We start from the raw sequence: 57,671 nt of genomic DNA on the forward strand, positions 1-57,671 counted from the left end.
TCCTTTTCCGCATAGCAAATTTATATGGCTATCCCCACTAAAAATCTACTGAGCCATAAAATAATGATACAATGAAAATTTAGGGATTTTACTACTTTATTCTCTTGCAAAAAATTAACTTTGCATACTATAGGAATACAATGTTCAAAAAAGGAGGTGAAGAAACAGACAGTAAAATGAATGAGACGCAAAAAAAGGACAGCATGCTCGACAAGGCTGCATTTCATTAATCCGAGTAAGAATCTACCGCGTTGGAATACGCGGCATATTAACAAACCGAGAAAGCGTTCCATTCCATAACTTGAAATGAACATATAAAATATTGAGCTTTTAGCTCTTGTTCTTCTTTTGTCGAATACCGCCAAACATTCACTGCATAAGAACAAGCAGACTGGGAGTTCACGCCAATAAGGCGTGAGCTATTCTGTTGCTTGTATGCAGAAGGTCACTTGGCGGTAACCCAACAAAAGGCAATCTAAAGAATGGTTGCACGCCTTTTTCATAACCCAAACATCAATATGAAAAATATATTACTTGTATTATTAACCACCTTCTGTATAGGACAGAAGACCTTTGCTTATGACTGTGCCGTTGGCGGAATTGCCTATAACCTAAATTACAATACAGCCTCCGTAACTTATTTTAGTATGGAGTACAACCACGGTTACTATTTCCGAGAAGTCAAAATCCCAAGCCACATAACATACGACGGAACGACCTACACCGTTAACACGATTGCAGAAAATGCGTTCATCAACTGTACCAAATTGACATCCATCACAATCCCGAGCACCGTCACTTATATCCATGGCGAAGCATTCGCCGGTTGCAGTTCACTATCCGAACTGACCATCGAAGACGGTAAACAACCATTATTCCTGGATGCCAAAACCACCGGATTTAAATATTACAGAGAGGGGGTGTTTGCCGATTGCAGAATAAATAAATTATACCTTGGCAGAGACTTGCAGTACAACGAAAGCGAAGAATGGCCTTCAACACAATACTACCCTCCGTTTTACAATGATGTCCCCAAAGATAACAAAAACACACTATACGACGTCACCATAGGAAAGGATGTCACGACAATCCCGTCCCAACTGTTCTACTCTTTTGAGAGACTATCTTCCATCACCCTGCCAGATTCCCTCCAAACGATAGGACGCACCGCTTTTGCGAACACAGGCATCTCGGACATTGAAATCCCACAAGCCGTCAAGAGTATAGGTTCCTACGCTTTCAGCGGCTGCAAGAAGTTATGTACCGTCGTATTGCCGGACTCTGTTTTTTCGATAGAAGAAGGTACTTTTTATAACTGCGAACAGTTGATTACCATCAATCTGCCGCCCTGCTTAAAGACGCTTGCTCCTTCTGCTTTTTCGGGTTGCAAACGGTTGAATACGGAAATCCCTGTCGGAATGGACAGTATAGGTCCGGGGGCACTGAATAATTGCTCTTCACTAACCAAACTGTGGATACCCAACGTGGGAAATGCCGACTTCGGACTTGCAGGATGTACAAGTTTAGACAGTATCAATATCAGAAGTGCAAAAACAATACCTAACGGCCTATTCTCAAACCTACCTGCCCTCAAATACTTGGAAATACCATTTACCCAAAACAACCTGGGCATGTTCTTTGGCAGTTCATGCGACAACACAAAAGGCGAATACCTCCCCATCACCCAATACTCCGAAAACGGAAAGAGCCACACCTACTATATCCCTAAGGCATTGGAAGAAATCGTGATTGCAGACGGAAGCGAGACATTGGCATACGGAGCATTCTATAATTGCTCCATGCTTAGAAAAGCTACATTGCCAAGCACCCTGAACGGCATTAAAGAAAAAGCATTCTACGGCTGCGAAGGGCTGACGGACATATACGTAAAACGCGCCCTGCCTCCCGTTGCCTACTCCGGGACATTCGAGGGGGTAAATTTGTTCGCCTGCACCTTACATGTACCATACGGAAGCAAACAATACTACGAGAAAGCCACTGGATGGAAAGACTTTTACTTCATAGAAGAAGAGGCGCCAATAAAGATAGACGTGACGAAAAACATAATGAACGCTGGAGAAATACTCGGGCTCACGGAATACCAATATGGCGACAATGTAGAACTTGAAGCCATAGCCCATAGTGGATATACGTTTTCCGCCTGGACTGAAAACGGAAACATACTGACTACCGACAGGCTATGTTCATTTGTTGCAGAAAGCAACCGAAAGCTGATAGCCGTATTTGTCCCTACTCTCGACTCCAACCTGATACAAGCTTCCCCGGAAAACACAAAAGTCAGCTTTACGTGGGAAAAAGAAGCGGACGCAGCGTCGTATAAACTTACCGTATACGAGGACGCAGCAATGACAATCGTAGTCGGAAGCCAAAGTTTTGACGCCAATGGAAATATCTTATCACGAAGTACCTCCGATTCAATCTCTACCGTATTTAAAAATTTGACAGAACAACATGATTATTATTACAGTCTCAAAACTTACTCGAAAAACGGAGAAGTACTATCCCATTATATAGGATTGTTTTCCACGTCATCTGAAACAAGCATCCAAAAGATGGAAACAAACGGACACAATCCGGACATTACCGGTTATTACGACCTCAATGGACGGAAACTGGATGCCCCCGGAAAAGGCATTCACATCATCCGCTATTCCGACGGGACGACACAAAAACGGATCGTGGACTGACGTTTCCCGTCCCTCTCATCCCCATGCGGCCACCCTTTGCGTATGCAAAACGGTGGCCGTAAAACTTATACAAACGACACTTTGAAAGCGCACCCTTCCGGTTAACCTTCAAAAAGGAAGCAAACCATACAGATTTCAGCCATTCATTGGGATTCAAAGCCCGTAATTTAGAGTAAAATTTCGCATAAACATGCAAAAAGCTTCTCTTTTCTCTGCATAAATCCTGCATATATGCAAATCAATCTCAGCCGAACGGAAATTCATTCGGCTGAAAGCGATTTTCCGTTCGGCGCACAATGAAAGCAAGTCCTACGCCAACCATGCCACAAGTCGTTGGAAACGGGAATAAAAACAAGCCGTAAACCGTCTTTCCACCTCTAATTGAAACGGAAAAACCTCCAAAAACAGAAAACAGAATGACAACGAAACAGGCTCACCGCTTTCCCGACCGTAAAACCGTACGCACAAACCTCCGGCACGGCCGACAAAAGAACGGGACAAGACCTTCTTTCGTTACAAAACGATAAAAAACCGCCGCACGAGAATCCGTTATTTCCATCCCTCCCCTCTTCCGGACCGAAATAACGGATTCTCGGACAACCGGATTTAACATTTTGACACTTTGCCCATGCCGTGCCACTGCATAAAAAGTGGTATATTTGTACCGTCATGCCACCGGACCGTACTGGAGCCTCCATGGGCATACACAAGAAACAAACCATCAAACCGCATCATCATGAAACAATCCATCGTAACAGGCATGGGAGAAGCCTTGTGGGACATGTTGCCCGAAGGCAAGAAAATAGGAGGCGCACCGGCCAATTTCGCCTACCACATCTCGCAATTCGGAATAGACAGCCGGGTAGTGAGTGCCGTGGGAAGGGACACGGCGGGGAGCGAGCTATTGGAGAACTTACGGGACAAATCGCTGAAAGGACTTATTGAGAAAACGGACTTCCCCACAGGAAGCGTAGAGGTGGAAGTGGACGAAAAGGGCATCCCCTGCTACAACATCCGGGAAGACGTGGCATGGGACCATATCCCCTTCACGCCGCAAACGGCAGAACTGGCCCGCCAGACGCAAGCCGTATGTTTCGGTTCGTTGGCCCAACGGCATCCCGCCTCACGCTCCACCATCCACCGGTTCCTTGACACCATGCCGGACGGGGACGGGCAATACAAGATATTCGACATCAACCTCCGGCAAGGTTTCTACACACAGGAAATCATCTCCACCAGTCTGCAAAAGTGCAACATCCTTAAAATCAACGACGAAGAACTCGACATCGTGACACGTCTGTTCGACTTGCCCGGTACGAATCAGGAAGCAAGATGCAGGACGCTGCTGAAGCGATACGCGCTGAAGGCTTTGATTCTCACCTGCGGCGCACGAGGCAGCTTCGTATTCACCCCGGAAGAGACATCCTATCGAGACACCCCGAAAGTGGAAGTGGCCGACACCGTAGGTGCAGGCGACTCCTTCACAGCCGCCTTCACGGCCGCCATCCTTTCCGGAAAAAACATCCGTGAAGCACACCGCCTCGCAGTGGACGTTTCAGCTTACGTATGTACGCAAAAAGGAGCCATGCCCCTGCTCCCCGAGAGATTCACGAAACAGATATAAGACGACGGGACAAAAAGAAGAGTGTGCCGCAAGAAACACATCCCTTGCGGCACACTCTCTTTCACAATCCCATATCTCACTCGACTTCCCACTCGAAAACACCGGCCGAATTGTCCTCCGGCAACACGACTTCCAACTTCATGGCCGTAGTCTGCACCGGCGTGAATTCCACCGTGTTGGGCACGCCTTTTTTCGTCCCGTACGTGACGGTTGCCGACACCGGTGTCCAACCGCCCTGTCCGTCCTTGTAATACAGTTTCCAACTTTGGGGCACTCGGCAACCACCCCACGGCTCGTCATCGAACCAATATACGGTGGAGGAAGACACTTCCGTCGGTTTCGGGAACTCGTAAGTAATCCACTCCGTCGAGTTCTTTTTCGGCCACCAATGATAGTAGGCCATGGAACGGTCGTTCTCGTCCGCCGGAACCAAACGGTCGTTAATGGCAGACAAGGCCGTAGTCTTGTGCGAAGCGTCCACACGGCTCTCCGAGGCCAAGGTTGCCGGCATGGACGGGCTTGTCGCGCTCACCTCCTGCGGCAGCCATACCATCATGTTACCGGTTCCCCTGTGCGCCCAGGCATAATAAGGAATAAGCGTCAGTTCGACATCCGAAGCCGTCAGACGGCCTTCGGCATCATAGCCCAACACCTGCGCACCCGTCTTGATTTCCGTCAGGCCGCAAAGCATATCCGGTTTCTCTACCGTCTCGAACTGCGGGCGGCGGTTCACCAACACACTCATGATGTCGAAATCATTGTCGGGCCACTCGGCACAGTACACCAACGGGCCGCGCTCCACAGCCACACGCCCGCGGTCGGCCTCCACTTTGGCGTGTGCTTTCACCACGCGAGGTTCCATGTCGAAATGCACTTCCACCTTGTCGCCCTTCTTCCATCGGCGTTCTATCGTGAAATAACCGTCCTGCAATCCGCTTTCCACCGGTTGGCCGTTCACTTTCACACTGTATCCCAAACGCTTGCCGTCGCTGTAACGGTACAAATCGCTCGGTACGACTTGTCCGCGCACCCAACCGGGGATACGGATTTTCAGGGCAAACACACCGGCCTTGTTCTTCTTCACACTCACGGCCACGTCGCCATCCCAAGGATAACGGGTTTGCTGCTCCAGAACGACCCCTTTCTTGTCCACCTCAAGGTTGGCTTCGTTGGACATGAACAGGTTGACATATACGTCCTTATCCTTCACGGCATATACATAACCGGGCAAGGAAGGGATGAAACGGCAAATGTTGGACGGACAACAGGCGCAACCGAACCAAGGCTGGCGCTGATGCTGCCCCCGGCTCTCCAACGGATTGGGATAGAAGAAACCGCCGCCGTCCAACGAAACGCCCGAAATCAGCCCATTATATAAGGTACGTTCCAATACATCATAATATTTGGATTCCCCGTGCAGGAGGAACAAACGGTAATTGACATAGACGTTGCCGATGGCCGCGCACGTCTCGCAATAAGCCGACATGTTGGGCAGTTCATAATTCGCACCGAAAGCCTCGCCGTTGGCCGTAGCCCCGATACCGCCGGTGATGTAATACTTCTTGCCCACGATATTGTCCCAAATCCGGTCGATGGCATGGATGTAAGCCGTATCGCCCGTGAGGGCTGCCACATCGGCCATCCCGGCATACATGTAAGTGGCCCGCACGGCATGCCCTACGGCTTCGTCCTGCTCCACCACGGGCTTGTGCGCCTGGCTGTAAGCGTCGCGCCGAGAAGTATGGCCGCGTTGGTCAAGGAAGAACTTCGCCTCGTCCAGGTACTTGCGGTCGCCCGTCACGATATAGAGTTTGGCCAAGGCCATTTCGGCTATCTGATGGCCGGGCACACGTACCAGTTGCCCCTCCTCCGGACCGATTTCACGACACACGCAGTCGGCATAACGGATGGCAACATCCAGAAAGTTCCGTTTTCCCGTGGCTTGGTAATGCGCAATGGCACCCTCCACCATGTGACCGAGGTTATAAAACTCGTGGCTCAAGTCCTCTACTTTTTCCCAACGCTTGCTGCCCGCCCATTCGTGCGGATGCTTGGGATTCATCGTGCGGCTCGTGTACAGGTAGCCATCCGGCTCCTGCGCTGCCGCCACAATGACTAGCACGCTGTCGATATACGATTTCAGTTTCTTGTCCGGATAGGTCTGCAGCAAATAGCTTGCGCCTTCTATCGTCTTGTACACGTCCGTATCGTCGAACGGAAAACCTTCCACCTTGTAATTTTCGCTTGGATGAGCCGCTTTGACAAAGTTTTCATACCGGCCGGACTCTTCGCATTTACTGAAGGCCAAAGGAATCGTAACCTCACGGCTCGCCTTCAAGCGTTGTCCCCAAAAGGAATCCGTCACCTTGACGGACGTGAAAGGTACGGGAGAATAAGGATAACCGTGGCGCACGTCTTGCGCCTGCATGTTCCATGCCACGGAGAACACACAAACGGCAGTCAGCAATCTTTTCTTCATGGTGAGTTAAGATAATTTTATTGGTTTCGTGGGCAAAGTTAGCAAAACTAATTATCTTTGCAGCATGAAACCATAAAATTATTAACCCATGAGAAACAAAATCTTCTTTTTGAAACGAACCGCATGGACTTTCTGCACCGTTGCTTTTTCCATTGCCATCCACGGGCAAAACACGGCACAAATCACGGAAGTGCCGTTTACCCAAGTACAAATCCAGGACGCGTTCTGGTCTCCGCGCATCGAGACGAACCGCACGGTGTCCATTCCCTCGGCTTTCCGGGAATGCGAGAAGAACGGACGTTTCGACAACTTCGCCATCGCAGGCGGACTGAAAGAGGGCGAGCACCGGGGCGACTTTTCGTTCGACGACACCGACCCGTATAAAATCATCGAAGGGGCTTCTTATTCGTTGGCCGTGAAGTACGATGCACGTTTGGATGCCTATCTGGACAGCGTCATCGCACTGATTGCCGCCGCGCAGGAATCCGACGGTTACCTGACCACTTGCGTGACCAACCGTTGTACCCGTCTTTCGGGTTGGTGGGGAACACACCGTTGGGAGAAAATCAACAGCCACGAACTTTACAATTCAGGACATCTTTACGAAGCTGCCGTGGCACACTATCGCGCCACGGGCAAACGTTCCCTATTGGACGTGGCTATCAAAAACGCAGATTTGGTATGCCGTGTATTCGGCCCTAATGAAGGACAGAAACATGTGCCTTCGGGACATCCTATCGTGGAAATGGCACTGGCCAAACTCTACAAAGTCACCGGAAAAGAAGAATATCTCCGTACAGCCCGGTATTTCGTGGAAGAAACGGGACGGTGCACCGACGGGCACGCTCCCAGCGCATACAGCCAGGACCACAAGCCCATCCTCGAACAGGATGAAATCGTAGGCCATGCCGTACGGGCCGGTTACCTGTATTCCGGTGTAGCCGACGTGGCCGCACAGACCGGAGACACGGCTTATTTCCATGCCCTTACGCGCATTTGGGAAAACATGGCCGGGCGCAAGCTCTATATCACGGGCGGCATCGGCTCCCGTGCCCAAGGCGAAGGCTTCGGCCCGGATTATGAACTGAACAACCATACGGCCTATTGCGAGACTTGCGCCTCCATCGCCAACGTGTACTGGAACCACCGCATGTTCCTTGCTACGGGCGACTCCCGGTACGAGGATGTACTGGAACGTGCTCTCTACAATGGGGTAATTTCGGGCGTGTCGCTCAGCGGCGACCGCTTCTTCTACGATAATCCGTTGGAAAGCATGGGGCAGCATGGACGGCAAGCTTGGTTCGGTTGCGCCTGCTGTCCGGGCAATATCACCCGTTTCATGGCTTCCGTTCCTAATTACATGTATGCCACACAAGGCAAGAATGTCTTTGTCAACCTATATATACAAAGTACGGCCAATCTCTCTACGTCCCAAAATAAAATAGAAATCCGCCAGACGACGGATTATCCATGGGACGGGAAAATCTGCATGGCCATACATCCAGAGAAGAAGCAGACCTTTGCCCTGCGGTGCCGCATACCGGGATGGGCACAAGGCCGTCCGGTACCGATCGACCTGTACCACTACACCGGAAAAGGGAAGGGCTACACCATACAAGTCAACGGAAAGGACGTGGATTTCCATGTGGAAAACGGTTATGCCGTCATCTTGCGGAAATGGAAGAAAGGCGACACGGTAGAACTGGATTTCCCGATGGACGTACGCCGGGTGGAAGCCCGTGTCGAAGTGGAGGACGACCGGGGAAAAGCCGCCATCGAACGGGGCCCCATCGTCTACTGCATAGAAGACAAAGACCAACCGGACAGTTTGATTTTCAACAAAGTCATCCCTGCCGGGACGGCAATCTCCGCCACTTACGCCCCGGACATGCTTAACGGCATCGTCACATTGGAAGGCACGGCCCAAGCCGTCGGACGTGACGGAAAGACGACGGACGTACCGTTCAAAGCCATTCCTTATTCCGTATGGAACAACCGTGGCGCGGCACAAATGGCCGTATGGATTCCCACATCGCCGGAATATGCCCGTCCCGAACCTTTGCCAACCATCGCCAGCCGGGCACGCACGCTGACGATTCAAGCACCTATCCAGAAAGACGCCCCCGAATCCGCCGCCACGGAAGGCTGGGCTTGGGGCGTAAACGACCAATGGGAACCGAAACGTTCGTCGGACACGTCCAAACCTTACCATTACTGGTGGCTCAAACGCGGCACGGAAGAAACGTTGGCCTACGACTTCGACCAAGCTTACACCGTATCGGGCGTAGAAGTGTACTGGCTAGACTTCGACCATTACGACGGCAACTTCCGTATACCCGCCTCGTGGAAACTCTATTATAAAGACGGTGACAGTTGGAAAGAAGTGGAAGCCACTACGCCGTACACCACGACCAAGGACGCCTACAATCGTCTCGACTTCAAGCCGGTAAAGACCACCGGACTGAAAATCTCCGCGCAACTCCAAAAGGGGGAATCGGGCGGCGTGCTAGAGTGGAAAGTTATTCCGGCCACTGAATAGCCCACAAATAGCCCTACCATGACTCTAACTTACATCTACCACAGCGGCTTCATGCTCGAAGGCCTATCGGCCATCCTGATTTTTGATTTCTGGCGGGATGCCGACAACGGTATCGTGGAACGGACACTGTCCACAACGCATAAACGCGTCTACTTTCTGGCCAGCCATTTCCATCAGGACCATTTCAATCCGGAAATCCTGAACCTGCCCGTACCCCACGGGGAAAAGAAAGTCATCCTCTCCCGCGACATCTACCGTCGGCGGCGTGCCGGAACGGAAGGCGTAACGGCATACCTGAGACGGAGAGAAAGCTACCGCGACGACCTCATCACGGTACATGCTTTCGGTTCCACCGATTCCGGCGTATCTTGGTCTGTTCATGTGGAAGACAAAGACATATTCCATGCAGGCGACCTGAACAACTGGCATTGGGCAGACGAATCCACGCCACAGGAAATCAAAAAACGGGAAGGTGACTTTCTGGCTATCCTGAACGACATCCGAAAGGAATGTACGGCTTTCGACCTGGTAATGTTTCCCGTAGACCCGCGTTTAGGCAGCGACTTTGCACGTGGCGCACGTCAATGGCTGCAACACATCCCCACCCGTTATTTTGCACCGATGCATTTCCCTCCGGCCCACGAAACGGCCATGGCATTCGGTCCGGAGGCGGAACAAATGCAAACCAGTTTCCTCTACATTCAAGAGGAAGGAGAGGCCATCGCCCGGTTCTGACCGGGTTTGCACATCCGGAAGAAAAGGCTTACCTTTGAAAATAAAAAGCAAAATTACAGCAAACTTACAGCCTATGAAATTTATCTCATGGAACGTCAACGGCCTGAGAGCCTGTTGCGAAAAAGGATTTAAAGAGTCTTTCGCCGCCTTGGATGCGGACTTCTTTTGCCTGCAAGAAACAAAAATGCAGGAAGGGCAGCTCGACTTGGAGTTTGAAGGCTACCGTTCCTACTGGAACTATGCGGAGAAAAAAGGATATTCAGGCACGGCTATCTTCAGCCGCCATGCCCCACTCAATGTCACATACGGCCTCGGCTTGGAGGAACACGACAGGGAAGGACGCGTCATCACGCTTGAAATGCCTGACTTTTTCTTAGTCACGGTCTACACGCCCAACTCGCAGGACGGACTGAAACGTCTGGATTACCGCATGCAGTGGGAAGAAGCATTCCGCACCTACCTCTTGCAACTGGATGCCCGGAAACCGGTCATCGTCTGCGGCGACTTGAACGTGGCGCACCGCGAAATCGACCTGAAAAATCCGAAATCGAACCGTAAGAACGCTGGCTTTACAGACGAAGAACGGGAAAAATTCGGCATCTTGTTGGACAGCGGTTTTACAGACACGTTCCGTTTCTTCTATCCCGACCGCGAAGGCATCTACTCGTGGTGGTCTTACCGTTTCAAGGCCCGGGAAAAGAATGCAGGGTGGCGTATCGACTATTTCTTAGTGTCCAAACGACTGGAAGCGCAACTCAAAAGCGCAACCATACACACCGAGATTTTCGGTTCCGACCATTGCCCGGTGGAGGTAGACTTGTTCTGACCCGTCAGCCACTTTATATCGAAAAAGAGCCGTTCCCGTATGCCTTTGCACACTCCGGAAACGGCTCTCTTCGTATCTGGCAGGTATTACCCCAATACCCTGCGTGCCCCTACATACCGCCGGTCATAATAGCCATCGGAAGAAGAATTAATACAAATACCTTTGCGCCCTGCATGGATGAATTCAAACTCACCGGTTTCTTCATCCACATCCGTCACGATACCCACGTGTCCGATGGTCTTCTTGGAACGCGTACCGGTGAAAAATACCAAATCCCCTTGCTGCAAGTCGCGGCGGTCGTCTATCTTGACTCCTTCTCTAAACTGGGAACGCGAAGAACGCGTCAAACAGATATTCAAAGACTTAAAGACATAAGTAGTGAAACCGGAACAATCAAATCCGCGCTTAGGATTCATTTGCCCGTAACGGTAAGGCACTCCGATAAACTCTTTGGCTTTCTCTACGACATCTTGGCCGGTGACTGAATCCTCCCTTATTTCTTCCGATAATAACGTCTGGGCAGAAACAGGGGACACACCAAACAAAGCACACAAGACAAGCAGAGACCAAAGAAACCGCATCATTATTTTAATGTTAATTTTAAGGGTTCAACATGAAATTCGATGCCAAAAATACACCTTTCCATGCAGAACCCCAATAAATTACACATCTTTTAAGAGCCTTTAAGGCTATGGACATCAGTGAATCGTAACCATGGTAGCCCCGAACCCATACTCGCGGAACGAAGCATCCTGATAGGTACAACCTTTGTAAGCACGTTTCAATTCTTTCAAGAGTTCGCTGCGCAACACGCCTTCCCCCTTACCATGGATGAACACTATTTTCTGTCCTTTGTTTTTCTGATTCTCGTCCATCACACGGCGGAACTCTTTTATCTGGCAGTCCAACATCTCCTTGTTGGAAAGCCCGGCGGTATTGTCCAACAATTCATTGATATGCAAGTCTATTTCTATGATGCCGTTCTTCGGTTGCTCCGCCTTGCGGGCCGGCTGACGCACCGGACGCTCGTCGGTTGCCTTTTTCAGCAAAGCATCCTTTAGCTGTTCTGCATTGACAAAAACCGTACGGGCAGGCACGTCATCCTTCACCACGTCATACACCAAGGCATTATCTTCAAAAAAATCCGAGGGTTGGAACGTATGCAACTTATAGAACTTCACGGTATCTATCCGCAATTCCACCTGTACGGCCGGTTTGAGCAGAAAAGTCTTCTCCTGTTTATAGGCCAGGCATTGCACACAGACGCGCTCCATGTCGTTCAACACCGAACGGTCGAATTCCTCCATGAAGAGCTTGGTGTTCGGTTCCACTGTCCCTTGAAAACGTACACGCCATCCCGTACCCTCCACACTCATGTAAAGGAAAGTGACGTAATAGTTACTGTCGTTTACCAAATAAGCCTCGAAAGACGTAGTGGTCATTTCTTTGGGATTCATCGGCACGTAAGCCAGAAAAACGTTCAACTTGTCACCGTTCCGGCGTTCCTGTGGTTTCGGTACGAATGTCACAGGACGGTCGTCCTCATCTTCATCACGAAACTGTCCGGCCGTTCGTTCTCCGACAAGTTTCTTCTTGTCGTGCGTACCGGTGTTCACCTTGGCTATGTTATAATCGTCAGTCTCTACCACGACACACTCACGTACGGGCATCGGAATGTCGAAACCGTCTTCATCCCGCACCAACACCGTATCTTTGTCTTGGAAGCCGCTCACGATGCCGCCCCCCACTTCGCTCAAAAACCTTACTTTATCTCCGATTTTCATATCTTCCATGTTTTATTCGTCAAACAAATATACGGCAAAGCGCAAAGAGTACAAAATCCGACTGCCGCCTTTATGCTTTTTTATCCCAAACACCCGTCCCACTTCGACAAATATGCCTAACTTTGCCACTTTAAAACAATCAACTCCAATGGAAGAAACCAGACACATCCAGATTAAAGACTTCAACTACAATCTGCCCGAGGAACGTATCGCAAAATTCCCCCTAACCGAACGGGATCAATCCAAACTGTTGGTGTACCGTCACGGAACGGTGGGCGAGGACACGTTCACTTCGTTGCCGGACTATTTGCCCCAAGGCGCCCTGATGGTATTCAACAACACGAAAGTCATACAGGCGCGGTTGCATTTCCACAAAGATACCGGCGCGCTCATCGAGGTGTTCTGCCTGGAACCGGTCCGTCCGCACGACTACGCGCTGATGTTCCAACAAACCGGTCGTTGCAGTTGGCTTTGCCTTGTGGGCAATCTGAAAAAATGGAAAAGCGGCAGCTTATCCTGCCCCGTGGAAATCGGCGGACGCAGCATCACCTTGAAGGCTACCCGGGGCGAGAATCGCGGCACCAGCCACTGGATTGATTTTGAATGGGACGACGAACAAACGACTTGGGCTGAAATTTTGGAAGCCGTGGGCGAACTGCCCATCCCGCCCTACCTGAACCGCGAGACACAGGAAAGCGACAAGACGACCTACCAGACGGTGTACTCTAAAATCAAAGGCAGCGTAGCTGCCCCCACGGCCGGCCTCCATTTCACAGAACGCGTGTTGGCCGATTTGGATGCCCACGGCATCGACCGCGAGGAAGTGACGCTCCACGTCGGGGCGGGCACGTTCAAACCGGTGAAAAGCGAAGAAATAGCCGGGCACGAGATGCACACGGAATACATCTGCGTACATCGTAGCACGATAGAGAAACTGTTGGCCCACGGCGGCGCATGCATTGCCGTGGGTACGACTTCGGTGCGCACCCTTGAGAGCTTATATTACATAGGTGTGGCATTGGACGGAAATCCCGACGCATCGGAGGAGGAGCTGCACGTACCGCAGTGGATGCCTTACGAGTATGCTGCACGGACGCGCCCTGTAGGAAGCCCCGACAACGGACATCCGGAAGCACTCACTACACTGCAAGCCCTACAGAACGTATTGGATTATCTGGACCGTCACGGACTGACAGCCCTGCACACCAGTACGCAAATCATCATAGCTCCCGGATACGAATACCACATCGTGCGGATGATGGTCACCAACTTCCACCAACCGCAAAGCACGCTGTTGCTGCTCGTCTCGGCTTTCGTGCACGGCGACTGGCACACGATTTACGACTACGCCCTCGCCCACGATTTCCGTTTCCTCAGCTACGGTGACAGCTCATTACTCATCCCTTAACCCCCGCGAAACCTCATGATAGCTACACAAGAAGACAACCGGGAAGAGATGTTTCCCCTCGTGGATGAAGAGGGGAACATCATCGGAGCCGCCACGCGCGGCGAATGCCACAATGGCAGCAAATGCCTTCACCCCGTGGTGCACTTGCATGTGTTCAACAGCCGGGGCGAACTTTACCTGCAAAAACGTCCGCATTGGAAAGACATCCAACCGGGAAGATGGGACACGGCCGTAGGAGGCCACGTGGACTTGGGCGAAAGCGTGGAGATGGCCTTGCACCGCGAAGCGGAAGAAGAACTCGGCCTCACCGGCTTCACTCCCGAACGCCTCCCCCGCTATGTGTTTGAATCCGACCGCGAACGTGAATTGATCTTCCCACACCGTTGTTCTTACGACGGGAACATACGTCCCAGTGCGGAAACAGATGGCGGACGTTTCTGGAGCACGACAGAAATCCATGAAGCGATGGGAAAAGGTATCTTCACGCCCAATTTTGAAAGCGAATACAAGAGACTTTTCGGGAACGAACCAGACACGCTTTTGTGAATGGAATCTATAATCCATTACATTCTTTAACATCATCCGATGAAACAAAAGATCAGCTTCTGCGTATTCTTTATAAAAAGGGAAAGAACGGCCATGTCCTGACCACCGGAAACAGTTCCGCCCCTTGCAACATTAACCTCATGGAAAAGACAGAATTCGAAATAGCGGTATCCATGCTACGAGGCAAACTCGTAGACATCGCGCGTTTCTATTTGTCTGATGAGGACGAGGCGGAAGACATCGTACAAGAAGTCATGCTCAAACTTTGGCTTATCCGAGACCGGCTCGACCTGGAAAAGAACATTTCTCCCATGGGTATGACCGTCACCCGCAACCTTTGCATCGACCGTCTGAGGCGACTCAAAACCCATCCGCACGAAAGCCTGACGGGGCATGACGCGCCCGACGGACAGCGAAGTGCACAGGCTATGATGGAAGACCACGAAAATGCGGAATGGATGCGTGGTGCCGTCCGGAACCTGCCTGACAAATACCGGGCCGTGCTTCGCATGCGTCAGGTGGAACACATGGAAATGAGCGAGATAGCCCGTATCATCGGAGCAACGGAAGGCGTAGTCCGCACCGTATTGTCACGGGCAAGGAAACAAATGATGGAACAACTAAAGGTAAGGAGAGATTGAACATGACGACAAACAAAGAAGACATCAGACGATTGCTTGACCTCTACATGGAGGGAAAGACCTCGTTGGAAGAAGAAGCCCTACTGATGGAATATTTCCGTTCGCCGGATGCCGACAAGGATTTTGCTGACTTCAAAACCATGTTCAACCAATTCGACGAAGGCGAACCTTCTTTCACGGAAGAAGAACAGGAGAGGTGGATGCAGTCATGCCCACCGGAAGCAGCACCCGACTCTTCTGACCTCCAAGCCATTCTTCCGGCACATCCGAAGCACATACATTGTACAAGACAAACCTTCATACGGTGGATAGCGGTCGCCTCCATCGCAGCCGCATGTTTTTTCTTAGGAACCACCGTCTCGCGAAAGGAAGCTACACAGCCTACAAATTCCATCTCCATGCCCCCTACCGTCCTCACGGAAGTAAAGTGGAAAACCGATACGGTATTCATCGAAAAGCCAGTGCCCACTACGTTGACCGCCAAAATAATCACAATTCGGGACACAATTATCCTTCCTGCAAGCCACCCAAAAGGACAAATGTGGACAGCCCTCCCTACGGGGGAGGACACATCTACCACCAGAACGGGCTCAATACCCCAACCCGGCACCGCCCGACAAGACGCAGACACGGCAACCCAACAACAGGCCATGCCACACTTGGCCGACATTCAGGCCGAGTTCCAAAAGCAGAAAAGAAGAATGGACGAATTCTCCAAACAATATGAACATATCGACCCTTATTATGAAAACTTATATTAAATACTGGCTCATGGCCGTGATAACGGTCATAGCATGCACAAACCATGTACATGCCCAAGAGTTCTATCGGGAAAATGAAACAGCCATGCACATATTTCACAAGCTTGACCGAATGTTTCCCAAACGTTACTTGGAACAAAGATGGATGACCGGTGCCCAATATTGGGTACAGTACTGGTTCGAAGACCAAGAAGATTACGAAGAGCACCAACCCGCAATAGCAGAAATCTTCGACCAATTGAATGACATCCCATTTCTGCACAAGCACACGGAAGAAACAGACAGTGGCGACATCATACGGAAAACCTACGCCATATCACTACGTTCCGACATCCGGGGGCAACAAGACTTCCTCAAACTCGAAGTCAGCCCAACCGGCATATTTTTCTATTACCAAACCACAAACCGTTTCGCCCAAGCCGAAAATGATGCCATACCCGACCAAGCCATCAACGCAGAACTCGAAAAACTGTTCAACCAATATGTATCACGCAGAAAAACAGTCAAACAAGAAGTGCGTTTCCACGGAGCATACGGACGTGTAGTACACAACAAAGGATATAACAACGACCCGACGGCTTTTTCGGAGGGTTACCGGTACATCATCCCTAAATGTACCTGGGCAGACTACCGGCTGTTTTATGACCTCTTCCACAAATACCTCAAAAAAGATGTCATCTACGTGGCAAGCAACGACGTGTACTGGGAATACGAAGAAACCGGAATAAGAGTCCGCCAAGCCGACGGCCGCCCATTATATATGGGAGCCGCATGGAAAAACGACAAGTTATACCTTATCCGTTTGGAAGGATCGCACAACGGAAACGGAGTATTTCCCCGGGCTTGGGCAGAAGACAATCCGATATGGGATAGTTCATACGTCACAAAAAAATTGCAAAAAAACAGGCAAGCAAGACAGAAATAAGTTAATCCGTCCCCGCCACCTTGTGAAAGGCGACCGGGACTTTCTATTGATTAGGAAACAAGGGGTTATCAGGCTTTCTCTATTTCTTCCACCGACAAGCCCGTAGCACCGGTAATGGCCTCCACGGACAATCCCATGGCCTTTAACCTGTGGGCTATCTCCAAAGCCTTGGCATGCTCTCCTTCGGCACGCCCTTCCATGCGGCCCTCCGCACGCCCTTCTGCACGCCCCTCGGCACGTTCCGTATAAATATTGCTGCGCAAAATGACGATGTTATCCAGATGACGGTAATAAGCCTCTCGCTCGCCTTTTGTCATCCCGTCCACCTTCAGGCGTTCGCGTACCTCCGCCAATCCGGGAGCGTGGGCCGACTCGGAAATCTCACCCGTATTCAAATAGTAGATCCATTCCTCCAACGGGGTCTTGGCCACTTTGTTGAAGTCGTTCACCTTCAGGATATAATACTCCGGATAAAGTTGGCTCACGGCATCCACCTTGAAGGTCTGCCGTTGGAAAGGAGTCAGTTCCAGTATGTCGTTCTCATGGATGCCTCGAAATTCCGTCTTGCCATGGTACACGATATCCTTGCCATGCCCCAAGGAAAAATAAACAATGTTCACGCTGTACACCTTGCGCACGTTCTCATACCCCTCTCCACGGTTGATGTATTCCGTCACCAACTTCGACACGCCGAACAACATACGTTGGAAATAGGCATACTCATTGTTGTTCTGCACCTCGATGAGTATCAGTTCCCCTTTGGAATCCAAGGCCAACAAATCCACACGGTTATACTTGTCGAACTCGTATTCCTGATTGCTTTCGCTCTCCAACAACTGGCTGATGGTGATTTTCTCATCCAGAAGCGTGGTCAACAATCCTTCCAACACACCGAAATTGGCCTTGTTGCGCAACAGGCGCTTCATCGCCCAATCAAAACGGATATAGTTTGCCATAAGCGTAGACTTTATTGCAATATATTTTTGCAAATATAATGTTTTTCCATTGCCCGTCCTCCAAAGCTCACATAAAGAGTGTTAACTACAAAATTCGCACGATACTTTCAAAAAAACGGCTCCGGACTGTCACAAAACAACACTTCCTGCGTATTATTAACAAAAGGATGTAATTAAAATATACATTAACAGAACATAAAAGTGGAAAAGCCATGAGAAAGACCTTCTTCAATACCCTTCCGATCCTTGCGGCCATCCTCCTGGCCCTCGCCTGCCCCGAAACCATGGGACAAGTCATCTACGGCGGCATATTCAATTCCGTCACGCGCCAACGTATCAGTAACGTGAAAGTGGAACTTATGGACAAGCATTACGTCACCCTCGATTCCATGCGCAACCCCAAAAACAACCGGATAGCCGACCGGCCGTCGGCATGGTTCTTCGATATGGAAAGCCGCCTAGCCCAACCCTACATCCTGCGCTTCAAGGCCGAGGGATATGAAACACAGGACGTGCCCGTGGACTCTTTTACCTTCCGCCGCCGGGAAACGGCACGCTTCATCGCGGATGTTTACATGGAGAAAGCCATCAAGCATAAGACATTAGAGGAAGTGACCGTAAAGGCCACGAAGATAAAGATATATACGCGCGGCGACACGGTGGCCTACAACGCCGACGCTTTCCAACTGGCCGAAGGCTCCATGCTCGATGCGCTCATCCGCCAACTTCCGGGCGTGGAACTGAAAGACGACGGGCGCATCCTCGTCAACGGGCGTTACGTGGAAAACCTGCTGCTCAACGGAGAGGATTTTTTCAAAGGCGAACCTTCCGTCATGCTCGAAAACCTGCCTGCCTACGCGGTCAAGGACGTGAAAGTGTACGACAAAGACGGGGAACTCAGCGAATTTCTCGGAAAGAAGACCGGTGATGAAGAATTGGTCATGGACGTACGCCTGAAACGGGAATACTCCGTGGGATGGTTGGCCAATGCCGAAGGGGCATACGGCACGGAGGAACGCTACCGCGCCCGCCTTTTCGGCCTGCGGTTCACGCCCCACACGCGTTTTTCCGCTTTTGCCAATTTCAACAACATGAACGAGAACCGCCAACCGGGTTACAACGGCGAATGGTCGCCCGCACAACTGACTGGCGGACTGCGCTCGAACAAGAACTTCGGAGTGAACTACATGGTGAACGAGAAGGACGGGAAGTACAAACTGAGCGGCAGCGCATCTTACCTGCACTACGACACGGACGTGCGCTCGCAAACCACCGGCGTGAACTTCCTGCCCGACGGCGACACTTACTCCAAGGAAGCACACGAACAGTTCTACTGCCAAACGTGGTTCAACACTTCGCACACGTTCCAGTTCACTTGGGACAAGGTGTTCCTGAACTTGCAACCATCGTTCAACTGGGGCAAATGGGATGACCGCAACACTTACCTTTCCGGCACGTTCAACACCGATCCCGAACCGTACGCCTCCGGCAACCTGTTGGACAGCCTGGCCTCGCCCGAAGCCGGCGACCTCATGCGCCGCATCGCCATCAACCGCTCCAAGACCGCCCAAAACAACAAAGGTAACAAGACGGACGCTGCCTTCAACGCCTACTCGGCCATCAAGACCGGCATCGCCAACGACAACCTGAACCTTTACGCCAATGTGCGGTACAGCGATTACGAACAACGTTGGTACGAACACTACCGGTTGGACTATCCGGCAGGCGGCGGACAGACGGACTACCGCAACAAATATACCAACGACGACGGCCCTATCCGCAACCTGAACCTCAACACCGGAGGGGAGTATTGGCTTTGGTTTCCTTGCAACCTGGCCATAGTGCCGGGATACAACTACCATTGGCATGACCACACCAAACGTTACGAACTCTACCGGCTCGACGAACTGGCCGGTTGGGAAGAGGACGGCGACCATCCCTTAGGCATGCTGCCCTCCGAAGCGGAACTCCTGCAACAGACGCTAGATGCCCCCAACAGCTATTGGTCTTACCTGACCGATTACTCCCACCGGGGAAGCCTCTATGCCAAATGGGAAGGCAGACCCCGGACATCGGGCGAAGGAACCTGGTGGTACGTGGAAACCCGCCTGCCGCTCATGTACGTATGGCAGACGCTAGACTACCAACGCGAACGGTTGGACACCACCGTCAGCCGCCGACATGTCATGTTCGAGCCAAGTTTCAGGGTCTACGGCCGATGGCACAACTACCAACGGGGCATCGACATCCGCTACAACAAAAGCGTCTCTTTCCCGTCCATGACCTCGTTCATCGACATCCGTTCCACGGACGACCCGTTGAACATCCGCCTGAGCAACACGGGACTAAAGAACTCTCACCAACACAACGTCTCCGTGTACTACTACCTGAACAGCAACCGCAAACAACGCTACTTCAGCACCTACTGGAGTTACTCCATCACACAAGATGCCGTGGCACAGGGATACGTGTACGACAAGACGACGGGCGTGCGCACCTACCGTCCGGAAAACGTAAACGGGAATTACAACATCGGTGGTAACGTGAACTATTCCATGCCGCTCGACAAAGCCCGCCGCCTCACGCTGAACAGCGGACTGTGGTCGCGGCTCTACAATTCGGTGGACCTCATCAGCGTGACGGACGGCATGGCTCCGGCCCGCAGTACCGTACAGACCTACAACTCGGGCGGAAGCCTCAACATGGAATATGCCTTCCCCAAGGACGTGAGAGTGGGCGTGAAAGCCCGCTGCACGTGGAACCACCTGAGCAGTGGCCGGGAGAACTTCACGACCCTCAACACCTACGACTATAATTACGGCCTGATAGCACAGGCCAAACTGCCATGGGACCTGCAATTCAATACCGACCTGACCTTGTACAGCCGACGGGGCTACGGTGAAAGCGGCATGAACACGGACGACATCGTATGGAACGCCACCCTATCGAAGAAACTTCTCAAAAAACGTGTGACGCTCTCCCTTGATGGATTCGATATCCTCGGACAGCTTTCCAACGTCACCCAGACGCTGAACGGGCAAGGACGCTACGAGACGTGGCGCAACGTCATTCCCTGTTATGCCATGCTGCGCCTCACCTACAACTTGGACATCAAACCGGCCAAGCGGAGAGGAGAATAAATAGAAACTTATATACAAAAATCATTTGGCGCAGAACGGAAAATCGTTCTGCGCCAAATGATTTTTCAATCTGCGGCAAACGATTTTCCGTTTGCCGCAGATTTTTTTCAAAGGCTTAAGCGATTGAAAAACAACGTCATGACAAGCCTACATTTTCTTTACAAGCATCCATTCCCGGACGGATGCCTATACCATACACTACCGGAAGAGTCCGTAAGCCTCCCATGCTTCCGTTGTCAGAAGGTGAGCTTCAACGTGGCCATGCCGTAGGGCTTCATCGTCAGCGTCCCGTCCACTATTTGCCCGGGCTGCTCTTCAAGCGTGCAAAGCGACACGGACAACGGACGATGGGCCGGAAAGTCCAAAGCCACCGTCTCTTCCCTGTCCGACACGGAACGCAGGCGGACAATCATCTCGTTGTCTTTCTCCGTGGATTTCAGCACGGTGACATACACGGCACGGTTGTCTACCGAAATGACGGACTTCACGTCCGGATTCTTGTCCGCCGTGACATGTACCAACGGTTGCGCCTGCTCCAAGCCAAAACGGTTGGCGTCTACAGCATCATATCCGCCATGCGGATGAATGCGGTAGCGGAAAGCCACCGGCCCGTCCTGCGTCAGGGGGAAGTTCGTGTGCCAATGGTTGTTCATCGCCCAGGAATACACCGTGGAAGACGGTTCCAGCTTGGTCAGCCAAGGCCCTTGTCCGCCCCATCCCAACGAAATGTTGGCCGTGCGGTCGCCATACTCAAACAAGGGGGCATCCAAAGCACACCATGTCACACCATGAGTGTCGTTCGAAACGTCCAACCAACGTTGCAGGGCCATCCAATTGCGGTTGGCTTGCGGCCACTGGTCTTTCTCCACTTCCATTATCCCCCAAGGGATATCCACTTTCGTCACACCCTGCGGCACGTTGAAACCGAAACCGAAATGTATGCCGTCCTTGTCCAACAGCGGCAACTTGTCTACCACATTGGTGGTCTCCACCCACGGTTGCCCGGCCACCAGACGGACGGTACGTGTCACCGAACGGCAACCTTTCATCATGGACTGCACTTTCAATTCCACCACCAATCCGCCTTGTTCGGTCACCGTGATGGCCTGCACCTTGTCGGCTTCGGGCTTGTTTTCATTGGCCGGCAGCCAACTGCACGAATTGGCCCCTCCGTCCACCGACGCGTCGATATAATTGTAATCCTCTCCGGCACGGGTCAAGGACACGATGTTTCCTGTCTTGCCGTCTATCGTGACACGCACACAACCATTGTCTAACGTATAACCATCTAACTTACAGGTATCGCCTGGCACGGCATCACCTTCCACCACACGGTAGTGGCGCGAACCCAACGCCGGTACATCCGAAGCCCAGAACGCCAGTTCGCCAGTAGACAACCGTTGCGACGGCACAGCATTTCCTGCATCGTCCACCACTTTGTCGCCCTTTTGACTCTCTGAAGCGGACAAAGTAACCAATCCTCCATGCGGCCAAGACAACGTATTAAATACCGCGATGCCACCATTCGACGGTCCTTCGCGCGGCCCCAACGCGCCGTTAGACTTGTCAGTGGCCAAGCCCAACGCCTCGTCCAACAAGGTCATCGAACGGGCTTCTGCTTCATAAAAATAAGATTGCTTTACCTTACTGATCGCTTCATGGAAATACGGTTCCCAAGGATTCTCAAAATCCCACGTATGTTCGGAACCCAAAAGGATGTACCGCCACCCCTCGTCGAACTCGGCACGCGGCGCACAAGCTCCTCCGGCCAGCATCGACCACACCGTCTCGGCCTGCGTGATACGTTCCTTGTTGCGGCGGTTCACTGCGGTAAGCCGTGCGGCCGTACCCAAGCCATCAGTCCAATACTCCGTATAATCACCATGCACCACAGGCAGGCGGTCGCCATATTTTTCCTCCAAAGTCTTCATGACCTCATGGCCGCCGCTAATGACAATCTTGGGATAGGCATATTTCTTGTTCCACTCATTGACAGCGTAAGGCACGTCGGCATCCACCGGATTGTTGTCCCAAAGCGACCAGGACAAGACGATGAAGTCATACGGGTAGTTTTTCTTCTCCAGATCCACAAGCTGCCCGGTAAAATCAACATTGGCACTACCCATTTGGATACGCGCCGGGACCTTACGTGCATTGCGTTGGCCGAACCATGGGCGACCGGTCGTATTGCCCTTGTCCATGCTTCCGCTGTTGGCATATTTTCCCGGTTGGAGAAACAACACCTTGGAATGGCCGTCCGGCCCTACCCACCAGAAAGGAAAACCGTCTATCCCGAAAGAATGGGCATTGCCGCCCCGATCGGTGTTCGGCCATGAGATGACATACTTGATGCCCTCCTGGACCATGACCGGCACCAAGCCCCAAGAGATGCCGGGGATGTCGAACTGTTGGAATACATCCGCAGGCACTCCGGAAAGTCTCTGCAATTCACGTGAGAACTTAAATACGTGGAACAGTTCCTCATCCGAACAAATGCTCGTGTTCAGGTTCAGGTAAGAGGCATCCACGGACAAGCCTCCGCCCTTTATGGAAGCTATAATCTCGTCGCGCATCCCCGGTTCGGAGTTCCACAATCGTTCAATCGGCCAAGTCACCTCGGGATTCCACACAAAACGCGCACCGTCCACATGGCCGACAGTCTCGTGCGAGAGCTTCATACCTTCCTTAACATTCGTCTTATGCAACATCTCCACGTTTTTGTGCGTGTTCGTGTAACCGATGTCCACGTGCGAATGGTCGTAAAGGTACACCGTCCAATGCCGCATCGGTTCCACGGTGACTTTCGTCTTCACTTTCTTTTCGGTTCCGCGCACCGTCAGCGAAACATCCACGGTCTTGTCCACGGGCAAGGCGGAAGGCAACATGACCTCCACTTCTGCCGAATCCTCCGCATCAATGCGGAAAGCGGATGTCTCCTTCAGTTTCCTATACGCCACATCCACACAGACCTCGCCTTTCAATTCAGCCCCCTTCAACCGCACGGCAACGATACGTCCCGGCGAACGGTCTTGTCTATACCCATACAAAGGTTTCACTACACAACTGACCTGTTCCGGAACCACATCGGCATTCACATTGCCCGCCGCCAGAACCGCCAGCATCCCACAAAAAAAAATTCTTTTCATCACATTGATTAGTTTTCATTGTATCGGTCACAAAGTGACAAAAAAAAGACGGGACGGGCAACCAAGCATAACGCAAAAAATACCACATTCTCGCCACACCGTGCGAAAAGCCACCGCAAAGACTTCCTTTATCGACCGATTCTGCCTATCTTTGCCCACACATATACAACAAAACTTAAACATTACCTAATCATGAAACTCAAAAAACGAATGATGACTGGCATGTTGGCCGCCACCCTCGGGGCCATGGTACCGGCGCAGGCACAAACGGCCGAGCCTTCTCCTTACAGCAGTTACCTCTTCGCCTTCTTCTCCAACAATTCCCCTTACGGTGAACAGGTGCGCTATGCACTGAGCGATGACGGATATGACTACACGTCCCTCAACCAAGGGCGTCCGGTCGTGGCCTCGGACACCATCGCCCTGAAGAAAAGCATACGGGACCCGTACATCACAAGAGGCCGGGACGGGAAAACATTTTATATGGTCATGACGGACATGCGCTCGGACGAGGGTTGGCAAAGCAACGACGGACTCATCCTGATGAAGAGCACCGACCTCATCCATTGGCAACACACGGCCATCGACTTCCCCACACGTTTCCCCAACCTGACGGGATTCGACCGCGAAAACCTACATGCCGTTTGGGCGCCTCAAATCATCTGGGACGACGAGGCCGGGAAATATATGATTTATTACTCCATCGGGCGGCACGACTGGGAGTATCCCACGGAAGACCCGAACTTCAAACAGCCTTACTTCAAGCTGTTCTACTCTTACGTGAACGAAGACTTCACGGACATCACGGAGCCGAAACTGCTGTTCGACTTCGGTACGGCCGCCATAGACGGGGACATCGTGTATAACCCGAAAACGAAAGAATACGTGCTGTTCTTCAAAGACGAGGGACGCTCGGTCATGAACAAAGGATTCCGCACGCGGCAGGGCGTGATGCGTGCCACTGCGCCCCGACCCACCGGCCCCTACACCATCGAATGGCGGCACCTGCAAAAAGAGGGGCAATATCCGGTGGAAGGTTCCAGTGTGTTCCCCCTCATCGGTTCGGACGAGTACGTCCTGATGTACGATTGCTACGCACAGGGGTTCTACCAATTCTGCAAGAGCACGAACCTGAAAGATTTCACATTCGTGCAAAACACGAAGACCCACGGCGACTTCACCCCGCGACATGGCTCTGTCATGCACATCACGCAGGCCGAACGGGAACGGTTGGAAGCCTGGTCCGAGCTGAGCACTGCGGTAAACGACCTCCGTACGCGCCCCGTCCCCACGCTGACGCTGAAACAACTTGAACGCCGCCCGGCCTTGTTGGCCGAAGCCCAAAAAGTGCTCGACACCGTATCCGACCCCGAAACCATGGTGGCCATGACAAAGAAACTGGAAAAGTTCAAATGAAAACTCTCACATACAAACGCAGACGACCGAAATCCCAGTCGGGATTTCGGTCGCTTTATGCCATACCTACAAGTATTTTCCTTATTACATCATAGCTTATCACCGCATGCCCACAGGCATCTACGGCAAGCTACAGTCCCGTTCCGAACCTCTCAACCGGCGACCAACCGTCCACCCAACGGATGACCGGAGTACTATCGGCTTCAAAATCTATCGGCAACCATATATGACGGGAATTTTTCAGGCTCCGGGGATTCCAACGGTCGGCCATGAACACGAAACCATCCTCCGTGCCTTCCACCTTAAAAATATACGTGCCTTGCGTATGGAAAGACTTCTTGGCATCTTTCCCGACAAAAGGGGAAGGCAACTGTTCCCACGGCCCCCACAACGAAGTGGCCTTGAACATGCGGGCTTCATTCGGTGCCCAACCCGTGCAACCGCTCGTAATCATCCAATACACACCGTCACGCTTAAAAATGGCCGGAGCCTCGTTTTGCCCGCCCGGCGCGACACGCACATACCGTCCGGTATAGTCCAAATAATCATCTGTCAACTCCGCAATGTTCAACGTCAGGTTCTCTTCTGCCGAATAAATATGATATGCCTTACCGTCATCGTCCACGTACACGGTCATGTCCCGGCTCATCTGTCCGCCCGGTACGTCGCGTGCCAAAAGCAGCCCCTCACGAATCGCCTCACGCCACTCCGGAGTCCACCATTCCTTATAGTCCGATTCCTTCAGCTTCTTAGCCTTGCGGATGTCGCGGCGTGAAAAGTCCACCGGCCATTTGCCCGCATTCGGGCGCAAAGAACGGATAAACCGGAAAGGGCCAACCGGAGAATCGCTCTCGGCAAAGCCCACACGGGCAGCCGCATAGCCTTGCCCTTTCAACTCCAAATGGAACAGCATGACGAATTTCCCCGTCTTGGGGTTGCGCACCACCTTGGGACGTTCCATGATGCATCCCCGTTCTATGTCGTGCCCGGCTTCATCGGAAACAGCCAAAGCCACTCCTTCGTCTTCCCAATTCATCAGGTCGGAAGAAGAATAGACCTCTACGCCTACTTCGGTGGTAAACCCGCGTGCAGGCCGGTTCTCGCCATACCAATAATACTTGCCTTCATGGAACAACAGGCCGCCCCCGTGGGCATTGATGTGCTCTCCTTTCCGATCCGGCCATTCCTGACCTGGACGGATTTCATCCAAAGCCTGAGCTTCCACCGCCGCCACCATGGCGCACAGGAAGAAAGCCAAGCCCAAAATTCGCTTCAATTTCATTTTTCTTATTGTCATTAGGTTTTTACCTCATTTCCATCAGGGTTCTATTTCATACCACGAGCCTTGTAAATACGCTCCTTCGCATTGTTGATTTGTTGGAATTTCTCTTCCGCAGCCCGCCGCACATCTTCTCCTAACGTCGCCACGCGGTCGGGATGATGTTTCAGGGCCAATTTGCGGAAAGCCTTGCGCACCTCTTCGTCCGTGGCGGACGGCTCTATTTCCAGTACTTTATAGGCATCTGCCAAAGATTCGCCTTTCAAGTTGAGCATAGAATCCACCTCTCCGGCAGACAACTCCATGGCCAAAGCCACTTCCCGCAACGCCGTTATCTCTTCCGCACATACGTTTCCGTCGCTTTGTGCAATCCTTACCAAGAAATTCAGCAGCTGCAATCGTTCACCATAGTTCAGATGCGCGGCAATCTGTCTGCCACAATCGAAAATCATATCCCGAAATGCCACAGGGGACACTCCGTCCAACCGTTTGGCCTCATCGAAGAGCTTCAGCAAAATTTGTTCCCCCTCCTCTACTGCGGCTTCCCCGAAATTCGCACGAAGGAAGCGACGGACGAATTCCATTTCGCTGTGCATGATTTTCCGGTCTGCCCGCATCACGTAAGAGGCCATCACCAACATCGAAAACAAAAAGCTGTTCCGCCGCCCCTGTTCGTATCGGCCTCGCCCCGCCTCATCCGCTTGCAAATCCTCTTGCATGCCTACAGCCTGCTTGTCAAACCACGAACCGATAAAATAACCGGCCAGTGCACCCAACGGCCCCATCGTCATGAACCCCATCGCACTACCTATCCATTTTCCCACTCCCATATTCTATTCATTTTTTATTCGGAAATCCCTAACCATGGAAGACGGGCACAAAGACGCATGAAAACACCGTTTTACGATTTGGCCATGCCAACCTGTCCCCGACCTTCGTACGGACAAAGATATGAAGTTTTTCGCAGAAGACAGGAAAAACGTCCCCTTTTTCTTTCCACACCGACTGCGGCACACTGTCCTCGGACAGCAACAAGCAAAAAAGGAGAAAGGGAGAACGCCCACCCACGAACATTCTCCCTTTCACATTATAATAGGTTTCCGTAAACCGTCCGGCTTACATCATGCCGCCCATGCCACCCATTCCGGGAGCACCCATCGGCATATCGGCTTTTTCTTCCTTCTTGTCGCAGATGACACATTCGGTAGTCAAGAACATGCCGGCAATAGAAGCTGCATTCTCCAAAGCCACACGAGTCACCTTGGCTGGGTCGATGATACCGCTAGCTTTCATGTTCTCGTATTTGTCCTCACGGGCATTGTAACCGAAGTCGCCTTCAGCCTGGCGTACTTTTTCTACAACCACCGAACCTTCCAGACCTGCGTTCTCCACAATCTGGCGGAGAGGTTCTTCGATGGCGCGTTTTACGATATTGATACCTGTGGTTTCGTCTGCATTGGCACCCTCCAAGCCTTCCAAAGCCTTGATGGCGCGGATATATGCCACACCGCCGCCCGGGATGATACCTTCCTCGATAGCTGCACGCGTTGCGCACAAGGCATCGTCCACACGGTCTTTCTTTTCTTTCATTTCCACCTCACTCGGTGCACCGACATAGAGCACAGCCACACCACCGCTCAACTTAGCCAGACGCTCCTGCAACTTCTCTTTGTCGTAGTCGCTGGTAGAGTTGGCAATCTCATTCTTAATCTGATTGACACGATCCTTGATGAGTTCGCTCTGTCCGTGACCGTTAACGATGGTCGTGTTATCCTTAGAGATAGTCACCTTGTCGCAAGTACCCAACATTTCGATGGTAGCCTGCTCCAACTTCAAGCCCTTCTCTTCGCTGATGACCACACCGCCCGTCAACACGGCAATATCTTCCAACATGGCCTTGCGGCGGTCGCCGAAGCCCGGAGCTTTCACGGCACAAATCTTCAACTGGCTACGCAGACGGTTCACCACCAAAGTAGTCAACGCCTCGCTGTCTACGTCTTCCGCAATCACCAACAACGGGCGACCGCTTTGTACTGCCGGTTCGAGGATAGGCAGGAAATCCTTCAAGTTGGAAATCTTCTTGTCGTAAATCAAGATGTAAGGATTCTCCATCACGCACTCCATCTTCTCCGTATCGGTCACGAAATAAGCCGACAAGTAGCCACGGTCGAACTGCATGCCTTCCACCACACCGATAGTAGTGTCGCGTCCCTTAGCCTCTTCGATAGTAATCACACCGTCCTTGCTGACTTTCTTCATAGCTTCGGCCAAAAGTTTCCCGATTTCCGGGTCATTGTTGGCACTGACGGTAGCCACTTGTTCTATCTTGTTGTAATCGTCGCCCACTTGTTCAGCCTGACCTTTGATATGCTCTACGACTTTGGCCACGGCCTTGTCGATACCGCGCTTCAAGTCCATCGGGTTCGCACCGGCAGCCACGTTCTTCAAGCCCACGCTCACGATGCTTTGTGCCAATACGGTAGCCGTGGTCGTTCCGTCACCGGCATCGTCGCCTGTTTTGCTAGCCACGCTCTTGACCAACTGCGCACCTGCGTTTTCAAACGCATCGGCCAACTCAATTTCCTTGGCTACGGTCACGCCGTCTTTCGTAATATGCGGCGCACCGAATTTCTTTTCGATAATGACGTTACGTCCTTTCGGGCCGAGAGTTACCTTTACCGCATTGGCCAACTGATCCACTCCGTTCTTCATCAGTTCACGGGCTTCTATGTTGAATTTAATATCTTTTGCCATGATTTTAGTCCTTTCTTTTGTCTATTATATATTAATGTATAAAACGAAAAATTATGCCAACACAGCCACCACGTCGCTCTGTCGCATAATCAAATATTTCTTGCCTTCGAATTCCAGTTCCGTACCGGCATACTTACCGTACAGCACGGTATCGCCTTCCTTCAAGACCATCTCTTCGTCTTTCGTACCTTTACCCACTGCAACGATAGTACCTTGCAACGGTTTTTCCTTGGCGGTGTCGGGAATGATAATACCACCTACTGTCTTCGTCTCTGCCGGAGCCGGTTCAATCAGCACACGGTCTGCTAATGGTTTAATGCTCATAATGGATAAATTTTATAATTGTACATTTTAAAAATTCTACTCCAATCCATACGAAAAACATGCCAAAACACCACGACTGACACTTTGGCACACTTTTACCATGTACAGCCCCGAAATACGGCAGACTTTCTGCCAACCTTGCCTCCGCAGTTTTTTGTGTCCAAATCAGTAGAAAAGCCCTTTATATGAAATTTATTCCGTACTTTTGCAGAAAGCAACAAACGATGAAACTACGACTGACCTATCTTGCCGTATTCCTCATAATACTTTCCGCACTGACATTCCTTCCCAAAACGGGAGGCTATATCTGGCAACCGGAAATCATCAACCCGTTGTCTGCTTTGCTGTTTACGCTATTGGTCTATCTGACCGGCCACATCGCCCACTCTGCCCAAAGTTCCGTCGGAATCCTTTGCACGGCCATGTTTGTCCTGCTCTTCTGTCCGGACTCGCACGAGTTCTTCAACCGTGACGAGACAGCCGTCATGACCCTCTCGTCCACTTGCATCGTCCCGTTCTTCATTTCTCAATATACCCGTATTTCCAGTAAAAATTTCAAATACGGCTACTTCCTGATGTTGTTGATGGGTATCTTTTGCAGCTATACGCACGACAGCATCACGATTCCGCTTTGTGCCAGTTTCCTCACACTGTCCTATTTGCAGCGCGACCGGCTGTTCCGTCTGGCCTGTTGGCCCATGGTCATAGGTTTTGCCATCGGCACCACACTTTGCCTTTTGCAGTCCACCTTTTGGAAACAGTCATCGTGGAACGACCTGACCGCCTTGTCTTCCCAAACGGCAGACGGTTTCACCCAACTGTGGGAGACCAAAGTCTTCATGTTCGCCACCCTGCTCACCATTTATTTCTTGTCTTCACGGAAAAAACGGAAACGGCTATGGCGCATCTCCCGCGAGCACAAGCTTCTGACTTATTGCCTGTTGTATTCTTTCTGCGCTATTCCTTTTGCTCCGTTGGGAATAGACAGTGCCATCTCCGGCGTATGTTTCTTTTGCATGTTCTGGGCGTTGTTCCTGTTCCAACAGCTTTTAGTCCTGTTTCGCGAACACCGCCGCAAGAAACTCAAATCACGAACCTGAGCGGTCAACGTTCCGGCATCTGCCACTCTTCGAGCTCGTAAACAGCTTCCACGGCCTCTTCCACACTGTCCGGCAAAGACGGGAAAAAATCTATCCCCGTGATGCGTTCCACTTCGTCCACCGAATTGACATACGCATCAAGCGGACGGTTCCCCGACTTATTCTTATAGATAAAGCCGATGGCCTTCAGCGGCTCCGGACAAAACACAACCTTATAGAAAGCCTCTGGCACCGTAACCCGGCTTTGGCCGATATGCCTGTGCTGTCCACGATAGAGGACAGGCCCGGCCACCACATACAGCAGCCCGTTTTCCATCGTCCAGTCGCGGCAAGCTTCTTCCAACTCTTTCCAGTCGCCCCGGTTCAGGTTATGGTCTTGCGGGCAAACGTTCGTCATGTAAAAGCTTTCCCGCATGGCTTGTTCGTCCCATTTGTTGTCTGCCGCCGGACAAAGGTGCCCACGGTCATAGCCCGACCGCCTGTAGTCTTCCGTCGTCACGGGATTTGCCACTTCGGGGTCGGGCAGGAACTTGTCGTAACGGCTCACCGCCTCCTCGAAACGTTCGGGTGTCAATGTCCAGGCTACCCAGTTCGGTATCTTGGTCTCCGCATTATAAGATACCGTATACCCCGTATGGCGAATCACCTGGCTGTTTCGTTCCTGAACCAGTTCCGGCAATCCCGGCTCCATATCCCCCGAACCGGACGAAGGACTGCTACCGAAAACCTGTCCGTCCGTTGCCTCCGGTAAGAACCTGCATCCCGTCCACTGTCCCACGTAACCACGCAAGCGGTCGTAACCACCCGTCAATACCACTACGGCAGCCGCCAAGCCGCCGATTATCATTTTCAGTTTCATTTTTCCGATTTCAATTTGTTTATTTCCGGTTTAAGATTTCCGTACCTTGGGACGACGGAGCGTACGCACCCAAGACTTATCCCATTCCGCCACGCGGAAGGAATCCACGATTTTCTGTATGGCCTTGTTTTGCGTCTCGTCGTCCAACCGCCCTCCGGCCAACAACGGACGCGTCTTATCCGGGTATTTGGCAAAGCAGACTGACACCGCCCATGCTACCGCCATGGACGCGTAATATCCGCTTGGACGCACTGCCGCGCAGGCCTCCAACACGCGGTCTATAAAATCGTCCGTGACGAAATGTGCCAAAAGCATCACTACGGCAAAACGTTGGGAGAATACGTCCCCGCTATATAAATAAGGTTGCAGGAACGCCCATACCTCCTCACGGTGTTTTCGCACGAACTTGAATCCCGAACAAGGGGAATCACACAAAGCCCAATCGTTGATTTTACGCACATAGGTAGCCATGCGTTCCATCTGCTCCTCAAACGGCATCCGCGCCACGCCCGTCACGTAACCCTGCAACATGACTTCTTCGAACGTGTCGTCCACTGCCTCCTCCAAATAAGTACGCCAATCCCCCTTGGCAATCTCCTTGGCCAACGCCCGCAATACGGGCAGACGCACACCGACCACCGGGCGGGTGCCAGGCATCAACGAAGTCACAAAAGCAGCATACCGGGCATCGGCATGCACCGCCAAAAAGTCTTTGATTTCTTGACAAACCATAGACGCAACCTTTTTTATTCGTCCTTGGAATCTGCTATCCCATTCAATTTTTTCTTCACCACGGCCGGGCAACCGGCAGCAAGGGAATCATCGGGAATGTCTTTCACCACCACGCTCCCGGCAGCGATAATACAACGGTTCCCGATGGTCACTCCCGGGCAGACCACCACGCCGCCTCCCAACCAACAGTCCTCACCCACGGTGATGGGATAGGCCGTCTCTTTCGGTTCGCGACGCTCCACGTAATCCATCGGATGCTGGGGCGTGTAAAACTGGCAGCAAGGCCCCACCTTCGTGTTCTTCCCGATGCGGATGTAACCGGCATCGAGCATCACGCAATTATAATTCACGAACACGTTTTCACCTAACACGATGCCCGTGCCATGGTCGCAGTGGAACGGGGGGCATACCGTAGAATCCTGAGGGATTCCGGGAATCAGTTCCTCAATCGTACCACGGTAGCGTTCGTCGTAAATATCCATGGTTTGCAAACACGTACATAGTTTTTTGGCACGCCGAAGACTTTCCTGCACCTCCGCATCAGAGAAACAATAAAGTTCTTCGCTACGCATCTTCTCCATTTCAGTCTTCATATTTCATCTTTTATTTTGTTCTTCATTTTCTGCCTGCCGCCTGCCTGCTCCACGCCATCCGGCCTCATCCAGAATACAGCCAAAAGTCCTCTTCAAACGTTTCGGCTGAGAACCGAAAATCAATCTGCGCCAAATGAAAAATCATTCGGCTGAGATTGAAAAATCATTTGGCGCAGATTGAAACGGCTTTCTTAACCATCTCATTTTCAGGGTTGGTTTTCTTCGTTCCAATAGCCACTGTACGAAATACTCTGCGCATTGCTCGGAATCAAGATAATATCCGCCCTGCCGCCCTCGTATCCCGTCACGGTAAACTTATACACTACCGGCACCTTGCGCACGCTGAACTCCACACGCTTCCCCTTATCGCCCACGTCACGGGTCTTGACATCCTTTGCCGGAAGGGCGAAACGCAGGCCGTCGTCGTTCAATGCCGGTTGGTATACCCTTCCCATATAAGGCAAATACACAAAAGCGGAATCATTACGCAATGCCACCCCGTAGCCATACGAAAGCGTACGTGCCGGATAAGACACCGGCATCATATACGTCACGTCCACATTGAAACTGTCGGCATCGAAAGGTTTGGTGTCCTGCGCTCTCGACAGATCAGGGCACAAACCCCAAAAAATAACAAAAAAACAATACTTCGTCCTCATACCTGCCTCCTTATCCGCAAAATAAAAAAACGGCCTTTGCTGTTTGACTATAAAGTAACAACAAAGGCCGTTAAGTTGTATCGCAAAGGACTATTTTTTAATGATATTTATCATCTCGTCCGGTGTCAGGAGCGACTGTTCTCCCGTCTCCATGTTTTTCAGTGTGACTTTCCCCTCATTCATTTCATTCTCGCCGACTATCGCCACGAAAGGCACCGCCTTGGCATTGGCATAGCTCATCTGTTTTTTCATCTTGGCACTGTCGGGATAAATCTCACAACGCACTCCGGCTCGGCGCGCCTGTGCCATGACGGGCAGGCAATAAGCCGCCTCGGCCGCGCCGAAATTCACGAAGAGCAACTCCGTGCCCGTGACAGTCTCCTTCGGATAAAGATCGAGTTGGTTCAGCACGTCGAAGATGCGGTCTGCCCCGAACGAGATGCCCACGCCGCTCACTCCCGGCATGCCGAAAATGCCTGTCAAGTTATCGTAACGGCCTCCTCCGGTGATACTGCCGATTTCCACATCCAAAGCTTTCACCTCGAAAATGCAACCGGTGTAATAGTTCAGCCCCCGGGCCAAAGTCAAATCTAGCTCCACCGCGTTCCGCAGTCCTAAAGCCGATAATGTGTCGAGCACGAACTCACATTCCGCAATGCCCTTCAAACCGGTCTCGCTCCCGGCCAGGACGTCCTTCATCACGGCCAGCTTCTCCTTGTTCGTTCCGCTCAGGCTGATGATGGGCTGCAAACGAGCCACGGCCTCGTCACTGAGACCACCGGCCTTCAGTTCGGCATTCACATTGTCAAGCCCTATCTTGTCCAGTTTGTCGATGGCCACGGTGATATCCACAATCTTGTCCGCCGCCCCAATCATCTCGGCAATACCCGTCAGGATCTTGCGGTTATTCAATTTGATGCATACCCGTATGCCGAATTGGGTGAATACCGTATCCACGATCTGCATCAGTTCCACTTCGTTCAGCAAAGAATCGCTGCCCACCACGTCGGCATCACATTGGTAAAATTCCCTGTAACGCCCCTTTTGCGGCCGGTCGGCACGCCACACAGGCTGTATCTGGTAACGCTTGAAAGGCATGGTCAGTTCGTCACGGTGCTGTACCACATAACGGGCAAAAGGCACGGTCAGGTCATAACGCAGCCCTTTCTCACACAGGCGGGCCGCCAACCTGTTCGTGTTCGCCTCACCCAATTCCTCCGTCGCCACTCCGGAAAGGAAATTGCCGGAATTCAATATTTTGAAAAGCAACTTGTCTCCCTCCTCGCCGTATTTGCCCATCAGCGTGGAGAGGTTCTCCATGGCAGGTGTCTCGATTTGTTGGAAACCATACAAAGCGTAAACGCCTCGGATGGTGTCGAATATATAATTGCGTTTCGCCATCTCCACAGGCGAAAAATCACGTGTACCTTTAGGTATTCCGGGTTTCGTAGCCATATTCTGTCTCCTTTTTATGATTCCTGCGCAAAATTACACTTTTTTTTCATACAACTTGCCATACGGCCCGGAGATAATACGCCGTAATATAGTTTGCATCCGTTTTTATTTCTAACTTTGCACGAGATTAAAAGCATTCAAGCGTATGAAGTTTTTTCGAAAATCCGCACCGGAAAAAATGGAGCAACCTGACTCGCCCATACCGACTGTCTCCACGGACATCACGTCCACTACAACCCCGAACCTTACCCCTGAAGAAACCGCCCGACAGTGGTTTGCCGAAAAGTTCGGTACAGACATGCCTGAAGAGGTGACGCGGATGTTCCGCCAAATCGCACAGGCTGAAGCCAAACGGCAAAAGGACGGAGAACAGGCGCTCGCTCCCATCGAACTGAAACGCATACAAGACAGCATGAGGCTCTACAAGACCAAGCTGACCAACATTGCGCAAACCCTGGGCGGGCTACAAGCACAGAAAGAATGGCTGCACAAGTTCAAGGAACTGAACGCCACGTTGGAAAAGTACAGGCAAGCCTTTTTCGAAAGCAACAAGAACTACAACGCCCACCTGAAAGAAATCAGGGAACTGGAACGCTTTGAGACTTTTGAAGCGGTGCTAGGCAACTACCAACGCATCAAGGCGAAAGAAAACGTCCTCCACTTCATACGCAAAGGCAGTGCTTTGCATGCAGAAAAACTGACGGAAGCCTTATCGGCAGACAAGGCAAACCAAAAAAAGGCGGAAACCGAAAACAAGAAATACCAGGAAGCATGGCACAACTTGCAACAGATACAGAAAACGCTGGCCGAAGGTTACCGCCTGCAAGCCGCCTTGCGGTTCCACGACGCTGACCTGAAAGAACTATCCGACTACAAAGAACGAATCGAGCAAGCACTCTCCACAGTACAAAAACAAGGTAAAGAAACAGCGGAAGAACTAAAAAAGAACAAGGAACAAGCGGCACAGCAACAACAGCAGTTGCAGAACTTGGAATCGTTACAAAGCATGTTGGAAAAGGGGGAGGCCATACAGACACGCCTGAACTTCCTGCAATCCCGTAAAAAACGCAAAGAACAGTTGCAAACCGTGCTCGAAAGGACACTCAGGAAACAGCACGAACAAGACGAGAAACTGAACAAGCTGTTCCTATCCTCACAAGGCATCGACGCACAAATCAACACGTTGCAAAGCGAGCTGCAAGTACACCAGAAAAGCATCGTGGGCATGAACAGCTACAACCTGCAGCAACGGGCCATGGACCTGAAAAGCAAAAAGGAAATGCTGACGAACGCCACACGGCTGTGGAAACAAATTGCGGAAGGATACAACCGCGTAGACGAAAAAAGCCAGGAAATCATGCGCATGCGCCATCATAATGATGCCCTGAAAACGCAAATAGCCAAACTGGAACCCGAAACGGCCGGACTTCAAAGGCAATGCGAGGAACTGAAATACGCCTATACCCTCAGCAAAAGCCAAGATGTCATGCAGCTGCGAAAGGATTTGCAGGAGGGGGTCAGTTGCAGTGTATGCGGCGCAACACACCATCCCTACCATTCCGACACGCTTTTGGAACAAAGCAAACTCATCGGGGAAATCAAAATCGATTTCGAACAGGCCGCCACGGAACTGAAACACAAACAAACCCTCTTGGACGAGCTGAGAAAGGAACAGGCCGCAGAGGAAGGGCGCATCGAAATGTGCCATCAGGCTTTGGAGACCTACAAACAAATATTGCAGGACCACGTGGCACACTGGGAAGACTTCGTTGCCCTGGACCGTTCCTTTAAAGACTGTTCCGCCAGTACGAACTTCGAGGGGCGACGCATCATGTTGCAACAGCTCATGGAAAAGACGGGAGTGGATGCCGAGGATGCCCAAAAAGAACTGGACACGTTCAATTACCACCAGTCCAACATCAACGCTCTCAACGAAAAAATCGCCCTGAAAGAACAGGAAAAGAATGACATTGCCGTACGGCTGAACGAAGTGAATACGGGTTGCCAGATCGTGGCCTACCGGGTGGAACAACTGCAACAATCCCTGTCGCGCACCAACGGACAATACAGCGAGCTGTTCGAGGAAATCGACAAGATGATGGCCATCTCCAACTGGTATAAAGTATGGACGGAAAACCCCGAGAACCTAAGAATCTATATCCAACAACAGATGGAACGTTGGTTCAATCTGAAAAAAGACATGGCCAAAACCAAAAACGAAACCATCCGCCTACAAACCTTACAGGAAACAACGGACCGGCACATACAGGCATTGGGCAAACAACGGGACTTCATCAACGGAAAAATAGAGCGGATGTCGGAATTCCGGAACCAAATACACGAACAATTATACAAGATGTTCCCGGACGGCGATGTGGAAGACTACAACAAAACAGTATTCAGTACCTTATATTCTTTGGAAGAACAAAAGGAACAGGCCAGGAGCAAAGCAGACGAGACGCATGCCCAGGCTGCCCGACACCAAGGTTACAACCAACGTATGACCGACACGGCCCAGGAACTCGAAACGCAAATCGCCCAAGAGCGTTCGGAACTGGATATTTGGATAAGGAAATACAATGCCCTGCACTCTCCCGTACAGTTCTCCGAACTGGAACAGACATTCAACAGCACGACCGACTGGAATGCCCTGAGGCAGGAAATCAGAACCCTCACGCTCCACAACATGATGGCCGAAGCACGGGCTGACGAAGCCCGCCTGGCCCTGGCCGCCCATCAAGTAAACGCCCTTTCACAAGGGCAGGACAAGGAAGACCGCACAGCAGCGCTGAACACTGAGATAGCACGGTTGGAAAGCGAACAGGAAAATATCCTTGTACAAATAGCCGGATGCCAAGCCAAACTGGAAGCCCACGAAACCGCATTGCGGAAGTTAGCCGCCGGACAGGATTCTTCTATCACATCATAAAGCGCATGTCACACTTGTCTTTTCTTAAATTATGGCCGCTCCTGTTCATCGTCCTGCTCGTCGTGACAGGATGCCGCTCTTCACGTTCGCTACGTGGGGAACGCTTCGTTTTGGTCGTCGATGCCGGACATGGCGGAAACGACCAAGGGGCCGCCGGGCGACGATCGCTCGAAAAAGAAGTCAACCTCGAAGTGGCCCGACGCGTCTGCAAACTGATTCGCAAACAATGTCGCGACGTGGAAATCATACAAACCCGTCCCGACGACGAGTTCGTCAGCCTCAACGACCGGGCAGGCATGGCCAATTTCTACCGGGCGGATTTGTTCATCTCCATCCATTCCAATTCGGCCCGGGGATGGGCAGAAGGTACAGAAACGTTCATTCACCCTTCGGCTCGCGGAGGACGCAGTGAACGAATGGCCCGACTCATCGAACAGGAATATGTGAAAACAGGACGGGAAAGCCGAGGCGTGAAAACGGCCAACTTCGCCGTATTGCGCAATACGCGCATGCCGGCCGTATTGACAGAAATAGGATTCATATCCAACCGCAGCGAAGAACGGTTCATGAACTCCCGTAAAGGCCAGAAACGTCTGGCACGCAGCATCAGCAACGCCTTCATCCGTTACCGGCGAAGCGTTCCATAACCTTCCGGCTACAAGCTATACATTATATAATAAGGTAAAAAGATTCTATTAAGATGAAGAAAAGTTTAATCGCCCTGGCGTTCGGTACGTTCGCCTTGGGCATGGCAGAATTCGTCATGATGAGCATTCTGCCCTACGTGGCCCAGTCCATGCAATGCAGCATCCCCGAAGCCGGACATCTCATCTCGACCTACGCCATCGGCGTTTGCGTGGGTGCCCCTTCTGTGGTATTAGTAGCCCGTAAACGCCCGCTCCATCAAATCCTGTTAGGCCTCATCGTGATTTATCTGACGGGCAACCTTCTGATGGCTTCTTGCTCAGACCTCCATCTCGGTGTGCTCTTCCGGTTCATTTCCGGTTTGCCGCATGGGGCGTATTTCGGTGTAGGCTCCATCGTAGCCGACCGGCTGGCTCCTCGCGGCAAGAGCACTTCAGCCATCGCCATCATGTGCTCGGGCATGACCGTGGCCAACCTCATCGGCATCCCGGCAGGAACGTGGTTGAGCGACATGGTCTCCTGGCGTGTGATTTTCCTGTTCAACGGTGCATGGGGCATCCTCACCTTCATCCTGCTCTACCGTCTGGTTCCGCGAATGGAACCTCTTCCGAACACAGGACTGAAAGGGCAGTTCCGTTTCCTGAAAAGTGCGGCACCTTGGCTCATCATGGCCACGACCACTTTCGGAAACGGAGGTATCTTCTGCTGGTACAGTTATATCAGCCCGCTCATGAACCGGATTGCGGGATTCGCCCCTTCCGAGATCACCATGCTTATGGTATTGGCCGGAGGCAGCATGTGCGTGGGAAACCTGTTGGGTGGCAAGCTGGCCGACCGCTATACGCCGGGCAAAACCATATTGGGCGTACAGGCGATCATGATTTTAGGACTGCTCACCACTTTTTTCCTCGCGTCCTATCCAGGCATTGCCGTACTGATGCTGTGCATTTGCACGGCTTGCCTCTTCGGAGTGTCCGCACCGCAGCAACTGCTGCTGTTGCGTTTTTCCAAAGGCGGGGAAATGATGGGAGCGGCTTTGGTACAGGTTGCCTTCAATTTAGGTAACGCCGTGGGAGCGTACTGTGGCGGACTTCCCGTCACATACGGCCTGCCTTACAACTATCCAGCTCTGGTCGGTGCCGGTTTTGTGGTTATCGGCGTGATTTCCACCGCCATGTTCTGCAAAAAATACAAGAAAGAAAACTTTATGGCCTGAAAACTCTAACGCCGTAAGTTCAATACAAGCCAAGACATCACGATCTACCCACCATTGATGACACAGGACATCAATGGTGGGTTCTTTACCCCATATTCTTATAAGAAATAAGACGCATGGAATCACACAATAAAGTAATAAACTTCCATTTCATCTGCATGGCATCGTCATCAATGTCCTTGTCACCATTACAAAAATTTGTTAGTTCAATCTATAAAATGCCACGACACGGTAACCATTTTCCAAATGTTGTACAACATCTGTAGGCAATGTTGCCTTGTCCTCAAACCTATCCAGACAGTAATCTTCCAAATACCCTACTACACACCCATCGGCCATACACAATGGAATGATAATATCCGTAGGAGACAATCCTTTGTCTATATCCTTGTTTCCACCAATACGCTCTCTCATGTCATAATATAGAACAGTCCTAAGATTCCGGTTTCTCAAAAACATAACCAATTTGGATTCATATATTAACGGGCAAGTGTACATAAAGACATGCTTGTCTTTAATTAGTTGTTCGGCATCATGACGAGCCTCCAAAGGAGGCGCATATTTGCCGAAGTTGAAGAGATAAGAATGTACCAACTCACCTTTTGGCGTAAACACATGGGTCGTATCTGACATGTCATCCGTATAATAAATGCTGTCACCCACTTTTTGAAAAAGGGAATAGCCGGAATAATTGTCTTGGTCTTTCTCATCAAAGTAAGAAAACACCTTTTTGATGTTAAAAAGTGAATCTGTCATGCAAAGTTTCACATTCGTCTTTCCGGGCTTTAACGAAAACAAGAATGAACCATCGTCTAAAACTTTGAAGTCTTCTCCCCAAAAAGAAGTTTCCACCTTTTGGACGAATTCGCCACCATGGGTAAATGAAATCATCTTCTCACTGGCATCATCATATAGATAAACATAATGCTTGTCCACATCAAAAGAATTTACCCTCACATATTCCGAACCCGACCGCCCACGCTCACCATACTGCGTGATAAAATTCCCCTCCTTGTCGAACGACATCAGTTTAGATAGCCTTTCATCAAGTATGTATATAGTGTCACCGTATATCTTGAGCTTATCAAGATTCCTAAATGTATTTTGTGGTTCTTGTAGTTTTACGAACAGAACGGTGTCAATAAACGAAGAACTTATTCCTGACACTTCTTCCAAAGGCACATCAAGTTTCGTCTGTGGAACACAAGGGTTAATATCTGTTTTACTCTCCTTGCACGCAATAAAAAAGAACAGAAATAATATATAATAATGGATATATTTCATACCATTCTACTTTTAAAATTAGAACCTCCTGTACGGGAATCACTTGAAACGGCGAATCACTTCCACAAAGTCTTTCCCGTACTTTTCTTTTTTGAATTCACCGATGCCGCTGACCGTACCGAATGCTTCCACCGTTTGCGGACGAGCCTCACAAAGATTCTGCAACACCTTGTCGGACATAACGATATAAGGCGGAAAACCCTGTGCATCGGCCAGACGTTTGCGTAAAGCCCGCAAAGCCTCGAACAGTTCCTGACTGCCTGCCGCCAACGGCGCCGCTGCCGGACGACCACCCGTAAACAAAACGGGAGCCGCAACGGGACGAAGGGATTTTCGTCCGCGCTTCTGCGGCTTCTCCTCCCTGCGGATAACGGCCAGTTCCACTTTCCTACCTTTATATAAGACCTGCCTGCCGCTTTCGGTCAACTTCAGGTGGTTGCCTTCTTCGTAAGCTATCTCGAACAGACCGTTCTGCAACATCTGCATCAGGTAGTCCTGCCAATCGCGCGGCGGCACGTCGCGCCCCACCCCAAAAGTCTTCAGCGTTTCAAAATGCCCCTTCGTCACCTCCGGACTGAAATTGCCGCGCAGGATGTCCGTAAGCGTTCGGGCACTGACCTGCTCATCCGCCCGCACGATGGCACTCAAGGCTTTCTGGGCCAATATCGTGCCGTCGAACCGTTGCGGAGGGTTCTTGCACACATCGCAATTCCCGCAATCCCCGTCGGTCTGTTCCCCGAAATAATTCAGCAAGATGCGACGGCGGCACACGTCGGATTCCGCATATTCCTGCATCCGGCGCAGCTTCTCCATATTGATTTCCCGCTGTCCGCTCTCTTGGGCAAACTTGGACAACTGCACCAAATCGCCCAATGAATAAAACAATACCGTTTCTGCCGGAAGACCGTCGCGCCCGGCACGCCCGATTTCCTGGTAAAATCCTTCTATACTCTTCGGCAAATTATAATGAATCACAAAACGGACATTGGATTTGTCTATGCCCATACCGAACGCCACCGTGGCACACACCACCTGCACACGGTCGTGGATAAAACCATCCTGTGCCCTCTCGCGCTCCTCAGTAGGGAGCCCGGCATGGTAGGCCACGGCTGCTATATCATGCCCACGAAGCATCTCCGCCACGCTTTCGGTGGTCTTCTTGCTCAGGCAATATATGATTCCGCAATCGTCGGGATGCCGGGCGATAAGTTCCAATATGGCACGGTCCTTGTCTTTCTTTTGATACCCGCGTTTCACGTCAAGACTGAGGTTCGGACGATCGAAAGAAGAAATGAACACGACCGGGTCGGACAAAGCCAACTGCTTCTGTATATCCTCTCTTGTCAAACGGTCGGCCGTAGCGGTCAATGCCACAATCGGCACATCGGGAAACGTCTGCCTCAACAATCCCAATTGGGCATACTCCGGCCGGAAATCATGCCCCCATTGCGAGATACAGTGCGCTTCGTCCACTGCAAACAAGGACACTTTCATGTCCCTTATCAGATAAGGGAGTTCCAACATCAGACGTTCGGGCGAAATATACAACAGCTTCAACTCCCCTCTCAGGCAGGCGGCACGCACCCTGGCACTCTCGGCCTCGTCGTTCGCGCTGTTCAGTGCGGCCGCCGGCACACCGTTGGCCCGCAATCCCTCCACTTGGTCTTTCATCAAGGATATCAAAGGAGATATCACGACAGTCGTCCCTTCCTTCATCAACGCAGGAACCTGATAACACAAGCTCTTCCCGCCACCGGTAGGCATGAGCACCACGACATCATGTCCGGCCAAAACTTTTCCGATGATGTCTTCCTGCAAAGGACGGAAAGAGTCAAAGCCAAAATACCGTTTTAATATATTCTGCATAATTATTCACTACCTATTTTGTGAAAAACACCACAAAGATACGCCTTTTTTGCATCTTTTAATTGAATAGGCTTGTACAAGAAATAAAAAAAGGCGATTTTTGCATACAAATGAACAAACAAAAAGAATAATCATATCCGACGAAGGGGCAAAAGAAGGGCTGATTATTTTTTAATAAAACAATCCGAAGTATGGGAAAGTATAATTTAACAGAAAAGAAAGAGAAGAATGCTGCCTACCGTTCTCTGGTAAGAGCTGAACTGGTAGACGAGTTGTATGAAAAAATCCTGAAAGTGTTCGTGGTGGACAAGAAGTACCGCGACCCAAGTTATTCTGCCAAGAAACTGGCTGAAGAACTGAATACCAACACGCGTTATATCAGTGCCGTGGTCAATATCCGCTTCCATCAGAACTACTCCAGTCTGGTCAATGAGTACCGCATCAAAGATGCCCAGTATCTCCTGACGGACAAAAGATACATGGACAAGACGATGGAGGAAATTTCGGCTATGGTAGGATTTGCCAACCGCCAGTCTTTTTACGCAGCATTCTATAAAATCTTAGGTGTCACTCCGCGCGGTTACCGCATGGAACATCTCGCCAAAGAGAAGGAAGCAGCCAAGGCTTGACCAGACATGAACCAAATATAAAGGGATACATCCGTGCGATATATCCCTTTTTTTCATTCATATACCGACATGCAAACAGAAACTTTTTCCTATAATGACGAGCAATTTGCAGATTTGCAGATGCTCCGTTACCGGGTGGACGGGTTCGACCGGCTTTCCATCGCCCGGAAAAAACTGATATATTATTTGTCCGAGGCGGCACTGACCGGCCGTGACATACTTTGGGACCAGAACGGGAAATACAACCTGCGGATACGGAAAACGCTGGAGACCCTCTACACCGACTATTCCGGCGACCGGAACACTGCGGACTTCCAGGCATTCACCGTCTACCTGAAACGCGTATGGTTCTCCAACGGCATACACCACCATTACGGTTGCGAAAAGTTCAAACCGGGATTCAGTGAAACTTTCTTCCGGGAAGCCGTCCGGAACGTCCCTGCGGACAAGCTTCCGCTCGAAGATGGACAGACGGCCGAGGCGCTTTGCGACTTGCTCGCGCCTGTCATCTTCGACCCGGAAGTCATGCCTAAACGCGTCAACCAAGCCGACGGGGACGACTTGGTAAAGACCTCGGCCTGCAACTACTACGGTGACGGGGTGACCCAGACGGAAGCGGAAACCTTCTACAACACGATGAAGCAGGAGGGCGACCCACGCCCCGTCATGTACGGCATGAACAGCCGGTTGGTGAAAGCCGATGGGAAACTAAAAGAAAAAGTATGGAAATCGGGAGGCTTGTACAGCGCAGCCATCGACCGCATCATCTTTTGGTTGGAAAAAGCCGCCGACGTGGCAGAAAACGGGAAACAGGCCGAGGTACTCCGCAAACTCATCAAATTTTACCGCACCGGCGACCTGAAGACATTCGACGAATACACCATCCTGTGGGTACAGGAGACCGAAGCGATGGTGGACTTCACCAACGGTTTCACGGAAACCTACGGCGACCCGTTGGGACTGAAAGCCAGTTGGGAAGGATACGCCAACTTTAAGGACTTGGAAGCCACGGCGCGTACGGAAAAACTGAGCGCCAACGCCCAATGGTTTGAAGACCACTCTCCCGTGGACGACCGTTTCAAGAAAGCGGAATGCCGGGGGGTGTCGGCCAAGGTCATCAAGGCGGCCATCCTCGGAGGCGACCTCTATCCGGCCTCGGCCATCGGCATCAACCTGCCCAATTCCAACTGGGTGCGGGCGGAATACGGCAGCAAAAGCGTGACCATCGGCAACCTGACAGACGCTTACAACAAGGCGGCGCACGGTAACGGTTTCTTGCAGGAGTTCGTCATCGACGACGAAACGCTCCGGCTGCTCGACCGTTACCAGGATACCTGCGACGACCTGCATACCGACCTGCACGAATGCCTCGGGCATGGAAGCGGCAAACTCCTGCCGGGCGTGGACCCGGATGCCCTGAAAGCCTACGGGGCGGCCATCGAAGAAGCACGGGCCGACTTGTTCGGACTGTATTACCTGGCCGATACCAAGTTGGTGGAATTAGGGCTGACACCCGATGCCGAAGCCTACAAGGCACAATATTACGGCTACATGATGAACGGGCTGTTGACCCAAACGGTACGCATCGAACCGGGCCGTGATATCGAAGAAGCCCACATGCGCAACCGTGCCCTCATCGCCCGGTGGACCTACGAGCACGGCCGGGAAGAAGAGGTGGCCGAACTTGTAAAACGTGACGGGAAAACCTACGTCCGCATCCGCGACTATGAGAAGCTTCGCGAGTTGTTCGGCCTCCTGCTCCGCGAGATACAACGCATCAAAAGCGAAGGAGACTACGAGGCTGCACGCGACTTAGTGGAACGCTACGGCGTGAAAATCGACCCGGACCTGCACACCGAAATCCTGCAACGTTACCGGGCACTGCACCTCTCGCCCTACAAAGGCTTTATCAATCCGGTCTACACGCCGGTCTACAATGAACAAAAAGAAATCACCGACATCAAGGTGGAATACGGCGAAGCCTACGACGTACAAATGCTGCGCTACAGCCGGGACTATGCCACCCTGCCTTACTGCAACGAATAATGGACATACCAGAAACCATCCGAAAGATAAAAACGGAGTTGCGCCTCGCCATGAACGGCGTGGCTTCTGCCTACATGCGTGAAAACGGCATGAACTATAAACTGAACTTCGGGGTGGAACTTCCTCGGCTCCGTGACATCGCCGCCGGGTTTCCCGCAGACCACGACCTGGCCCAAGCCTTGTGGAAAGAAGACATCCGGGAATGCAAGCTGTTGGCAGCCATGCTCCAACCCACCGATACGTTCTATCCCGAAATCGCCGACATTTGGGTGGAAGCGATGCCCAATACGGAAATCGCACAACATACCGTGCAGAACTTGTTCTGCCGCCTGCCCTACGCCTCGCAGAAAGCGTACGAATGGATTGCCTCGGAAGACGACATGTTCCAGCAATGCGGCTACCTGATCCTGGCACGCCTGTTCATGCAGGGCCTCCGCCCCAACGAACGCTCGGCCGACGAGTTTCTCGACCAAGCCCGCACGGCCCTGCACGCGCCCCTCCCCGTACGCCGCGCCGCCGTCTCGGCCTTACAGAAATACCAGGCATTGGACGACGCGGCACACGAGGCAGGGGAAAAGATTCTCCGGGAAGCCGGATTCTGAACTTCCCACAAAAATAGGACGCACATCATTCTGATTTTAAAGAAAAAAAGATTAACTTTGTGCGGTTTGGTAAAACAAAAGCTTTTATAGGAATATGAAAAAAGGAAAAGTAGATGCCCTGTTAGGCATCGTTTTCGGAGACGAAGGCAAAGGAAAAGTGGTAGACGTGTTTACCCCGGAATATGACGTGGTGGCCCGTTTCGCAGGCGGCCCGAATGCCGGACACACCATCATTTTCGAAGGCAAGAAGTTCGTGCTCCGCTCCATCCCTTCGGGCATCTTCGCAAAAGACAAAGTGAACATCATCGGCAACGGTTGCGTCATCGCTCCGGACTTGTTCATGGCCGAAGCCAAGGAACTGGAGGCCGCAGGATACGACCTGAAAGGACGTCTGCACATCAGCAAGCGCGCCCACCTGATCCTGCCTACCCACCGTGTCCTGGACCGTGCCTACGAAGCCGCCAAAGGTAAGGCCAAAGTGGGCACCACCGGCAAGGGCATCGGCCCCACATACAGCGACAAAGCCGCACGTATCGGCTTGCGCGTGGGTGACATCCTCGACCGCTTTGAAGAAAAATATGCAGCTCTGAAAGCACGCCACAAACAGATACTGAAAGACTTACACTATACGGACTACGACATCACGGACGAAGAAAAGCTCTGGTTGGAGGGCGTGGAATACTTGCGCGGTTTCCACCTGACAGACACGGAAATCGAAATCAACCGTTACCTGAAGGAAGGCAAGAACGTGTTGGCCGAAGGCGCTCAAGGCACCATGCTCGACATCGACCACGGAACCTATCCTTTCGTCAGCTCTTCCAATACCACTAGCGGAGGCGTATGCACGGGACTGGGCGTAGGCCCGACGGACATCCGTGAAGTGTTCGGTATCTTCAAGGCATACAGCACACGCGTAGGCTCGGGTCCGTTCCCCGTAGAGTTGTTCGACGAGACTGGCGACACGCTCCGCGAAGTAGGACACGAATACGGTGCCGTGACGGGACGCAACCGCCGTTGCGGTTGGGTGGATTTGGTGGCATTGAAGTATGCCATCATGATCAACGGCGTGACGCAGCTCATCATGATGAAAAGCGACGTGCTCGACGGGTTCGACACCATCAAGGCGTGCGTGGCCTACAAGAAAGACGGCGTGGTGATGGAAGACATGCCTTTCGAGACGGAAGGCTGCGAAGCCGTCTACAAGGAACTTCCGGGTTGGAAGGAAGACTTGTCGCACATGACGGACGAGAGCCAGTTCCCGCAAGCTTTCAAGGACTACATCCGTTTCCTCGAAACGGAATTGGAGACTCCGATTACGATCCTGTCCGTAGGTCCCGACCGCGCACAGACCATCGTACGTAAAAAATAAAATCTGTTTCATAAGCAAATGCCTGAGCCAGCCCCCTTAAGGCTCGGGCACAGCCCCGTCCTTCCGGCCTTTCCCGCCTATAGGACGGGGCTTCTCATTCCCCCCGCCTCCCATCCACCATGCTGTAAAACATATCCAGTCAACCTTGCCCCCCCGTCAAAATAGTATAAATTTGTTCTGAAAACTTTATTTCTATCCGTTTACACTTTATGAGACAAGTTAAAAAAACTATCCTCTTCCTGCTCATAGCCTTTCTAACCTCTTGCACAGAAAAGTCAGGGAAAAGCACTTTGGAATTTGCACAAACCTTGCATTTTGCCGAAGAAGCCTGCCAATCGGTCAACGAAAGGGTGGACTCGGTCATCTACCTGCCCCTGCAATCCACGGAGCAGTCTGCCCTGCGGAACATCGACAAGATGTATTTCCGGAACGGCCTGATTTACGCCGGCGACCTCAGCAGCCGCAAGGTCGCAGCCTTCCACAACGACGGGACAGTGGCATTCGTTGTCAACCGCTCCGGGCACGGCGAAGGGGAATACCAGGACTTCAAGAGCTTCACGGTGGATGGAGAACACATCTACGTGGTAGACAACACACGCCGCGCCGTCCTCCTCTACGACTGCCGCACAGGAACCTATGAGGAACAAAAACCGCTGCCCGTCATGTCGTGGGACATCGAGGCTGCAACCAACGGAGAGTTCCTCCTGACCTTTGTCCCGAACATAGGAGGACTGCCGGCTATCGCCCAACCGCTCTGCCGCGTCTTCATCACAGACGCGGATTTCCAGATACGGAAAGGGCTTTTCGAGTATGATGAAAACTATCGGGATGCCCTGGGGCTGCAGACCTACTTCACCCACGACGAGGAGCACATATACTTCTCCTCCTATTGGTTTGACGGAATGACCGCTTTCGACATCCATAACCCCGAAAACTACGAACACATCGCCATAGATTTCGAGAACCGGCTGACGGAAGAGGAACGTACGGGCAAAAGCCCGCTCGACCGCAGCGCGGCCAACTATCTGGGCGCGACCCCGTTTTTCACCTCCCATTACATCGGCATGCTCATCACCGGACCGGAATATTCCACCGACTACCTGTATGACAAACGGGACAGTGTGTTCTGCACCAACATCGAGGAGGATTGCAGCGGCGCGTTCCTGTTGCCCGTCGCCACCTGCCGTGACATGTTCGTCAGCTACATTTCCGATTACGACACTTATGCGGCATTGGTGGAATGCGGTTTCCCTCCGGCTGACAAGGCCACGGAAGAGGCATTGGGCAACGGCGACACCGTCCTCCTCTTCTACAAAATGAAACCTTACCCCCCACCTACAAAGAGAGCCGGACTGCCCACTGCAATCCGGCTCTCTTTATATCCCGTCACGACATAGGGCTTTCCGTATGTTCCTCATCGCAGTTCGTGCCGCATGGAAGCCACGTCCTCGGGATTGGCTCCCAGTTCCATGGCCTTGTCCAAATCGGCACGGGCTTCTTTCTTCCGCTTCGTCTCGATGTAGAGCGCGGCACGGTTGAGCAAATAATCAATGTTCTTCGGTTCCAAAGAAATCGCTTTCGTGAAATCCGCCTCAGCCGCCTCGTATTGCTTGCGCGTCTGTTCCAAACCGGCACGTACGGCATAGAGGATGGCATGGTCCGGCGCGGCAGCCACCATGGCATTGATCTGCTCCATGGCCTCCCGCGGACGGTTGTCTTTCTCATTCAACAGCACCAAGCCGATACGCGCCTCTTCGTGTGCAGGGTTCAGCTTGAGCAAAGCCTCGTAATCCGCACGCGCCCTCCTGTAAAGCCGTTGCCCGGTATAGATATACGCACGCATGAAAAGCGCTTCCTGCTCGTCGGCCTTCCAGTCCAACACGTCGCTATAGTCCACCAAAGCCTTCTCCTTGTTGCCCAACTGCATGTAGAGCTTGGCCCGTGCCATGCGGAGCGGCAAGACGTGGGGAGCCACGTTCAGCCCCATCGTGTAGCTCTCCAAGGCTTTCTCCGGCTTGCCCCGGTGCTCCTGCATCCGTCCAATCTGGTAGTATATCATGGCATTGGAACGCTGCGCCGGTTCAATGCGCATGGCCTCACGGAACAGACGCTCGGCCTTCTCCGTACTGTCCGCCGACATGGACTCCAACGCCCGCCGCACGTACGTCCTATAGTCCGACACCTGAGCCTGACAGACGGTTGCCGCCAAACACAACCCCAAAGTCAATTTCCACTTTCCCATACTCCCTCCTTTTTTGATTGATACCTGAAACCTCGCGAGAAGGATTCTATTCGCAAATATAAGCATTTTGACAGACACGGCCTCGACTTTCCGACCCTAAATTCAGGACTACGGGCGTTTCAGCATCCCAAGACCTGTCCTTGCAAAATAACAGCAAAACACACATTATTGCGCTAAAAAGACACAAAAACAGTTGTTTTCCGCCTCTCTTTCCTTCCATAAATCCTCCAACCGGCAGCAAATCCAGAGTAAATCAGATACAAAATTTCACAATTCAGGGCTAAATCCAAATGAATATTTACCACTTTTAAGAATCATTTAAAGCCAAACGGAAAATCATTTTCAGCCGAATGATTTCTCATTTGGCTGAAAATGATTTTCGGTTCGGTGAAAAACAGCGTTTTTCTGTCCTGAAAGTGGAAAACCAAGTGGGTTTGAGAGGGTATATTCTTCTATTTGAATGATTTCTTATGTCAAGTTCCGCATGACGGATTGTACGGAGAATGGGATGTGTGGCTCACCCGTCCACGAACGGTAAGCGCAAAAAACGGTTTTCCGGCTGACACGATGTCTGTTCAAACCGCCTGAAGGCTGACACAGCGATTCTGCTAGCCCCCGCGTAAATCGTTTATTTTCGAGCACTCCAATAATTGGGCCGAAATAAAGAAGTTTTGAAAGGGTAAAAATGACAATCTGTCAATGGTAGCATTTTGTCAAGTCTATAAGGATTCAATATTTATCCATTAAAAATGATGAAAACCTTTGGCTGTCCCACACTTTCTCCATACATTTGAGCAACCTACATAATGAAGAGCGAATGAAAGACCTTACCATTTGTTGCACCTGCCCCCAAAACGGACAGGACAAAACATTGCCTCATCCTGCATCCGGCAAAATGCAGGTTCTCAGAATCCTCGTCCTCTTACTGTCCCTCCTTACGACAAGAGCCGTAAAGGCACTGTCTCCATCTGCCCCTTCGGACGGGAGGCAAATAGAAAAGTATCTCCAAAAATCATACCAGGAATACATGGAGGCCATCAACACCGATGACAGAAAAACAGAGGAAAAGTTTCTTCAAAATCTGCTCACCCCGGAAATGAAGGAAAAACGGGCGCGACTGGCATGCGCCACGGATAGCGACCCCATGATTCGGGCGCAAGACGTTACGGAATATTCCATCCAGTCCGTACGCTGCAGGCATCTGTGCGGCTGTTGGTACGAAGTGTCATACCGCCCGTACCCCCAAGATTCAACGACCTATATCCCGTTACGCATCACGACAGATTCCTTGGGAAAGACACGTATTTCGTACGTAACACCTGATTGGGGCAACCGTAATTACGGGGATTATTGGTTTGATATTCCTGAGGAAAAGGTCATAGACCACCAAGACGGGAAGACATTTGTGGAAACCTTTTACAAGTCGTACGCCCATACTTACATAAAAATGGAACCGGATTTGGAACAAGGCTTGAAACACTTGCGAGAGACCTACTGTACCCCCGCCATGCAGGAAAAATACGTCCGGTCGAAAAAAGAAGTGGAACTGGAAGATCCTATGTTCGACCCCGTCATAGGAAATGACGACTTCGATGTCTTTTGGTACAGTTCTTTACAGGTCCATCCCACCAAAAACAAAGAATGCTTCACGGTAAGCTACAGCTACACAAAACTTCAAGTTACCCTCCAATGCCAAGACGGCAAATATAAAATAGCCGACGTGGAACTTATCCCTTAAAAACACCCTCAAAAAGAAAATACGCCATGGAATCATACTTGGAAAACTACACCGTGCGCTACAACATGTCTGCGAGAAAAGACACCGTAAGGGTCAAGAACCTGACTTGCCCTTACATTGACAGGGAGGGCAAGGCTTTCGTCTTGCTCAAAGACAGGACGGGACTGTAAAGAAACGCATTGCAACCATGAGACTGCCATTTTAATCTTATATTTATAGGAAATAGTCATGAAGAAAACGTTTATCGGATATCTGTTAGCACTTATTCCATTATCCTCCTATTCCTGCTTGCAAGCAGGAATAGGAGACAATACACCTGAAAAGGAATATCAAACCATACTTATGGAGAACGACAGCCTGAGACCTACCCAGAAATGGACATTCAGGTATGACGATAAGAATTTCCCATGCGACCACGGAGCGTACGATGGTACGATTAAAGGTTTCGATGCGGACGGTAAGGGGCATTTTTACATTTTAGGTGGAGAACCCGTCCGATTGGCTTGTTTCATAGGAGAGAACATGGAATGGAGCCGAGACCTCGGCTTGTCCATGAGACACTGCCAAAATGCTTTATTCAAGATAGTAAACGATTCCATTTATTTCATAAATGAAGTCAAATACATTTATTCTTATGATAAGGAAAACTCTACTTATTTCAAAGATGAAGCCAAATTCATTTCTTACCAGGACGAAGCCAATTCCATATTTCGTATCCACAAAAGCGGCAAAGGAAAGTTAGAACGTTTCCCCCTACACATAGATGGGGAATACCTTGAGGGGAAATTGCGAGACAACGGTTTTTATGTAGTGGCAAGACCCGATAATGTACCCGACAGCGTTTCGCTCGATGACAGAAGCCACGACATAGGCTATCTCTTCACATACCCTAATAAATTGCAAAATAAGGTCAGCGGAGGAAACGGCATTGCCAAGTTGCGCCTTGACGGCATACCGGTATTTATTGATTTGGAAAACAATCCCCCTTATACGGGTTTCTATGGGAAAACTGACAACTTTCTTATATATGGTTCCATAGACTATGACATCGGTTCGATTGCAATAATAGACACGATACGCCGCACCATAACAAAACATCCCATTTCCGGCTTGCCACGATTGGACGCGACAACCGGTTGGTTTCCGGGTGGCGCACTATGTTCTGACAATACAACAGTTATTGTCAACAAGCATCTGTACGCAATAGGATACGACAATATAAAAATGACTTATACCATCGTGGAATATGATTTAAGCCCCATATTACATCTTGCACATGCAACCGCCCAACCGTCAGCATTCCGAACTTTCTTGTCTGGGTTTAAGAAATGCTCCCAAATCAATCTTTCGTCATTTGGAGAGAAAATCATATCCGATTCAGCTTTGATAGACGGCGACATGTATGCCCGTTTTCTTCCTCCCATACAAGACGACTGCCTTTGCGAACAGTATAATGTCTTTTGGCAAAAAGGAAGTTACATGGAGTGTGGAGGTTTTATCACCGTCATGCTGAAAAGGCACTGCCAAGACTACAAGGACGGGAACAGCCAATATTTCATAGAGAATCTTGTCACCGACTATATGCTCGTCACATATTCATGCGACGGTGAAATTCTGGATTTTAAAACGGTAGGACACGACGGGAGGGCATACTTCACACGTATAGCCCCCAAAGGACAGGCACCAAACTTCCTTGTGGAGCAAGGCTCTTTGGACGATTGTACTTCAATCCTCCGATACCAAGACTTGACCTACACGGTAAGAACGTACGAATACAACGTAAGCCCGGACGGGAAAATCAAAGAGAGAACAACCGGAACAGCCCAAAAAGAAACCATTAAAAATCCGGAGAACGACCGCGCCCCTATCCGGTTTGACGAATTTATGTCCTATTTTAAGAAATGGGAAAAACCTTATGTCAACGATTCCTTATTCATACCTTCCACCCAACAAGCCTACTTACCTTTTCCGGAATGCTTCTCCCTCATTCCGGACACCCTCGATTGCGGGTGTTGGACACGCGACCTCCAATGGACACCCGGCCGATACATCGAAAGCAAGGAACGCTATTTCTTTTTCGTCACCAAAGGTTGCATGACTCCTCATCGCGCCCCGTCTCCATATGCGGATTACATGGTACTGGAGTTCAGTAAAGACGGTATATTTAAGGAAGCCTCGAATATCTTTCATGCAACTGACGACTCGGATATCGAGGATTTACCATTAGCATTAACTTTACGGCTAAAACGTTCCCTTGATTCAACTGTCATTAAAGAGATTTACAGAAAGCCATGAAACATACCATTTTAATCTTAGCCCACAAAGGTCAATCTGCGGGTTTGACTTATTTTATACATAAAAAGTAACGAAAACATTTGGCCGTCCCGAACATTCTCCATACATTTGGAACAACCTACATAATGAAAAGCAAATGAAAGACCTTACCATTTGGTGCACATACCATAAAGACGAACAAATCCAACAATTCGGATTACTGGAAGATGACGTAATGCGCCTCTTCAAGGGTAATGATACCGGAATCGAGGGAGAGAACATCAACCACCTGAATCCGTTCTATTCCGAAATAGTCACTTTATATTATGTATGGAAAAACGGAATCCAAAGCCGGAGAGTGGGATTCTGCCATTACCGCAGGCGGTTCGGACGAATAGCGGATGTGGAACCCGGCACATGCCAAGGGTTGGCCATCAACCGTAACTGCCATGTCTTCGGTCACTACAAGGGTGCACATAAAATCCCGACCAATTTATATCAGAAATAAAATCAAAAGATGAAAATATCAAGTATTTTAATGAAAAAAGCAATGGATGCATTCACCTTGAAAATCCCCAACCATAAGTTTGTATTCATTACAATAATCTTATCAATCACATTGATTTCAGTTAGTACCATACCTCTTTCCGCACAAGAACGTGTGGACATTGACACCCTATGGTATCGTTACCATAATCCAGAGCAAGACCATTATCCGGACTTGCTTCCCGAAGACTGTTATATGGAATTGTATTTGGAAAACGGCATATTGAAGAAAGGGTACTTTTGGGGAACGAGTGACGAGTTTGAACAAGCTCGTGAAGGCTACGAGTGCGGCTATTTCGTCATGCCCATGACGGATATAAAACAAGACAAAGACTCCATTTCATTCCGTCTGGACATTGTCAAGACCTCAAGCGGCGAGAAAGTCAACACTTTCGTCAAAGCCCCCATCGACCGCCATATCCGTTCCTGGCAGGAAGCCACGTCCCGCTATCAGACGTGGGAACCCTTTACCGACCGGATGGAGGATGAGATACAAATGAGTATCTCCTTTGCCCAGTGGTTGGAAAATGACGTTGTACGGTATGGCATGTCTCCGATGAAAGATTCTATAACAGTCAAGAATCTGACCTGTCCTTACAACGATAAGAACGGTAGGGTCTTCGTCTTGCTGAAAGGCAAAATTCCATTATCCTCCTAATTCCTGTTTGCAAGCAGGAATAGGGGACAACGTACCTGAAAAGGACTATCAAACCATCCGTATGGAGAACGACAGCCTGAGACCTACCCGGGAAATGGACATTCAATTATGACGATGATTCTAAAAATTGTGATGCTTACTTCATCTATGTCACACCCAAATAAATAACGAATGAAGCTGATAATAAAACTAATAAAGATTGTCGTCCGTATTTTTGCGGCAATAGTGCTTTTGCTCATCCTGATCGTGGCAATAGGTTTAACCATACAGCATTTCACCACAAAAAAGGCATACAAATACCATATAAGTCAAATACAAGCTGAACGAATCGCCTTGTGCGATTCGTTCGCTCATGGCATCAACTTATATAAGTTGTCATTCGAGACTGTCCCGACCGGTTATAAACATGGACTCTTCGTTGGAGGAATTGAACCTTATTTAGAGGGATGCGCAGACAGCCTGACGAATATTACATTCATGGCCACTCCACAGGCTTCAGGAAACGTACTCATTCCTCTACAAATAAAAGGAAATAAGGTAGAAGCATTGACCCTACAAGAATGTACCGGTAAAGACACCATTGACGGAGACTTCTATGACAACACCAAGGATTTGGGAGCGTTTTTGCAAAAAGGAAGGCATCATCTAGAAAATCCCGCTCATAGCAGTCGCATCTTACATGGAGGTACCTTGTTTATCGCCACGCCCAAACATATTGGGGCACTGCATCGCATCATCATCCGATTTGAGAATGGACAACTTGTATGCCAAGTCTGCCAAGGCACGCCCAAAGCCTACTTCATCAAAAGCATCGTAACAAATACACCTGAAAGGCTCGAAAAAGTTATCAACCTGAACTCAAACAACCAAGAAATGCCAAACGAACTATAAATGAATAAAAGAAAAACATACCTCTTCGACGTAAAAAGCCCTACTTGGATAGCAATTACAGTGTGCCTTGCACTTTTTGTAACTGTAATCCATGGATGCAAACATTCCGATGAAACTCTCCCGTCAGACAAGAAAGCAAAACGAGAGCGTTTTCAGGCCGGAATGCGTTTAAATACATTATCATGCAGGAGGGATTTGGAAAGCGCGCTCCTGTTTATTGACACACTGCACACCCGATATCCCCGCGACCCTCAATTCTACTTCGGCGAAGGATGGATATACCAGATGAAAAATGACAGCGTCAAGGCACGCTCTTGTTTCACGAGGGCTGTGGCTATATACGATTCATTGATAGCGGTAAAAAAGGATTTCGGAGACCAGATAAACCGTGCTTTTATCATTCTAATTTTAGATGGAAGAAAGGCGTACAACCAAAGCCTGGACGAAATCCTACGTACATCAAGAAATCCTCATGATTCACTCGTCATTGAAGAGATTTGGAGGAAAGTCATCTATAAAAAGGAGGATTTGTTCAAGCCTGAGATGCTAATAACCCTTCCCGATTCAATCACACAACGACATTAAAGCCATGAGACATGCCATTTTAATCTTAGCCCACAAAAACATCGGGCAATTATGCAGGTTAGCCGGATATTTCGAAAAGGATTGCGACGTATTCATCCATATAGACAAAAAGCAATCCGTCACACGCGAAGAGGAAGAAAAGTTACGTAGTTACAAACAAGTGAAAGCTGTTTCGCGTGAATATGACGTGAACTGGGGCGGTACAAGCGTATTGGAAAGCGAAATGCACCTGTTGCGTATGGCTGTACAACGCAGCGATGCCGATTACTTCCATCTTATCAGCGGACAAGACTACCCAACCCGTCCGTTAGATTATTTCCTAGAGTTCTTTGACCGGAATGCGGGAAAAGAATACATCGGATACCTGCATTTGCCGCATCCGAACTGGGAAGACAATACTTTCCGCCGACTGCAATATTATTATCCATACGACTATGCCGCAAGCAAAAGGAATCCACGCGGGTGGGTCAGGGAACAGGTAAGGCAACAACAGGTCAAAAGGGCCAAACGCCCCATTCCCGACGAGTTCGACCATCTGTACGGCAGTTCGCAATGGTAGTCCATTACCCGAAAGGCTGCCACCACCTTGTTGGACTATACCGACCGCTTCCCCTCGCTCTATGGCCGGATGTGGATGACTTTCGCGCCGGAGGAATGTTATGTGGCCACCGTACTGGTCAATCTGATGAACAAGGAGGACATCGTGCCTTGGAACCACCGTTTTATCCGTTGGAAACATGAAAACGGCAACCGCCCGGCCAA

At 50.8% G+C, this 57,671-nt stretch carries 47 protein-coding genes (1 of these 47 running past the window's edge); 30 read left to right on the forward strand and 17 right to left on the reverse strand.

Translation table 11 applies throughout. The features are described 5' to 3' along the window. The first annotated feature begins 518 nt into the window (after positions 1 to 518). Together AC5RDV_RS10055 and AC5RDV_RS10060 are read left to right on the forward strand one after the other, a co-directional pair. On the forward strand, positions 519 to 2,708 hold the full coding sequence (locus AC5RDV_RS10055) for a leucine-rich repeat domain-containing protein (protein WP_172604683.1): 2,190 nt from the start codon (positions 519 to 521) through the stop codon (positions 2,706 to 2,708). Between the two features lie 736 nt (positions 2,709 to 3,444). Next, the gene (locus AC5RDV_RS10060) at positions 3,445 to 4,332 is read left to right on the forward strand and encodes a carbohydrate kinase family protein (protein WP_282747909.1); all 888 of its coding nucleotides are present in this window, start codon (positions 3,445 to 3,447) and stop codon (positions 4,330 to 4,332) included. A 76-nt stretch (positions 4,333 to 4,408) separates the two neighbouring features. Here AC5RDV_RS10060 and AC5RDV_RS10065 read toward each other — a convergent pair whose 3' ends face one another. After that, positions 4,409 to 6,811: a glycoside hydrolase family 127 protein gene (locus tag AC5RDV_RS10065; RefSeq protein ID WP_282747908.1), complete on the reverse strand. Its 2,403-nt coding sequence runs from the start codon at positions 6,809 to 6,811 to the stop codon at positions 4,409 to 4,411. 88 nt (positions 6,812 to 6,899) lie between these two features. Between AC5RDV_RS10065 and AC5RDV_RS10070 the strand changes: the two genes are divergently transcribed. From AC5RDV_RS10070 to AC5RDV_RS10080, 3 genes are all read left to right on the forward strand, one after another. Beyond that, positions 6,900 to 9,350, forward strand: a complete 2,451-nt coding sequence (locus AC5RDV_RS10070; RefSeq protein WP_282747907.1) for a glycoside hydrolase family 127 protein — start codon at positions 6,900 to 6,902, stop codon at positions 9,348 to 9,350. A gap of 18 nt (positions 9,351 to 9,368) precedes the next feature. Next, positions 9,369 to 10,085: an MBL fold metallo-hydrolase gene (locus tag AC5RDV_RS10075; protein ID WP_008626852.1), complete on the forward strand. Its 717-nt coding sequence runs from the start codon at positions 9,369 to 9,371 to the stop codon at positions 10,083 to 10,085. A 73-nt stretch (positions 10,086 to 10,158) separates the two neighbouring features. Continuing rightward, positions 10,159 to 10,911: an exodeoxyribonuclease III gene (locus AC5RDV_RS10080; protein WP_282747906.1), complete on the forward strand. Its 753-nt coding sequence runs from the start codon at positions 10,159 to 10,161 to the stop codon at positions 10,909 to 10,911. Between the two features lie 86 nt (positions 10,912 to 10,997). Here AC5RDV_RS10080 and AC5RDV_RS10085 read toward each other — a convergent pair whose 3' ends face one another. Next, on the reverse strand, positions 10,998 to 11,495 hold the full coding sequence (locus AC5RDV_RS10085) for a C40 family peptidase (protein ID WP_008626854.1): 498 nt from the start codon (positions 11,493 to 11,495) through the stop codon (positions 10,998 to 11,000). 114 nt (positions 11,496 to 11,609) lie between these two features. Further along, positions 11,610 to 12,695 carry a DUF2027 domain-containing protein gene (locus AC5RDV_RS10090; RefSeq protein ID WP_282747910.1) on the reverse strand — a complete coding sequence of 362 codons (1,086 nt, stop codon included), beginning with the start codon at positions 12,693 to 12,695 and terminating at the stop codon, positions 11,610 to 11,612. A gap of 148 nt (positions 12,696 to 12,843) precedes the next feature. Between AC5RDV_RS10090 and AC5RDV_RS10095 the strand changes: the two genes are divergently transcribed. The 5 genes from AC5RDV_RS10095 to AC5RDV_RS10115 all read left to right on the forward strand — a co-directional run bounded on the left by AC5RDV_RS10095 (position 12,844) and on the right by AC5RDV_RS10115 (position 16,976). Next, positions 12,844 to 14,103 carry an S-adenosylmethionine:tRNA ribosyltransferase-isomerase gene (locus AC5RDV_RS10095; protein WP_282747905.1) on the forward strand — a complete coding sequence of 420 codons (1,260 nt, stop codon included), beginning with the start codon at positions 12,844 to 12,846 and terminating at the stop codon, positions 14,101 to 14,103. 15 nt (positions 14,104 to 14,118) lie between these two features. Further along, positions 14,119 to 14,649 carry an NUDIX hydrolase gene (locus tag AC5RDV_RS10100; protein WP_282747904.1) on the forward strand — a complete coding sequence of 177 codons (531 nt, stop codon included), beginning with the start codon at positions 14,119 to 14,121 and terminating at the stop codon, positions 14,647 to 14,649. A 140-nt stretch (positions 14,650 to 14,789) separates the two neighbouring features. Continuing rightward, entirely contained in the window at positions 14,790 to 15,290 is a 501-nt protein-coding gene (locus AC5RDV_RS10105; RefSeq protein ID WP_282747903.1) for a GFO_1088 family ECF-type sigma factor, read from the forward strand. Between the two features lie 2 nt (positions 15,291 to 15,292). After that, a complete protein-coding gene (locus AC5RDV_RS10110) occupies positions 15,293 to 16,051 on the forward strand; it encodes a PG0215 family putative anti-sigma factor (RefSeq protein ID WP_130893506.1) in 759 nt (252 codons plus the stop codon). Further along, the gene (locus AC5RDV_RS10115) at positions 16,035 to 16,976 is read left to right on the forward strand and encodes a hypothetical protein (protein WP_282747902.1); all 942 of its coding nucleotides are present in this window, start codon (positions 16,035 to 16,037) and stop codon (positions 16,974 to 16,976) included. The genes AC5RDV_RS10110 and AC5RDV_RS10115 overlap by 17 nt, the downstream gene beginning before the upstream one ends. A 68-nt stretch (positions 16,977 to 17,044) precedes the next feature. Here the strand turns inward: AC5RDV_RS10115 and AC5RDV_RS10120 are convergent, their stop codons facing one another. Then, positions 17,045 to 17,932 carry an Rpn family recombination-promoting nuclease/putative transposase gene (locus tag AC5RDV_RS10120; protein WP_008626862.1) on the reverse strand — a complete coding sequence of 296 codons (888 nt, stop codon included), beginning with the start codon at positions 17,930 to 17,932 and terminating at the stop codon, positions 17,045 to 17,047. Between the two features lie 212 nt (positions 17,933 to 18,144). Here AC5RDV_RS10120 and AC5RDV_RS10125 point away from each other — a divergent pair, with 212 nt between their 5' ends. Further along, entirely contained in the window at positions 18,145 to 21,072 is a 2,928-nt protein-coding gene (locus tag AC5RDV_RS10125) for an outer membrane beta-barrel protein (protein ID WP_282747901.1), read from the forward strand. Positions 21,073 to 21,308: 236 nt separating this feature from the next. On the opposite strand, the gene AC5RDV_RS10130 is transcribed toward AC5RDV_RS10125, so the two are convergent. After that, a complete protein-coding gene (locus AC5RDV_RS10130; protein WP_282747900.1) occupies positions 21,309 to 24,218 on the reverse strand; it encodes a glycoside hydrolase family 38 C-terminal domain-containing protein in 2,910 nt (969 codons plus the stop codon). A 192-nt stretch (positions 24,219 to 24,410) separates the two neighbouring features. Here AC5RDV_RS10130 and AC5RDV_RS10135 point away from each other — a divergent pair, with 192 nt between their 5' ends. Further along, positions 24,411 to 25,634 carry a glycoside hydrolase family 43 protein gene (locus AC5RDV_RS10135; RefSeq protein ID WP_008626868.1) on the forward strand — a complete coding sequence of 408 codons (1,224 nt, stop codon included), beginning with the start codon at positions 24,411 to 24,413 and terminating at the stop codon, positions 25,632 to 25,634. Positions 25,635 to 25,764: 130 nt separating this feature from the next. On the opposite strand, the gene AC5RDV_RS10140 is transcribed toward AC5RDV_RS10135, so the two are convergent. From AC5RDV_RS10140 to AC5RDV_RS10155, 4 genes are all read right to left on the reverse strand, one after another. Next, positions 25,765 to 26,916 carry a glycoside hydrolase family 43 protein gene (locus tag AC5RDV_RS10140; protein WP_282747899.1) on the reverse strand — a complete coding sequence of 384 codons (1,152 nt, stop codon included), beginning with the start codon at positions 26,914 to 26,916 and terminating at the stop codon, positions 25,765 to 25,767. Positions 26,917 to 26,960: 44 nt separating this feature from the next. Continuing rightward, positions 26,961 to 27,743: a DnaJ domain-containing protein gene (locus AC5RDV_RS10145; RefSeq protein WP_276787817.1), complete on the reverse strand. Its 783-nt coding sequence runs from the start codon at positions 27,741 to 27,743 to the stop codon at positions 26,961 to 26,963. Between the two features lie 286 nt (positions 27,744 to 28,029). Beyond that, positions 28,030 to 29,667, reverse strand: coding sequence for a chaperonin GroEL (gene groL, locus AC5RDV_RS10150; protein WP_008623033.1), 1,638 nt, complete (start codon positions 29,665 to 29,667; stop codon positions 28,030 to 28,032). A 51-nt stretch (positions 29,668 to 29,718) separates the two neighbouring features. Then, complete coding sequence (locus AC5RDV_RS10155; RefSeq protein WP_008623034.1) at positions 29,719 to 29,991, reverse strand: co-chaperone GroES; 273 nt, start codon at positions 29,989 to 29,991, stop codon at positions 29,719 to 29,721. A gap of 224 nt (positions 29,992 to 30,215) precedes the next feature. Here AC5RDV_RS10155 and AC5RDV_RS10160 point away from each other — a divergent pair, with 224 nt between their 5' ends. After that, on the forward strand, positions 30,216 to 31,091 hold the full coding sequence (locus AC5RDV_RS10160; RefSeq protein WP_282747898.1) for a hypothetical protein: 876 nt from the start codon (positions 30,216 to 30,218) through the stop codon (positions 31,089 to 31,091). 4 nt (positions 31,092 to 31,095) lie between these two features. Here the strand turns inward: AC5RDV_RS10160 and AC5RDV_RS10165 are convergent, their stop codons facing one another. The 5 genes from AC5RDV_RS10165 to hisS all read right to left on the reverse strand — a co-directional run bounded on the left by AC5RDV_RS10165 (position 31,096) and on the right by hisS (position 35,389). Further along, the gene (locus tag AC5RDV_RS10165) at positions 31,096 to 31,950 is read right to left on the reverse strand and encodes a DNA/RNA non-specific endonuclease (RefSeq protein WP_282747897.1); all 855 of its coding nucleotides are present in this window, start codon (positions 31,948 to 31,950) and stop codon (positions 31,096 to 31,098) included. 30 nt (positions 31,951 to 31,980) lie between these two features. Continuing rightward, positions 31,981 to 32,682, reverse strand: a complete 702-nt coding sequence (locus tag AC5RDV_RS10170; protein ID WP_282747896.1) for a DNA alkylation repair protein — start codon at positions 32,680 to 32,682, stop codon at positions 31,981 to 31,983. 14 nt (positions 32,683 to 32,696) lie between these two features. Next, positions 32,697 to 33,275: a sugar O-acetyltransferase gene (locus AC5RDV_RS10175; RefSeq protein ID WP_282747895.1), complete on the reverse strand. Its 579-nt coding sequence runs from the start codon at positions 33,273 to 33,275 to the stop codon at positions 32,697 to 32,699. Between the two features lie 206 nt (positions 33,276 to 33,481). Continuing rightward, complete coding sequence (locus AC5RDV_RS10180) at positions 33,482 to 33,934, reverse strand: DUF4251 domain-containing protein (protein ID WP_282747894.1); 453 nt, start codon at positions 33,932 to 33,934, stop codon at positions 33,482 to 33,484. A 90-nt stretch (positions 33,935 to 34,024) separates the two neighbouring features. After that, complete coding sequence (gene hisS / locus AC5RDV_RS10185; protein WP_282747893.1) at positions 34,025 to 35,389, reverse strand: histidine--tRNA ligase; 1,365 nt, start codon at positions 35,387 to 35,389, stop codon at positions 34,025 to 34,027. Between the two features lie 145 nt (positions 35,390 to 35,534). On the opposite strand from hisS, the gene AC5RDV_RS10190 reads away from it, so the two are divergent. Genes AC5RDV_RS10190 through araJ form a run of 3 tightly spaced genes read left to right on the forward strand, consistent with a single transcriptional unit; the run spans position 35,535 to position 40,179 of the window. After that, positions 35,535 to 38,318: a coiled-coil domain-containing protein gene (locus AC5RDV_RS10190; protein ID WP_282747892.1), complete on the forward strand. Its 2,784-nt coding sequence runs from the start codon at positions 35,535 to 35,537 to the stop codon at positions 38,316 to 38,318. 5 nt (positions 38,319 to 38,323) lie between these two features. Then, a complete protein-coding gene (locus AC5RDV_RS10195) occupies positions 38,324 to 38,965 on the forward strand; it encodes an N-acetylmuramoyl-L-alanine amidase family protein (protein ID WP_040602772.1) in 642 nt (213 codons plus the stop codon). A 53-nt stretch (positions 38,966 to 39,018) separates the two neighbouring features. After that, the gene (gene araJ / locus AC5RDV_RS10200; RefSeq protein ID WP_282747891.1) at positions 39,019 to 40,179 is read left to right on the forward strand and encodes an MFS transporter AraJ; all 1,161 of its coding nucleotides are present in this window, start codon (positions 39,019 to 39,021) and stop codon (positions 40,177 to 40,179) included. Positions 40,180 to 40,380: 201 nt separating this feature from the next. On the opposite strand, the gene AC5RDV_RS10205 is transcribed toward araJ, so the two are convergent. Together AC5RDV_RS10205 and recQ are read right to left on the reverse strand one after the other, a co-directional pair. Next, positions 40,381 to 41,463, reverse strand: coding sequence for a DUF4934 domain-containing protein (locus AC5RDV_RS10205; RefSeq protein ID WP_008626901.1), 1,083 nt, complete (start codon positions 41,461 to 41,463; stop codon positions 40,381 to 40,383). 39 nt (positions 41,464 to 41,502) lie between these two features. Next, positions 41,503 to 43,329 (reverse strand): DNA helicase RecQ, encoded by a 1,827-nt coding sequence (recQ, locus tag AC5RDV_RS10210; protein ID WP_282747889.1) that lies wholly within the window; start codon positions 43,327 to 43,329, stop codon positions 41,503 to 41,505. A 191-nt stretch (positions 43,330 to 43,520) separates the two neighbouring features. Here recQ and AC5RDV_RS10215 point away from each other — a divergent pair, with 191 nt between their 5' ends. The 5 genes from AC5RDV_RS10215 (at position 43,521) to AC5RDV_RS10235 (ending at position 49,372) form a co-directional block, all read left to right on the forward strand. Beyond that, positions 43,521 to 43,958: a helix-turn-helix domain-containing protein gene (locus AC5RDV_RS10215; protein ID WP_008626905.1), complete on the forward strand. Its 438-nt coding sequence runs from the start codon at positions 43,521 to 43,523 to the stop codon at positions 43,956 to 43,958. 69 nt (positions 43,959 to 44,027) lie between these two features. Beyond that, positions 44,028 to 46,004 carry a dipeptidyl-peptidase 3 family protein gene (locus AC5RDV_RS10220; protein WP_282747888.1) on the forward strand — a complete coding sequence of 659 codons (1,977 nt, stop codon included), beginning with the start codon at positions 44,028 to 44,030 and terminating at the stop codon, positions 46,002 to 46,004. Then, positions 46,004 to 46,606, forward strand: a complete 603-nt coding sequence (locus tag AC5RDV_RS10225) for a DNA alkylation repair protein (protein WP_282747887.1) — start codon at positions 46,004 to 46,006, stop codon at positions 46,604 to 46,606. Before AC5RDV_RS10220 ends, AC5RDV_RS10225 begins: the two co-directional genes overlap by 1 nt. Positions 46,607 to 46,700: 94 nt before the next feature. Then, positions 46,701 to 47,975, forward strand: coding sequence for an adenylosuccinate synthase (locus AC5RDV_RS10230; protein ID WP_008626909.1), 1,275 nt, complete (start codon positions 46,701 to 46,703; stop codon positions 47,973 to 47,975). 209 nt (positions 47,976 to 48,184) lie between these two features. Beyond that, entirely contained in the window at positions 48,185 to 49,372 is a 1,188-nt protein-coding gene (locus AC5RDV_RS10235; RefSeq protein WP_337408910.1) for a DUF4934 domain-containing protein, read from the forward strand. 17 nt (positions 49,373 to 49,389) lie between these two features. Here AC5RDV_RS10235 and AC5RDV_RS10240 read toward each other — a convergent pair whose 3' ends face one another. Then, entirely contained in the window at positions 49,390 to 50,217 is an 828-nt protein-coding gene (locus AC5RDV_RS10240; RefSeq protein ID WP_040602776.1) for a tetratricopeptide repeat protein, read from the reverse strand. An 817-nt stretch (positions 50,218 to 51,034) separates the two neighbouring features. Here AC5RDV_RS10240 and AC5RDV_RS10245 point away from each other — a divergent pair. The 9 genes from AC5RDV_RS10245 to AC5RDV_RS10285 form a co-directional block, all read left to right on the forward strand. Next, positions 51,035 to 51,955 carry a DUF3828 domain-containing protein gene (locus AC5RDV_RS10245; RefSeq protein WP_087944081.1) on the forward strand — a complete coding sequence of 307 codons (921 nt, stop codon included), beginning with the start codon at positions 51,035 to 51,037 and terminating at the stop codon, positions 51,953 to 51,955. 26 nt (positions 51,956 to 51,981) lie between these two features. Continuing rightward, positions 51,982 to 52,125, forward strand: coding sequence for a hypothetical protein (locus tag AC5RDV_RS10250; RefSeq protein ID WP_008626919.1), 144 nt, complete (start codon positions 51,982 to 51,984; stop codon positions 52,123 to 52,125). Positions 52,126 to 52,183: 58 nt separating this feature from the next. Further along, positions 52,184 to 54,250: a hypothetical protein gene (locus AC5RDV_RS10255; protein WP_282747885.1), complete on the forward strand. Its 2,067-nt coding sequence runs from the start codon at positions 52,184 to 52,186 to the stop codon at positions 54,248 to 54,250. A 136-nt stretch (positions 54,251 to 54,386) separates the two neighbouring features. Next, entirely contained in the window at positions 54,387 to 54,737 is a 351-nt protein-coding gene (locus tag AC5RDV_RS10260) for a DUF4422 domain-containing protein (RefSeq protein ID WP_282747884.1), read from the forward strand. A gap of 42 nt (positions 54,738 to 54,779) precedes the next feature. Then, positions 54,780 to 55,433 carry a hypothetical protein gene (locus tag AC5RDV_RS10265; protein ID WP_282747883.1) on the forward strand — a complete coding sequence of 218 codons (654 nt, stop codon included), beginning with the start codon at positions 54,780 to 54,782 and terminating at the stop codon, positions 55,431 to 55,433. Between the two features lie 171 nt (positions 55,434 to 55,604). Continuing rightward, complete coding sequence (locus AC5RDV_RS10270) at positions 55,605 to 56,324, forward strand: hypothetical protein (RefSeq protein ID WP_282747882.1); 720 nt, start codon at positions 55,605 to 55,607, stop codon at positions 56,322 to 56,324. After that, positions 56,325 to 56,909: a hypothetical protein gene (locus AC5RDV_RS10275; RefSeq protein ID WP_282747881.1), complete on the forward strand. Its 585-nt coding sequence runs from the start codon at positions 56,325 to 56,327 to the stop codon at positions 56,907 to 56,909. It abuts the gene before it with no gap. 4 nt (positions 56,910 to 56,913) lie between these two features. Then, positions 56,914 to 57,468, forward strand: a complete 555-nt coding sequence (locus AC5RDV_RS10280; protein WP_282747880.1) for a beta-1,6-N-acetylglucosaminyltransferase — start codon at positions 56,914 to 56,916, stop codon at positions 57,466 to 57,468. Positions 57,469 to 57,495: 27 nt separating this feature from the next. Then, on the forward strand, positions 57,496 to 57,671 hold the 5' end (the start) of the coding sequence (locus AC5RDV_RS10285; protein ID WP_282747879.1) for a methyltransferase domain-containing protein. 712 nt of this gene lie beyond the right edge of the window; the window shows 176 of its 888 coding nt (coding positions 1–176); it begins with the start codon at positions 57,496 to 57,498; its stop codon lies off the right edge, out of view.

It is taken from the genome of Paraprevotella sp. (assembly GCF_986071375.1).

Coding starts and splice junctions, on each gene's coding strand:
- AC5RDV_RS10145 (WP_276787817.1), bottom strand. CDS start 27,743: ATGGGAGTGGGAAAATGGATAGGTAGTGCGATGGGGTTCATGACGATG.
- AC5RDV_RS10105 (WP_282747903.1), top strand. CDS start 14,790: ATGGAAAAGACAGAATTCGAAATAGCGGTATCCATGCTACGAGGCAAA.
- AC5RDV_RS10280 (WP_282747880.1), top strand. CDS start 56,914: ATGAGACATGCCATTTTAATCTTAGCCCACAAAAACATCGGGCAATTA.
- AC5RDV_RS10275 (WP_282747881.1), top strand. CDS start 56,325: ATGAATAAAAGAAAAACATACCTCTTCGACGTAAAAAGCCCTACTTGG.
- AC5RDV_RS10250 (WP_008626919.1), top strand. CDS start 51,982: ATGGAATCATACTTGGAAAACTACACCGTGCGCTACAACATGTCTGCG.
- AC5RDV_RS10270 (WP_282747882.1), top strand. CDS start 55,605: ATGAAGCTGATAATAAAACTAATAAAGATTGTCGTCCGTATTTTTGCG.
- AC5RDV_RS10065 (WP_282747908.1), bottom strand. CDS start 6,811: ATGAAGAAAAGATTGCTGACTGCCGTTTGTGTGTTCTCCGTGGCATGG.
- AC5RDV_RS10220 (WP_282747888.1), top strand. CDS start 44,028: ATGCAAACAGAAACTTTTTCCTATAATGACGAGCAATTTGCAGATTTG.
- AC5RDV_RS10245 (WP_087944081.1), top strand. CDS start 51,035: ATGAAAGACCTTACCATTTGTTGCACCTGCCCCCAAAACGGACAGGAC.
- AC5RDV_RS10075 (WP_008626852.1), top strand. CDS start 9,369: ATGACTCTAACTTACATCTACCACAGCGGCTTCATGCTCGAAGGCCTA.
- groL (WP_008623033.1), bottom strand. CDS start 29,667: ATGGCAAAAGATATTAAATTCAACATAGAAGCCCGTGAACTGATGAAG.
- AC5RDV_RS10095 (WP_282747905.1), top strand. CDS start 12,844: ATGGAAGAAACCAGACACATCCAGATTAAAGACTTCAACTACAATCTG.
- AC5RDV_RS10130 (WP_282747900.1), bottom strand. CDS start 24,218: ATGAAAAGAATTTTTTTTTGTGGGATGCTGGCGGTTCTGGCGGCGGGC.
- AC5RDV_RS10160 (WP_282747898.1), top strand. CDS start 30,216: ATGAAACTACGACTGACCTATCTTGCCGTATTCCTCATAATACTTTCC.
- AC5RDV_RS10170 (WP_282747896.1), bottom strand. CDS start 32,682: ATGGTTTGTCAAGAAATCAAAGACTTTTTGGCGGTGCATGCCGATGCC.
- AC5RDV_RS10100 (WP_282747904.1), top strand. CDS start 14,119: ATGATAGCTACACAAGAAGACAACCGGGAAGAGATGTTTCCCCTCGTG.
- AC5RDV_RS10135 (WP_008626868.1), top strand. CDS start 24,411: ATGAAACTCAAAAAACGAATGATGACTGGCATGTTGGCCGCCACCCTC.
- AC5RDV_RS10060 (WP_282747909.1), top strand. CDS start 3,445: ATGAAACAATCCATCGTAACAGGCATGGGAGAAGCCTTGTGGGACATG.
- AC5RDV_RS10180 (WP_282747894.1), bottom strand. CDS start 33,934: ATGAGGACGAAGTATTGTTTTTTTGTTATTTTTTGGGGTTTGTGCCCT.
- AC5RDV_RS10070 (WP_282747907.1), top strand. CDS start 6,900: ATGAGAAACAAAATCTTCTTTTTGAAACGAACCGCATGGACTTTCTGC.
- AC5RDV_RS10255 (WP_282747885.1), top strand. CDS start 52,184: ATGAAGAAAACGTTTATCGGATATCTGTTAGCACTTATTCCATTATCC.
- AC5RDV_RS10090 (WP_282747910.1), bottom strand. CDS start 12,695: ATGAAAATCGGAGATAAAGTAAGGTTTTTGAGCGAAGTGGGGGGCGGC.
- AC5RDV_RS10165 (WP_282747897.1), bottom strand. CDS start 31,950: ATGAAACTGAAAATGATAATCGGCGGCTTGGCGGCTGCCGTAGTGGTA.
- AC5RDV_RS10205 (WP_008626901.1), bottom strand. CDS start 41,463: ATGAAATATATCCATTATTATATATTATTTCTGTTCTTTTTTATTGCG.
- AC5RDV_RS10115 (WP_282747902.1), top strand. CDS start 16,035: ATGAAAACTTATATTAAATACTGGCTCATGGCCGTGATAACGGTCATA.
- AC5RDV_RS10195 (WP_040602772.1), top strand. CDS start 38,324: ATGTCACACTTGTCTTTTCTTAAATTATGGCCGCTCCTGTTCATCGTC.
- AC5RDV_RS10175 (WP_282747895.1), bottom strand. CDS start 33,275: ATGAAGACTGAAATGGAGAAGATGCGTAGCGAAGAACTTTATTGTTTC.
- hisS (WP_282747893.1), bottom strand. CDS start 35,389: ATGGCTACGAAACCCGGAATACCTAAAGGTACACGTGATTTTTCGCCT.
- AC5RDV_RS10215 (WP_008626905.1), top strand. CDS start 43,521: ATGGGAAAGTATAATTTAACAGAAAAGAAAGAGAAGAATGCTGCCTAC.
- araJ (WP_282747891.1), top strand. CDS start 39,019: ATGAAGAAAAGTTTAATCGCCCTGGCGTTCGGTACGTTCGCCTTGGGC.
- AC5RDV_RS10125 (WP_282747901.1), top strand. CDS start 18,145: ATGAGAAAGACCTTCTTCAATACCCTTCCGATCCTTGCGGCCATCCTC.
- AC5RDV_RS10085 (WP_008626854.1), bottom strand. CDS start 11,495: ATGATGCGGTTTCTTTGGTCTCTGCTTGTCTTGTGTGCTTTGTTTGGT.
- AC5RDV_RS10230 (WP_008626909.1), top strand. CDS start 46,701: ATGAAAAAAGGAAAAGTAGATGCCCTGTTAGGCATCGTTTTCGGAGAC.
- AC5RDV_RS10055 (WP_172604683.1), top strand. CDS start 519: ATGAAAAATATATTACTTGTATTATTAACCACCTTCTGTATAGGACAG.
- AC5RDV_RS10225 (WP_282747887.1), top strand. CDS start 46,004: ATGGACATACCAGAAACCATCCGAAAGATAAAAACGGAGTTGCGCCTC.
- recQ (WP_282747889.1), bottom strand. CDS start 43,329: ATGCAGAATATATTAAAACGGTATTTTGGCTTTGACTCTTTCCGTCCT.
- AC5RDV_RS10235 (WP_337408910.1), top strand. CDS start 48,185: ATGAGACAAGTTAAAAAAACTATCCTCTTCCTGCTCATAGCCTTTCTA.
- AC5RDV_RS10140 (WP_282747899.1), bottom strand. CDS start 26,916: ATGAAATTGAAGCGAATTTTGGGCTTGGCTTTCTTCCTGTGCGCCATG.
- AC5RDV_RS10120 (WP_008626862.1), bottom strand. CDS start 17,932: ATGGCAAACTATATCCGTTTTGATTGGGCGATGAAGCGCCTGTTGCGC.
- AC5RDV_RS10190 (WP_282747892.1), top strand. CDS start 35,535: ATGAAGTTTTTTCGAAAATCCGCACCGGAAAAAATGGAGCAACCTGAC.
- AC5RDV_RS10110 (WP_130893506.1), top strand. CDS start 15,293: ATGACGACAAACAAAGAAGACATCAGACGATTGCTTGACCTCTACATG.
- AC5RDV_RS10265 (WP_282747883.1), top strand. CDS start 54,780: ATGGATGCATTCACCTTGAAAATCCCCAACCATAAGTTTGTATTCATT.
- AC5RDV_RS10080 (WP_282747906.1), top strand. CDS start 10,159: ATGAAATTTATCTCATGGAACGTCAACGGCCTGAGAGCCTGTTGCGAA.
- AC5RDV_RS10240 (WP_040602776.1), bottom strand. CDS start 50,217: ATGGGAAAGTGGAAATTGACTTTGGGGTTGTGTTTGGCGGCAACCGTC.
- AC5RDV_RS10260 (WP_282747884.1), top strand. CDS start 54,387: ATGAAAGACCTTACCATTTGGTGCACATACCATAAAGACGAACAAATC.
- AC5RDV_RS10155 (WP_008623034.1), bottom strand. CDS start 29,991: ATGAGCATTAAACCATTAGCAGACCGTGTGCTGATTGAACCGGCTCCG.